Source organism: Corallococcus sp. AB045 (assembly GCF_003668895.1).
GTDB classification, from domain to species: Bacteria; Myxococcota; Myxococcia; order Myxococcales; family Myxococcaceae; genus Corallococcus; species Corallococcus coralloides.
In genome coordinates this window covers 1-56,505 of the sequence record NZ_RAWN01000003.1, presented here as the reverse complement: position 1 = coordinate 56,505, position 56,505 = coordinate 1, and the positions used below count along the sequence as shown (strand labels likewise).

The following is a 56,505-nucleotide window of genomic DNA, read 5'->3' as shown; positions in this document are numbered from 1 at the left end:
CTGGCGCACCACCACCAGGGCTTCCGTGATGAGCCATCCCTGGAAGCGCCAGTCGAACCAGGCTCCCAACAGCTGGGCAGGCAATAGCAGCCACGCCATCGCGCCCCCTGCTCCCCAGAACCAGGTCGCTGGCGCCGCCACCAGCACGCTCAGGCCCACCGCGCGGATCCGCGCCCGCAGGAGTGCCTTGGGATGCGCCCGCTGGAAGGGCATGGCGTCGGGCAGCTCAGGCACGAACTCCCGCAGCAACTCCGGCATTCGCGCAGTGGGCACCACCGGCACCAGCAGCTCCGCGCGATCGGCGGACTCCCTGCCCGTGCGGACGCCCGCCGTCTCCACCTCCAGCGAACCGAAGCCCAGCGTGCGGCGTAGGAAGGGTTCATCCAGCACCACCTGCTGGATGCGCGCCCGCCGCACCGTCACCTGCCGGCGGGTGAGCAGCCCGCCCACCGCTCGCAGGTGCGTGCCCGTGTCCACCAGCCGGAAGCCATGGAACTGCAACACCGCTCGCGCGCCACTCACCAGCCACAGGCTGAACAACCCCGCGAGCGCCGCCACCATCGCGGCCAACCAGCCCATGCCCGGCGCCGCCACCGCCACCGCTTCCCAGTGCGCCTCCATCCACGGCAGCAGCAGCTTGTGGAAGGTCTCGGTGATTTCATGCAACGCGCCCATCACCACCGCGATGACGCCCAACCCCAGCGCGGTCGCTCCGTAGAGCAGCAGGCCTCCCAGGTGGGCCTCGGAGAGCACGCGCTCCTCTGGCGCGGCTTCGCCGGGCAGGAGCACCGTTGCCGTGCCTTCGCCTCGCACGGCCTGGAGCGCGTGGATCAGCGCCTGTGCGTCCTCTGGCGCCAGCCCTCGCAGATGGCCGTCCGCCTTGCCTCCGGAGGCCGTCTCCACCTTCACCTCCACCAGCCCGAGCAGCTTCGACACGAAGGGCTGCAAGACCTCCGTGTTCTGCACCCGCGCGGCTTCGATGAAACGTGAGGTGCGAGTGAAGATGCCCGAGCGGATCTCCAGCTGCGCGCCCATCACGCGATAGCTCGTCGTGGCCACCTCGTAGAGCCCGGCGGCGAGCAGCAGTACCGCGATGCTGAGCACGATCACCCAGAGGACCACCGGCAGGCCGCGTTCACCCGCGAAGTACGTGGGCAGCAGTGCGCCCATGAGCATGCGGCCAACCGTCGCCGACAGGGGCACCAACGCCGCGAGCGGCGCCTTCGCGCTCAGCCTCTTCCAGGGCACCTCCTCCGGGACGGCCAGTGCCACCGGCTCAGACAACATCATCGGCCTCGCGCCGCACCAACCGCTCGCGCAGGGCGTCCGCGGTCTCACGCGTCAGGCCGGGAATCTCTCCGTCCGCGCCACTGCCCGCGGCCGTGTAGATCTGCAGGCGCGCGAGTCCCAGCGACCGCTCGATGGGGCCCTGGTGCACGTCCACGTGCTGGATGCGCCCCGCCGGGATGGACACCACCTCATGCAAGAGCACGCCGTGGGAGATGACCAGATCGTGATCGCGCAGCGCCCAGCCCCAGCGCTCGTGCGCGCGCTGCGGATACCACGCCGTCAACACGCTCAATCCCAGCACCACCGCGCATGGCAGCAGGAACGGCCAGTGCTCGTTGCCCGCGACGTTCAACCCCAGCGCCACGGCGAACGCGATTCCACCGTAGATGCCCATGCGCAGGAGTGCCCGGATGCGGAACAACGTGAGCGCTCCGCGAGGAAGGCGTTCCAGCGTCGGCAGAGGGGCGGTCATGGGGGCCTCCGGGGGAGGCCCGAATCTACTCCATCAAGCCTGTAAAGCTGAACTGGGCTTCATGTTACGGCGCCTGACGCAGGCCGAACGCGGCCCGGTGCGGGTCCTCGCACGGGGCGACGCGTGTTCCATCGGGCATGACGTGCGTGCCGTTGGCCACGAGCCCTCCACCTTCGACGACCGCGGCGAGCGCCCGGTCCAGGTCGTCGACCGCGAAATAGAAGAGCCAGTGCGGATGGATGTGCGGGAGGCGCGCGGTGCCGCAGGCCGCTCCCACGCTGCGCGCGTCGTCCCGCCACGTGAACTGCTGATACGTCCCGACCTCGGGAGATAGCTGGATGGCTTCCGTGGGACGCCAGCCGAACAGGTCGCTGTAGTGGGCGAAAGCGCGGACGTGGTCGGCCGTGTGCAGCTCGTGCCACGCCAACTCGCGGTGCACCTCCCGCCCGGTCCGGCAGGTCAGGGCGATGACAGCACCCAGGGGATCCCGCAGCACGGTGGATGCGACCCCCTCCGTGGACCTCCGGGGCGGCCCGAGCCGCTCCGCTCCGAGCGCGACGAAGCGCTGCACGGAGGATTCCACGTCGGGGACGTCAATGTGTCCCAGCCAGTGACTCGGAGCACCGCGCGCAGCGGCGGCCGCGGGCAGGAGGGAGATCTCCTGCGCGACCTCCGTTCCCAGGACGCCCGCGTAGAAACGCCGCGCCTCGTTGGGGCTGGGGGACCGAAGCTCGTACCAACAGAAGCCGTTCGTCATGGGGCTCGTCGTAACGCTAACGAGCCTCCACGTCGATGCCGTCCCGGCGCAGCTCGTCCGCGTGGGCGAGCTGCGCCAGCGTCCCCGACGGCGGCGTGTACCAACCCGGATCGCCATCTCCCTCCAGCCGGTCGCGCACCTTGAGGATCGTGAACATGCCTCCCATGGTGATCTCGTCGTAGGGGCCCTTGCCGCCGACCATGGCGATGGAGTTCGCGGGCATGGGCATGTGGTGCATGCCCGCCATGTCTCCCATGCCCGTCTGTCCCATGGTCATGTAGCCGGGCAGCAGGGGCCGCACCTTCGCGTCCAGGCCCCCAGGCTTCACGCCGACCATGTTCGGCAGGCCGTGGCCCATCTGGTTCATCACGTGATGGGTCATGTGGCAGTGCATGGCCCAGTCCCCGGGTTCATCCGCCACGAACTCGATGGTGCGCGTGCTCCCCGTGGGCACCAGCACTGTCGTCTCCGGCAACTGAGCGCTCTCCGGGATGCGGCCTCCGTCCGTCTCCGTGATGCGGAACTGGAAGCCGTGCAGGTGGATGGGGTGGTGGTCCATCGCGCTCAGGTTGCCGAAGCGGATCCGCACCCGCTCGCCCTTGCGCACCACCAGCGGCTCCGTTCCCGGGAACGCCTTCGCGTTCATCGTCAGGATGTTGAAGTCCGTCATCTCGTTGGGGTCCGGACGCATCGTCCCCGGGTCGATGCGCCACTCGTGCAGCATGATGGCGAAGTCGCGGTCCACTCGCGGGCCCACCGGCTTGCGCGGGTGGATGATGAACAGGCCCACCATGCCCAGCGCCATCTGCGTCATCTCGTCGTGGTGCGAGTGATACATGCACGTGCCCGACTGACGCACCGTGAACTCGTAGCGGTACGTCTCTCCCGGCGCGATGGCCTTCTGGTTCAGCCCTCCCACGCCGTCCATGCCGCTGGGGAGGAGGACGCCATGCCAGTGCACCGTGGTGGACGCGGGCAGCCGGTTCGTGACGTAGAAGCGTACGCGGTCGCCCTCCACCACCTCGATGGTGGGCCCGTGCACGTGGCCGTTGTAGCCCCAGCACGTGGCCTTGAGGCCGGGCGCGAACTCGTGCTCCACCTCCTGGGCCACCAGGTGGAACACCTTCACGCCGCCCACGTTCTTCCACGGCAGCTTCGCGCCGTTGGGCACGACGACGGGACGGTAGCCGTGGCCCGCCGTGGACGCTTCGCGCGGAGCCTTCGCGCCGGGCACGCTGGATTGCGCCTGCGCGGCGCGGCCGTGCATCAGCAGGGCGCCCGTCGCCAGCGTCGCGCCCGTGCGCGCGAGCAGCCCGCGGCGCGTGAGCGAGGGAGATTCGGATTGCGTGTCCTCGGAGGGGCCCTGGGTTTCGTCAGTGGGATTCATGGTGCTCATGGGTGGGCTCGGGAGAAGGAGTGGGAGTGGGCGTGGGGGCGGGCGCGGCGACAGTGGGCAGACGTCCGCCCACGAGCCGCTCCAGGTCGGCCCGCGCCATCCAGTAGTCGCGGACCGTCTCCAGGTACGCCCTCCAGGCTTCCACCTGTTCGCGTCGCGCGAGGAGGAGGGCGGGAAGGCCGATCTGCATGGCGTTGTACTGGCGTTGAGACTCTTCGACGATGGTGGTGCGCAGCGGGAGCACGACCTTCTGGTAGCGCTCCGCCATGTTCCGCAGCGTCACCAGCTTCGCCCTCGCCGCGCGCACCTCCGAGCGGGCGTTGACGGCCAGCTCCGTCAGCCGGTTCTCGCCCTGGCGGTGCTGCGCCTCCAGCTTCGCGATGAGCGCCTGGCGTTGATCGAAGATGGGCAGCTCCAGCGACAGCGTGGGGCCCAGCAGGCGCGGCCCGTTCGCGTCGCGGTGGGTGTGCACACCCACCTCCACGCGGCCGAAGAAGCGCGTGCTGCGCGCCAGCTCCAGCGCGTTCCACAACAGCGACGTCTGCTTGCGGGCCGCGTCGATGTCCAGCCGCTGCTCGATGGCCAGCGTCTCCAGGCGCTCCAGCGAGGACTCGGCGGCGGGGACCTCCGGCAGCTTCTGCGCCAGCGTCCACTGGACCCTCGCGCCGTACAGGCCCATCAGGCGGGTGAGGTGTTCACGCGCTTCGACCAGCGCCAGCTCATCCTGGGCCAGCTCCAACCGCGCCTGCTCCAGCGAGGCCTGCTCGGTGGCCAGGGCCAGCACCGTGATGTTGCCCGCGGCGCGCTGCCGGTTGGACAGGTCCGCCGCCGCGTCCGAGGCCTGGAACACCTCACGGCGCAGCGCGACCAGCTGCTGCCGGGCCTGCACCTCCGTGAACGCCTGGCGGACCTCCGCCGTGGTGGCCAGCGCCTCGTGCGCGACGCGCAGCGTGTCCGCCTGGAACTGCTCCTTCGCCACACGCTTGCGCAGGGGCAGCGTGAAGAGGTCCACGAAGCTCTGGACGATGGAGAACTCGGTCTCGGTGATGCCGTCCGAGGACAGCGGGAAGCCGATGCTCCCGTCGAAGGACGGGTTGGTGAGCAGCCCGGCCTGCACCATGTCCGCCTGGGACACGCCCAGCTCCTCGTACGTCGCCTGGAGCGCGGGGTTGTTGAGCAGCGCCACCTCCACCGCGCGGTCCGACGTGAGGTCGCCGGCCAGCAGGGCATCCAGGTGTTGCCGCACCTGCGCGTCCTCTGGCGTCCCCTGGTTCCAACGCGTCTTCAAGCCCGTTCGCTCCTCCACGAGCGCCGCCACTTCCATGTGGCCGCGCTCCTTCTGGATGGACGCGCAGCCACCGAGCAGCAGAACCGCGAGGAGCCAGGGGGATTTCCAATGCACACGAGACCTCGAAGAAGGATGTGCCCGTACGGCAGCCAGGACACCGGCTCCTGTCGAGCAAGGGCCGGGCCACGGCGTCATGTATCGCAACCCCGCGGAATGACGGCGTCCGAAGGAACACGCTCGCATGGACGCTTCGTGCGAGGTGTGACCGCCAACGTCACACTGTGATGCGCGGCGCGGCGCCCAGGCCGGCCGCTTCCAGCCGCCCCACACCGGGGATGAAGCGGCCCACGCGCGCCGCGTAGCGCTGATAGGCGTCGCCGTGCAGGCGGAGCAGGTGGTCCTCCTCCAGCCGCACCTGGAGCGACACCAGCAGCACGTAGTCGAGCCAGCCCATCACGGTCCACGCGCTCGGGGTCGCGAGCGCCATGCCCGTCACCACGACGAGCATCCCGCTGAAGATGGGGTTGCGCACGACGCCGAAGAGGCCTCCCGTCACCAGCTCCGTCCGATCCGAGTCGATGCCGATGCGCCACGACGCACCCATCTCCACCTGGGCCCGCACGGTGAAGACGAACCCCACGGCCACCAGGGCCCAGCCGCTCCACCGGAGCGCGCCGGGGACGTGCCACACGCCCAACGCCTGCTCACCGAGGGCCAGGTGCGCCGCGCTCCAAAGCACGATGGCCCCCATGAACAGCGCCATGCCCACGCCGATGACCCGCTGGAGCGGCGGGCCGGAGCGGTGCAGCACCAGCGCCGGGCGGCCCGTGCGGCGGCGCAGGCGCACCGACGGCAACACCATGGCGAAGAGGAGGAAGGCGAGGGTGGCGGCGGGCAGGGCCGGCCGGGTGAAGGTGGCGACGTCCATGGGTGACCTCCAACTGCGTTCCCCCACGCTGACGCCCGGCCCCGCGCGCTCTTACAGCTGATTTTTCACGCGGGCGCGCAGTCGCAGTCCACGCAGCCCTGAGCGCAGCAATGGCCGCACAGCTCCACCAGCTGCTCGCCCAGGGCCTTCCGGGCGCGGTGCAGGCGCACGGCGGCGTTGTTGGCGGAGATGCCCGCCTCCTGCGCGTACGTGGCCACGGTGAGCCCCTCCAGGTCCACCCGGCGCACGGCCTCCGCGTACTCGGGCTTGAGCGTCCCCGCGAGCCCCGCCACGCAGCCGCACACCGTCGCCTCCAGGCCGTTGGCGTCCTCGGAGGACAGCGGCTGCTCGTGGGCCAGGGACTCCAGCGTGGAGACCTCCCGCTGGCCCCGCCGGTGGCGGTCCACCAGCGCGTTGCGCAGGAGCCGGTAGAACCAGGCCACCGCGCTCTGCTCCTCGCGCAGCGAGCCTCCCTGTTCCATGCCCTTCACGAACGCGGCCTGTAGCACCTCGCGCGCTGCTTCCTGGCTCCCCACGCGCGGCGTGAGGAACGCGAGGAACGCATGGTGATGGCGCAGCAGCGCGTCCATCGCTTCCGGTGACAGGCTCATGCCGGGACCTTTCGCGCGGCCCTGCGCGCCGCGAGTCGCTCCTGGAACCCGTGCACCAGCGCGTAGAACGTGGGCAGGGCCAGCAGCGTGAAGAGGGTGGACGTGACGAGCCCGCCCACCATCACCACCGCGAGCGGACGTTCAATCTCCGTCCCGTGCAGCGGCAACACCAGCAGCGGCAGCAACCCCAGGATCGCCGTGCCCGCGGTCATCAGCTTGGGCCGTACGCGGCCGAGGCTCGCCTCGCGCACGGCCTCCGCGAAGGGCTTGCCCCGGCCCATCAGGTCCTTCGTCTGCGCCACGAGCACCAGGCCGTTCTGCACCGCGATGCCGAACAGGCCGATGAGGCCCACCAGGCTGGACACGTTCCACGTCTCACCCGCGAGCAGCAGCGCGAGGATGCCGCCCACGAACGCGTCCGGCAGCGTCGCCAGGATGACCAGCGCCTCCGCAACGGAGTCCAGCGCGAGGTACAGCAGGACGAACACCGCGAGGAGTGCCAGGGCGATGGCCACGGTCAGCGCCTGCGCCGCGCGCTCCTGGCTCTCCACCTTGCCGCCCACGTCCACGAAGTAGCCCGTGGGCAGCTTCAGCTGCGTGGCCAGCACCTCCCGCACCTCCGCCGCCGTGCTGCCCAGGTCTCGGCCGGACACGCCCGCCTCCACCGCGATGCGCCGGCTGCCGGCCTCGCGGCGCACGCTCCCCGCGCCGGAGGTCTCCTCGATGGTGGCCAGCTGGCTCAGCGGGATGCGCGTGCCGTCGTGCCCGTCCACCAGCAGGTTGCGGATGGCGTTCACGTCACCCCGGCGGTGATCCGCCAGCCGGAGCACCAGGTCGTAGCGGCGCTGGCCCCGCAGGATCTGCGTGGACTCCTCACCCACGAGCCCCACGCGGACGGCCCGGATGACGTCCCCGGGCGTCAGTCCCACGCGGGCCACCGCCGCGCGGTTCACCGCGATGCGCAGCTGCGGCAGGCCGCTCAGCCGCTCCACCCGCAGGTCCTCCACGCCATCCACTTTCGACATCAACGCGCGCGTGCGCTCCGCGAGCTCCGAAAGCGTGTCCAGGTCCGGCCCGAAGACGCGCACGGAGAGGTCCGCGGGGCTGCCTCCCAGCCCCTCGTCGATGCGCATCCCCAGCGGCGTGGTGAAGAGCACCGACACGCCCGGCACCTTCTGCACCGCCTCGCGCATCCGCGACTCCAGCGCCTCGCGGTCCCCGAGCGTGTCCTTCTTGAGGACCACCAGCACGTCGGACAGGGTGTGGGGCATCGGGTCCTCGGTGCGCTCGGCGCGGCCGGTGCGGCGCACCACGTCCTCCACCTCCGGGAACTCGCGCAGCACGTCCTCCATGCGGTGGTTGAGGCGATCCACCTCCTCCAGTGACGCCTCCGGCGGCAGCACCGTCTGGAGCAGGAACGCGCCCTCGTCCAGCCGGGGCATGAAGTCGCTGCCCACCATGAAGGCCAGGCCCAGCGCGGGCACGGTGATGGCCAGCGCCACCACGCGCACCAGGCCCGCGTGGCGCATGCACTTGTCCAGGAGCGGCGCGTACGCGACCTTCACCTTGCGGATGAGCCACACGTCCTCCGGCGAGTCCTCGCGAGGCGCGCGCAAGAGCAGCCCTGACACCACCGGCACCAGCGTGAGCGCCAGCGCGAGCGACGCGGCCAGGCACGCCACCACCGCCGCCGCGAGCGGCTGGTACATGCGGCCCTCGATGCCCGTCATCGCGAAGAGCGGGATGAACACCGAGACGACGATGAGCGTGGCGAAGGCGATGGGGCGGCCCACCTCCATCGCCGCCGCCAGCGCCTCGTCGCGCACCGGGCGGCGCCCCTTGCCCTCGCGCAGGTCGTGGATGATGTTCTCCACGACGATGATGGCCGCGTCCACCAGCAGGCCCACCGCGATGGCCAGCCCTCCCAGCGTCATCGTGTTCAACCCGATGCCCGCCGCCTTGAGCAGCAGTCCCGCCAGCGCCAGCGACAAGGGCAGGGTGAGCGTGACGATGAGCGCCGCGCGCCAGTCCCCCAGCAGCAGGAAGAGCACGCCCACCACCAGGAACGCGCCCAGCAGGATGGCCCGGCCCACGCCTCCCAGCGCGGAGCCCACCAGCTCTGATTGGTCGTAGACGACGCGAAGCCGCACGCCCGGCGGCAGCGAGCGTCGCAGCTCGTCGATGGCCGCGCGCACGCCCTCGGCCACCCGCACGGTGTCCGCGCCGAACTGCTTGCTCACGCGGCAGCTCACCACCTCGCCCTCCAGCCGGTGCGCCATGCCCCGGCGCGGCGCGGGGGCCTCGCGCACGTCCGCCACGTCTCCCAGCAGCACGGGCGTCCCGTCCCGCAGCGCGACCACGGTGTTGTTCAGGTCCTCCACCGACTCCGCCCGGCCCACGGCGCGCACGGCCCACTCCATGGGGCCCTGCGTGACGAAGCCTCCGGACGCGTTGACGCTGGCGCCCTCCAGGCCGTGCTGCACCTCGTCCAGGGTGATGCCTCGCGCCACCAGTTGATCCGGATCCAGCAGCACCTGGAACTGGCGCAGGTAGCCGCCCAGCCGCTCCACACCCGCGACGCCGGGCACCGCGAGCAGCCGGTTCTTGATGTCGAACTCCGCCAGGTCGCGCAGCGCCATCAGGTCCGCGCTGCCGGGCTCCGCCTCCAACGTGAACTCGAAGACTTCATTGAGCCGGCCGGTGAGGCTGGACACGAGCGGCGTGTCGGTGCCGGGCGGCAGCTCGCCCGCCGCCTGCGCCACGCGCTCCGCCACGTACTGGCGGCTGCGGAAGTAGTCCGCGTCCGGTTCGAACTCCACCGTCACCTGCGTGACGCCCAGTTGCGAGGTGGAGCGGATGCGGCGCACCTCGGGCAGTCCCGCCAGCGCCACCTCCATGGGGATGGCCACCGCCGTCTCCAGCTCCTCGGCGCCCATGGCCGGGTTCTGCACGATGACGTTGAAGATGGGCGCGGACAGATCCGGGAACACGTCCTGGCGCAGGTTGCGGAGCGCCATCGTGCCGAAGGCCGCCAGCGCCAGGACGACGAGCACCGTCAGCCCGGGCCGTGAGAAGGAAGCGCGGAGGATGCGCCCCGGCAGCGTCGTGCGCGGATCAGTGCCCATGCTCGTCACCTCCGCCCTGGGACTTCTCCACCTCGGCCTTGAGCAGGAACGCGCCGTCCACCACCACCTCGTCGCCCACGGAAAGCCCCTTCAGGACCTCCACCTGCGTGCCCAGGCTGCGGCCCCGGCCCACCTCGCGCTGCTCGAAGACGCCGGCCTCCGGCGTGGGCAGGAACACCACCCAGCCGTTCTCCAGCCGCTGGAGCGCCGCCGCGGGCACGGCCGTGAGCGTGGCGCCTGGATCCCCCAGTGGGATGGACGCGGACGCGGACATGCCCGGCCGCAGGAGCCCCTTGCCGTTGTCCAGCTCCAGGCGCACGGGGATGGTGCGGCTGTGGGGATCCACCCGCTGCCCCACGTGACCCACCTTCGCGGTGAACTCCTGGCCCGGGAACGCGGCGAAGGTGACGCGCGCGTCCGCGCCGGGCATCAGGCGCACGGCGTCCCGTTCGAACGCGTGGACGATGAGCCACAGCGACGACAGGTCACCGACGCGGAAGAGCGGCTGCGAGGGATCCGCCATCTGCCCCAGCCGCGCGGTGCGCTCCACGACGGTGCCGTCGATGGGCGCCTTGAGCACGAAGCCGGACGTGCCGTCACCCCCGGCCGCGCCCAACGCCGTGAGCGCGGCCTTCGCGGCGGCGACCTCCGCCTCCGCGGCGGCGGCGTCCGCTTCAGCGGCCTGCACGTCCTTGCGCGCGACGATGCGCTCGTCGGCCAGCGTGCGCTTGCGGTCCGCGGCCTGCCGGGCGGCGGTGGCGCGGGCCTGGGTGGCCTGGAGGTTCGCGCGGGCGCGGCCCAGCTCCGGACTCTGGAGCTCCGCCAGCCGCTGGCCCTGCTTCACGGCCTGGCCCGTCGTCACGGCGACGGAGGCCACACGCGCGGAGACCGGCGAGGACACCTCCGCGTAGGCGTCCTCGCTGAAGGTCAGCTCGCCCAGCGCGGTGACGCTCTCACCACCCGGGCGGGCCTCCACCTTCGCGGTGGTGACGCGCAGGTCGCGGAGCATCTCCTGGGGGACGTGCACGTGGATGACGTCCCCGGACTCGACGTGCAGCTTCTCCTCGGCTGCGTCGCCGTGCCCGTCTTCGTGCGCGTCGCCGTGTTCCACCTTGGAGGACTTGCAGGCGGTGAGGCCCACGAGGACGGACAGCAGCATCAGGGTGGGCTTCATGGCAGGACTCCGGTTTCCACTTCGAGCTGTACCCGGGCGAGGGCCAATCGCAGCAGGCCCTCGAGCCACGCGGCCCGCGCCTCCAACGTGTCGCGACGGACGAGGAGGAAGGCCGCGAGGTCCATCTCCCCGGCGTCATAGGAGCGCTGCGCCAGCGCCTCGTTGTCGTCCAGGAGCGGCAGCACCTCCTCCAGGACCCCGAGTGCGCCAAGGCTCGCGCGGTAGCGGAATCTCGCGGCCTGGACCTGGGCGGGCACGACGGTGCGCGCGGCGGCGAGCTCCTGTTCGGCGCGGGCTGCATCCGCTTCGCCCACGAGGCGCGCTTCCTGGCCTCGGGCGAAGAGGGGCAGGGGCACGCTGAGTGTTCCCAGGAACACCGTCTCGTCCGCCTCCTTCTGGTAGCGCGCGCCCACCGTCACGTCCGGCAGCACCTGGCGCCGGCCCAGCGTCGCGGCGGCCTTCGCCTGGACCTGCTCCTGCGCCAGGGCCACCAGATCCGCGCGCGCTCCGGCGCCGTCCGGCACCTCGCGGACGGGCGCCCTCGCGAGCGACCGCAGATCATCGTCGTAGGTGACCATGGGCCTCGCGCGGGAGCCCACGCGCACCTCCAGCTCCTCCCGCAGCGCGTGGATTTCGCCGGCCGCGACCTGGAGCTCGGCGCGGGCCCGGGCGTGCGCCACCTTCGCCACGTTCACGTCCACGGCCGGAACGTCACCGGCCGCGTAGCGCCGCTCCGTGGCCTGGACGGTGCGCGCCGCCGCTTCCGCCGCGGCGTCCACCAGCTTCTTCCGCTCCCCGGCATGCAGGAGGCGCAGGTAGGCGGCGGCCACGTCCCCCAGCAGGAGCCGCTCCGCGTCGCGCAGGCGGGCCTCCTCCATGGACAGGCCCGCGCGCGCCGCCTCGCGCCGCAGGCCCTGCTTGCCGCCCAACTCCAAGGGCTGCGACAGGCCCAACGCGAGATCCAGGCCGTAGTCGCCATTGGGGAGCCGGCGCGGGCCCACCTGGACGTCGAGCTGGGGGTTCTCGCGCAAGAGCGGCGCGGCGCTCGCCAGGGGCCCCTGGGCGGCGCGCACGCGGGCCCGGGCCTCGACCAGCGCCGGGGCGTGCTCGCGCGCCAGGGCGAAGACGTCCTGGAGGGTGATGCGGGATGGGTCCGCGCCACCGGGGCGCGGCCAGAGCAGGACGGCGGCCAACCCGAGGGCGGCCGTCGCGGAACGGATGGACACGGAAGAAGACCTCTTCGGAAGGCGGCCGCGCGCACCCATGCACCCGGGCAGGAGGCCGGGCACACCGGTGGCGGGGCGCGTGCGAACGACGGCGGACGCGGGCCTTAAGCGAGAGGAACTATGGGGACGTGCAGGATGTCATCCGCTTCGGCGGAGGACGGCTCCAGGGCTTCGGGCGTGATGGGGGGCTCCCGGAACAGGGAGCCCATGAGGCCCGGCAACGGCACGGCGACGGCCAGGGGCCTCGAGTGCGTGCAGCAGGCGCAGTCCACGCAGGTGGGGGCGCACTGGCCCTGCGCGTCGTCATCCGCGCAGCCCGTGAGGCACGTCTCCGCCTGCTGCGCCGGCCCGAAGGCATGCGCGAGCCCGCCCCCGATGGGAGCGAGCAGCATCAGGCAGATGAAGAGCCAGAGTCGGAGCACTGGAGCGGTCTTCTAGCACGCTCCAGTGGAAGTGCACACGCCGTGAGGGCAGGGCGGGCGGCGTGAGGAGCGCTGCTCAGCCGCCAATGCCCTTGCGCAGCCGGGCCCAGTCGAAGTTGGCCGCCGGGTCGTCCTTGCGGCCCTTGGGCACGGCCACGTCCTTGTGACCGACGATGTTCTTAGCCGGCACGTCGTGCTCCTGCTTCAGGTAGCCCACGAGCTGCGTCAGCGCCTTGTACTGCGCGTCGGTGAAGGCCGTCTTGCCGCTGCCGTCGTTGACGATCTCGATGCCGATGGAGCGCGCGTTCACGTCCGTGGGCACGCCGTGCAGCTCCCCCTTGCCCGCGTGCCACGCGCGCTTGGTGTCGCCGACCAGCTGGTAGATCTTCCCATCGCGGTCCAGCATGTAGTGCGCGGACACCTTGCTGTCCTTGTTGCGCATCCACGACAGGTCCCCGGAGCCGTTGTTGGTGCCGGTGTGGTGCAGCACGATGGTGTCGATGTCCGCGCCGTTGCGCGAGTCGCTGTTGGGCGAGGGCGCGCTGATGACCGCGGGCTTGGTGAACTTCCCGGGCTCCGTGGGCGGAGGCGTCGTCGTCTTGAGCGCCTTCGTCAGCGCCGCCGCCGTCTGCGTCCCGTAGTAGCCGGTGGCGGAGATCTTGTTGTCCGCCTGGAACTTCTTCACCGCCGCTTCGGTCGCCGGCCCGAAGGAGCCGGTGCCCGTGTTCATCTGCGCCTGGGTCATGTAGCCCAGCTTCACCAGCCCCTGCTGCAGCTGCTTCACCTTCGCACCGGAGTCACCCTTGCCCAGGCCGGCCGGCGGCGCCGTGAGGGCCGTGGACGCGGCCGCCGCGCGCGCGGGAGCGGCGGTGCGGGGGGCCGTGGCGGCGGTGCTCGCGGGCGCGTTGGCGGTGGCGCGGGTGGTCGGGGCTCGGACGGTCATGGTGTACGATTCCAGGAATAGTGGATAGCTGCTGCTTTCGCGATTATCGGCGGCGTGTGCTGGAAGTTGTGTGCCGGGAGTGAAACGAAACCGCCCCGACGTCCGGCGTGGAGGCCGGGCATCGGGGCGGGGCTGTCCGCGTTTGTCCCCGGGCCTGTCAGCTGCCGGCGGCGCGGCGCGGCGACTCGGCGCGTCCGGCCACGTCCGGCCGCACCTGCGAGTACGGATCCAACGGGTCCCCACCCAGCGCCTCCAGCGCCACCAGGGTGCCCAGGCCCATGCGCCGCGCGTGGTCCAACAGCAGGCGCGTCACCACGTGGTCCTCCAGCGCGTGGCCGGTGGAGTCGAACACCGTGTTGCGCTCGCGCCAGCCCTCGAACTCCTCCGGCTGCTGCACCACCGTGGCCAGGTCCGGGCCAATCTGGTCCGGGTGGAGCTGCTGACACTCGCCCTCCAGGCGCGCCTGCGCGGGAAAGTCCGGCACGACGAGGCTGCGTCGCAAGAGCGCCAGTGGCAGCTCCGCCTTGCCCGGCTGGTCCGAGCCCACCGCGTTGACGTGCGCGTGCGGCTGGAGCGCGTGGCCGGAGATGACGGCCCCGGCGCCCGGAGCGACGGTGGTCGCGGTGCAGAGGATGTCCGAACGCGTCTCCAGGTCCGGCAGCAGCGTGGGCCGCACGTCCAACCCCAGGAACGCCACGCGCCGCACGAAGGAGCGCGCCGCGTCCGGATCGATGTCGTGCACCAGCACCTGCTCCAACCGGAACACGCGGCTGAGCGCATGCAACTGAGACACGGCCTGCGCGCCACAGCCCACCAGCCCCAGCACCCGGCTGTCCGGATGCGCCAGATAGCGGCTGGCCACCGCCGACGCCGCGCCGGTGCGCAGCGCCGTGGCGAACACGCCGTCCATCACCGCCACCAGGTGGCCCGTCTTCACGTCATGGACGCTGTGGGACGCGACCAGGGTGGGCAGCCCCGAGTCCCCCCGGTTGCTGGGGAGGGAGGCGGACACCCTCACGGTCAGGCTGTCCCCGCGCCGCAGGGCGGGCATCCAGCCCATCGTCCCGGAGGGCCGCGAGCCGCCCGTCACCTGGAAGCCCTCCCGCTTGGGGATCTGCAGGACGGATTCGTCCAGCTCCCGCAGCGCCACGGTGAGCGCCTGGATGAGCTCGTCCATCAGGACGTCCAGACCCACGCCTTCCACGAGCGCGCGCAAGTCAGTGGGACCGAGCAGGAGGGTGTGAAGAGCCGGGAGCGTCATGTGCGCGGAGTCTACGCCCCTGACAGGAATTGCAACGGGTCAGTTTTGATTACGAATTCCTGTCTTGCTGTGGCTTTTGAATACAGGTGCAGGGAACAAGGTGACGAAGAGGCCGTGTTGGAAGCGGGCGCTCGACATCCGTCGGACCCACGTGGCGCTGGCTTCGTGCTGGCCCGCTGAGCCGCTCCACCCCAAACGCCCGAGTGAACGCCTCCTTGACGCCTTCCGTTCCCAGGACGCCCGTGCTCACCGCCGTCTCCGGCCTGTCCCACCGCCGCGCCAATGAATCGCCCGAGACGCCTCGCGCGCGCATCCTCCTGGTGGACGACACGCCGGCGAACCTGCTCGCCCTGGAGGCCATCCTGGAGCCGCTCGGCCAGCAGGTGGTGTCGGTGTGCTCTGGCGACGAGGCGCTGAAGGCGCTGCTGTTGGACGAGTACGCGTGCGTGCTGATGGACGTGCGGATGCCGGGGCTGGACGGCCTGGAGACGGCGCGCCTGGTGCGCACCCGCGAGCGCACGAAGCACCTGCCCATCCTCTTCATCACCGCGCTCAGCCGCGAGGCGGCCTACGTCACGCGCGGCTACGAATACGGCGCGGTGGACTACCTGCTCAAGCCCGTGGACCCGGACATCCTGCGCGCCAAGGTGGCCGTGTTCGTGGAGCTGTACCTGCGCGGAGAGAAGCTGCGGCAGCAGGCGCTGGAGCTGGCGGAGCGCCGGCGCGTGGAGGAGGAGCTGCAGCGCGCGACGGAGCTCGAGCAGCAGCTGGTGGGAATCGTGGGGCACGACATCCGCACGCCGCTCGCGGCCATCCTCACCACGGCCAACATCGAGCTGTCGCGCGAGCTGCTGCCGGACGCCCAGCGCAAGGCCTTCGAGCGCGTGGCCCGGGGCGGCGAGCGCATCCAGCGCATCGTGGATCAGCTGCTGGACTTCACCCGCGCGCGCGTGGGCGGAGGCATCCCGGTGGTGCCGGGCGCGGGCGACCTCAACGAGCTGTGCCGCAAGCTCGTGGACGAGCTGCGCGCGGCGAAACCGGAGCGCTCCATCCAGTGTGACTTCGCCCGCGACAGCCTCCCGGGTGTGTGGGACCTGGACCGGCTGGCGCAGGTGGTGGCCAACCTCCTGGACAACGCGCTCAAGTACAGCCCGCGAGACACCCCCGTGCGTCTGCGCACTTATGAACAGGGCGCGGACACCGTCCATCTGGAGGTCCAGAACGCCGGGGCTCCCATCCCCGCGCACCTCCTGCCCACGCTCTTCCAGCCCTTCCGCCGAGGCGACGGCCCGGGCCAGCGCGAGAGCCTGGGCCTGGGGCTCTACATCGCGCGTAGCATCGTGGAGACCCACGGCGGCACCCTCCGGGTGGAATCGACCCCGGACGTCGGTACGATCTTCTCTCTCTGTCTTCCGCGTCAGGCTTTGGTTGAGACACGCGCGCACTCCGCGTGCGCGGGCGTCTCCACGCCGATGACGGCGTGAGACACAAGGCCGTTCGCGTCACGGACAGTGCATTGCAGTGGTGGCTGATTACTCCACATAAAAGGCATACAACAATCCATCCACATCAAAACCTCTCATAAGATGAGGCAAGTGTGTGGAGGGTTTGCTACAATGCCAGACGTCCGGGAGGCAGTCCGTCCGGACGTAAAATGTGTCCGCTTTGGGGAGGGTGCGCGACAAATGAACGACAACTCGACGTGGATTCCCGTGGAAGGAAGCGACCCGATTCGTGCGTGGGTGCGACGCCCCGCCTCTGGAACGGGTCCGGCCCTGCTGCTGCTGATGGTGGAGGCGTTCGAGGGAAACGCCCACCTGAAGCTGATGGCCGAGCGTTTCAGTGAAGAGGGCTACGTGGTGGTGGTGCCCGACCTCGCCTCACGAGGGGAGCCGGAGGAGGTGGACCTGAAGCCGGTGGTGGCTTGGGCGCGCTCGCTTCCGGAGGTGGTGGGTCTCCGGGGAAAGAAGCAGGTCGGCGCGCTGGGCTACGGGCTGGGCGGGACGCTGGCCGCGCAGCTGGCGGCGCACGCGCACGTGGACTGCGCGGTGGCCTACTGCGCGCCGGGCATGGAGGACGTGCTCGCGCAGGGCGGTGAGAACGCGGCCCCCATGGTGCTCCACTTCGCGGAGTGGGACGGCTTCGTGTCTCCGGCCGCGGTGGCGCGGGTGAAGCAGCACGTGAGCGTCGACGTGGAGCTGTACGTGTACCAGGGCGTGCGCCACGGCTTCTTCCGCGAGGGGTCGCCGGCCTGGCACCGGCCCTCGATGATGACGGCGCACACGCGCACCCTCGCGCTGCTCAAGCGCGTGATGGGGCCGCGCTACGACCTGGCCGCGCTGTGGGACAAGCACACGGAGCTGGAGTTCGCCGCCCGGGACGCGGACGCGACCATGAAGACCATGGTGGCGCACCCGTACGTCAACAGCGTGCCGGTGATGACGGGTGGCGTGGGCGCGGAGTACCTGCACCGCTTCTACGAGAACCACTTCGTGCACGCCAACCCCAAGGACACGAAGATGACCCTGCTGTCGCGCACCGTGGGCGCGGACCGCGTGGTGGACGAGTTCATCTTCAGCTTCACCCACGACATCGAGATGGACTGGATGCTCCCGGGCATCCCGCCCACAGGGAAGTACGTGGAGGCGGCCTTCGTGGCGGTGGTGAACTTCCGCGGCGACAAGCTCTACCACGAGCACATCTACTGGGATCAGGCCGCCGTGCTCGTTCAGCTGGGCCTGATTGACCGCAAGGGCCTGCCCGTCACCGGCGCCGAGGCCGCGCGCAAGCTGCTGGATGAGACCCTCCCGTCCAACACCCTGATGGAGAAGTGGGACGAGAGCGCGCCGTCCAACAACCGCAAGGCCGGCTGACGCGGCCGGGATGACGCCCGCGCCCCGGGTTCGTCGCTACCCAGGGCGCGGTGTCTGACTTTCACGGGCTGGAATGCGCGCAGCCATTGCGCCGGCTCCTCTGGGATGTCCACAATGCGGCACCTCACTGGATGGTCCAGGGGGGCTTCGTTTCCCAGACCTCCTCTGGATTTGGCGCCGCTCCCGGATGCGACTCTCCCTTTCCCAGAAGCTCACGCTGGCGCCGCTGTTGGTGGCGCTGTTCTTCACGGTCCTCTTCTTCGGCTACCTCATCCCGCGCGTCAGCTCCGCCTTCGAGGCGCAGGGCCGGGACGTGGGAGGTGCGCTGCCCGCGGCGCTGGCGGCCACGCTGCCCGCGGCGATGCCCGGCGGCCAGACGGAGGCGCTCCAAGCGGTGCTGGAGCAGGCGGTGCGCCACCACCAGGTGGCCTACGTGGCCGTCTTCGACGGGACGGGGCAGATGCGCGCGGTGGCGGGCGAGTACGCCGCGTCGATGCGGGAGCTGCGCGACCGGCTGGGCCGCGCGCAGGGTGAGGCGACGTTCTACGTGCGGGACGCGGAGCTCTTGGACGTGAGCTCGCGCTTCGCGAACGGGGCGGGCACCGTGCACGTGGGCTTCAACCGCACATCGGCGCGCGCGCAGGTGCGGGCCATCACCACCGGGGTGAGCGTGGTGATGGTGCTGGCGCTCGCGCTCTTCGTCGTCGTGGGCATCGTGCTGGCGCGCCGGGTGGCGGCGCCGCTGGTGCAGCTGACGGAGGCGGCCCAGCGCATCGCGGAGCACGGCGACCTGCGCGAGACGGTGCGCGTGGAGGGCTCGGACGAGGTGGCGCAGCTGTCGAAGGCCTTCTCCTTGATGGTGTCCAAGGTGAAGGACCTCTTGCAGCAGCTGCAGGGCTCGTCGGACCTGCTGCGCGGCTCGGTGGACCATCTGAACGACTCCGCGGGCCGGCAGAACGAGATGGTGTCCCGCCACGCCGCCGCGCTGCAGGAGACGCAGGTGACGGCGCAGGAGATCCGCCAGACGTCCGTGGTGGCGTCCCGCGCGGCGGAGACGGTCATCGACGTGGCGGAGCGCGCGGAGGTGCTGGGCAAGACGGGCGAGATCGCCATCACCGAGAGCATCGAGGGCATGGTGGCGCTGCGCGCGCAGGTGGAGCAGATCGCCGAGCGCATCATGGCCCTGGGCGAGCGCACCGAGCAGATCTCCGGCATCACGGAGACGGTGAAGGACCTGGCGGACCAGTCCCACCTGCTCGCGGTGAACGCGGCCATCGAGGCGGCGCGCTCCGGGGAGCACGGCAAGGGCTTCGCGGTGGTGGCCCGGGAGATCCGCGGCCTGGCGGACCAGTCCATCCGCGCGACGAACCAGGTGCGCGGCATCCTGGCGGACATCAGCGCCGCCATCTTCGCCACGGTGGAGATCACGGCCGCAGGCACGCAGCGCATGGAGGCGGGCCTGGCCCAGGTGCGCACGTCCGGGGACACGCTGCGCCAGTTGTCCTCCATCGTGCGGGACAGCGTGGTGTCCGCCCGTCAGATTTCGCAGACGGTGAACCAGCAGGCCACCGGCATCGAGCAGATCTTCACCGCCGTGAACGAGCTCAACACGGTGATGGGCGACACGGTGAAGCGCATCGCCACCACCAGTGAGTCCGCCGTGTCGCTCAAGCTCCTGTCGGAGCGCGTGGCGGCGATGGTGCGCGACTACCGGCTGTAGCCGGGCGGAGGCGGGGCAGGAACCGCTCCACCACCTGGGCCACGGTGCGCGTGGTGGCGGCGCCGGGTTCGTTCACCCGGGCCGCGAGGAAGGCGGCCCCCAGCCGGGCCACCGACGACACGACGAAGAGCACGTGCAGGTTCACCCAGAGGTGGCCACCCAGCATGAACTGCTGGGGCACGCGCGCCGCCAGCGCTCCGCCCAGGGCCGCCGCCGCCGCGTAGGCCATGCCTCCCGCGGTGGCGAACGCCGCCAGGTAGAAGGGCCGGCCGTGGCGAGGCGCCACCGTGAGGGGCAGCGCGAAGATGGCCAGGCCGTGGCCGCTCCACAGCGCGCCCGCCAGGAGCACGTCGAACAAGAGCGGCCAGAGCGTCCCCGCGGAGGGCAGAAGCCAGAGCATGGGGATGGCGCTGATGCCCAGCGAGCAGAGCATCAGCACCGGCTGCGCGCCCAGCCTGTCGATGGCGCGGCCCCACAGGGGCGCCGTCAGCACGCGCACCCCCGCCACCGCCGCCGCGTGCAGGGCCATGATGACGAAGGTCATCTTGAGGTTCTGCAGGCTGTGCAGCGCGAAGAAGGGCGCGGACACGCCCACCGCCGCGTTCCACGCCACCTGGTACAGGAGCACCCGCCGGGCGCCGTCGTCCTTCCAGGGCAGGAGCGCCGCCTTGAGCTCCAGCTTCGGCGCGGTGCCCGGGGGCGCCGGGTCATGCTGCGCGGCCATCATCAGCGTGGTGACGACGCCCATGACACAGGCGGCGAGCGCCAGCATGGGCAGCGCCAGTCCCACCCCGTCCAGCCCCTTCAGCCGGTCCATCAGCAGGCCCGCGGTGAGCGACGCGCCGGTGCCCATCAGCGTGGTGAGCGCGGTGCGCTTGCCGAAGAAGCGGCCCCGCACGGCGCCGGGGACGAGCTCCCCCATCCACGCCACCCACGCGTTGTTGCCCACCACCGCCAGCACCGCGGACGCCCCGGCCACGGCGAGCAGCAGGTGCTGCTGCCCCTCCAGGGACAGGCCCAGCCACGGCAACAGCGCCATGGGCAGCAGGGCCAGGCGGGACAGGCACACCGCCGTCAGCGCCACCCGCCGGTGACCGAAGCAGAGGGTGAGCCACGCGGCGGGGAACTGCACGAACTGCGCGAAGAACGGCAGCGCCGTCATCACGCCCACCAGGAAGGGCCCCAGCTTCAGCGCGATGGCCCACGCGGTGAGCACGGTAGGACCCGCGCACGCGGTGAACACCTCCGCGAACATGCCCTCCACGGTGGACACCTTCAGCGACGCGCGGAGGCGCCGGTGCAGGGGTGGGCCCCGGTGGCCGTCCGGGGGCGGAGGGGCCCCCAGGAGGGGCGCGGACGAGCCGGGCAGCGAGGCGCCAGGGCGGAAGAGGGGGACGCCGGTGGCGAGGGAAGCGAAGCTCTGGACGAGGCGACGACGGAGGGCGGCGGACACTGGGATTCGTTTCCCATGGCCGCGCATTCCCTCTCAATCGGACCTCCAAGGAGTCCTCCGGGCCCGGCCGGACACCAACCGGCCTTATTCGTCGCTTTCCACTGACTGTCCGCCCGCTTGGTGGGCAGGAGGGATTCAGGTGCAGTTCACGCGGTCTTGAACTATATGAACGGCCCGGGAGGAGACCGCGCACATGGATGTCGCTCACGAGCTGACGGAGTTTTTGGGGCAGGTGGAGCAGCGTCTGACCGAATTGCTCGCGGATGGCGACGTCGGGCCGGACGTGAAGGGCGATACGCTGATGGATGCGGCGCGCCACCTGTGCCTGGGGGCCGGAGGCAAGCGGGCCCGCCCCATGCTCGTCCGCCTGTTCGGGGGTGTGGTGGGGGTGCCGGCCGGCCGGCTGGTGGATGTGGGTGTGGCGGCGGAGATGATCCACTCGGCCAGCCTGCTGCATGACGACGTGGTGGACGCGGGCATGTTCCGCCGGGGCCGCCCGACGGTGAACGCGCGCTGGGGCAACATCGTCGCGGTGATGAGCGGCGACCTCATCCTGTCCACGGCGCTGTCGCGGCTGTCCCTCTTGGACGCGCGCCTGGTGCAGAGCGGCCTGGCCATCGTCACGGAGATGACCCGCGCGGCCATCGCGGAGGTGGAGGCGCGCGGGGACATGAACCTGCCGCTCACGCGGCTGCGCTACATCGCCGAGGGCAAGACGGGTTCGCTGTTCGGCTGGTGCGGCAAGGCCGCGGCGACGCTGGGGGAGCAGCCGGAGGCGCAGGCGCGCTTCGACGCCTTCGGGCGGCACCTGGGCGTGGCGTTCCAGATCGCCGACGACATCCGCGACATCCTGGGCACGGACGTGGGCAAGCCCCGGTACGCGGACGTGCACTCGCGCACGCCGTCCTTGCCCATCCTGCTGGCGGTGTCGCGGGACGAGTCCCTGCGCCGCAAGCTCAAGGACGCGTGGGCGTTCTCCGTCATCACCCCGGAGCGCACCCGGGAGATTGGCGCCGCCATCGAGGCCACCGGCGCGGTGGAGGCGTCCATGGAGATGATGAACGTCGAAATCGAAGCGGCGCTCGACAAGCTGGGGCCCTTCGCGAATGACGCCGCGGGCGCGGAGCTGATGAGCTGGGCGCACCGGCTGTCGGAGGGCATCGCGCAGCAGGTGAAGGGGCGCGCTGCATGAAAGGCTACCTGTGGACGGGGGGGGATCCCGGGAGCCAGAAGACCGTCGCGCCGCCGCAGAATGGCCGGCTGGCGCCATGGGAAGCCATCGCGGTGGAGGCGGTGGGCAACGTCATCGAGTTCTGGGGCTTCAAGCGCAACCAGGGCCGGGTGTGGGGCCTGCTCTACCTGCGCGGTGAGCCCCTGACGGCCGGTGAGATTGAACGCGAGCTGGACCTGTCCAAGGGCGGCGTGTCCATGCTGCTGCGCGACCTGGAGCACTGGGGCGTCGTCCAGCGGGTGCGCGTGCCGCAGGACACGGTGTGGCGCTACTCGGCGGAGACGGACCTGGTGCGGATGGTGACGCACGTGGTGGAGGAGCGCGAGGCGGCCTTCGTCACCCGCATCCGCGCGGACCTGTCCGAGGCGCGCCGGCTGGCGGAGGGCGCCGGCGGCGTGCAGACGGAGAAGCTGCGGCGGCTGGAGCGCATGGCCGTGCTGGCCGACCACGTGGAGCGCGCGCTGCGGCTGTTCATCAAGACGTCGCGCCTGGACGTGGGCGGGGTGCTGGGCGCGTTCCGCGACGGCGCCCTGTCGCGCAAGGGCGAGCGGTAGAGGCGGGAGGACACACAATGGATTCGCACTACGACCAGGTGATGAAGGCGCGCGAGCAGGCGGACGCGAACGCGCCCCGGCGCTACTTCGCGTACTCGACCATCCTGGACCGGGCCGCCTTCGACGAGTGGAAGCAGCAGCACAGCTACGGCTTCTTCGAACTGCCAGAGGGCCGGCTCGCCGAGGCGCTGGACGTGGACCTCGTCTACGACTTCCCGTCGCGCTGGTGGGGCGGCCGGGTGGCGGGCCTGACGGACGCGCCGGGCGCGCGCGTGTACGGCCGGCTCTTCGAGATCCCCGGCAAGGACTGGCCCATCGTCCAGCACAAGGAGGGCTTCGTCACCAGCATGTGCGTGGAGCGCACGGTGCGCGTGCTCGTGGACGGCCAGGAGGTGGAGGCCACCGCGTTCGTGACCAACCCGCGCCGCGCTTCGTCGGACGGGCCGGTGAGCCCGCGCTTCGTGGAGGCGCTGGTGCGCGGCGCGAAGAGCGCCGGGCTGCCCGCGGACTACGTGGAGAAGCTGGCGCGCGGCGAGTCGCGCTGAGCTACGGCCAGGCGGTGGGGGCGATGCGGTAGAGCGCTCCGGCCTGGTCGTCGCTGACGATGAAGCCACCACCCGGGGCCAGGGCCACGTCCACCGGCCGGCCCCACACGCTCAGGTCCGGGTTCTTGAAGCCCGTGACGAGGTCCACCTCCTCCGTGGGCTGGTATGTGGAACGGGTAGGGCGTGTTGTCGCGGTTGTTGACCGCCACCCACAGCGTGTCGGTGCCCGGCTCCCACGCCAGCCCCTCCGCGTTGCGCAGGCCCCGGGCGAACAGCTCGCGTGAGCCGCCGCTCCAGTCCCACCGGTAGATGGCGCCGCGCAGCGGGTCGCTGGTGGTGTCGCTCAGGCACACGTTGCAGGTGGACGCGATGGCCACGTACACGCGGTGCCGCGAGTCCACCGCCAGGTTCTTGAGCTCGTGGCCGTAGGCGCCGTGCAGCTCCGGGAGGGACGCGTCCGGCAGTCCCGTGACGACGGTCTCCACCGTGCCGCGCGTTGTCTCGCCGGGCGTCCAGCGCGAGCGCGTGACGCGGTCCTTCTCCGATAGGAAGACCCACACCTGCCCGTCGCGCTCGTGGAAGACGATGTCGTGGGGCCGGCCCAGTCCTCCCGCCCACTGCGTCACCTCCGGGGCCTGGCCCGCACGGGGGCGCACCTGCATCACCTTGTTCTGGCCGGGCACGGAGACGAGCAGGGTGCCCTCCGGAGAGAAGGCGATGAAACGCGCGCCCGGCACCCGCGCCCAGACCGACACCGACATGCCTGATGGGATGTTCAGGGAGCGTGGCACATCGAACGGAGCGCCTCGCATGCCCTCCGGAACCTGGACCTGCGCCGCCTGAAGGTTCCAGGTGACAGGCTGTGGGCCTGCGTCCACCACGCCCGAGTCCTGGATGGAAGGGGAGGGCTCGGGGGCGTTGGTCGAGTTGGACTTGCAGCCGGTCCGCAGGCACGCCAGCCCCAGGAAGGTCGCCAGCAAGAGTGGTCGCCGCATGGTCCTCTTTTCCTAACCGCGGTTTTCGACTGAACGCGACCTGAACAAACCTTCAGTCATTTTCCGCGCCTCCCCGAGCGCCCCCGAACGGACCTGAACAAACCTTCAGGGAGTTTTGACGCGTCGGCTGACGCCCATGCCTACATGAACAAAAGGACAGGCGGCCGTCTCGGGGTGAAACATGAAATAAAAATAGACAAATGTATGCAATTGATTGAGTTGTTTGTCTTTGTTTTGTGTGTTTCATGTCTGTCTTTGGGGCGTTGGCCACCAGCCTCCGGATCAGAACTGCCTGGACCGGGCTTGACGGCGGAGGGGCGTTGTGGCCTTATGAATTTGATTTCGATAATCAAAGTCATCTGGAGGACGCAATGCTCGGTCAGGGATGCTGCAGGGCGGTGCTGGCGCGAGGCCCGTGCGCTGAAGTGACGCGGTGCAGCTGTGGGCACATCCACCTGGCGGTGGGGCCGGTGACGCTTCGCCTGGAGGAGGACGTCCTGCGCGCGCTGGGCCACACCCTGGTGGAGGCCATCCATCAGTTGGAGCTGCCGCACGCGCCCGCGCACGAGGCGGAGGCCCAGGAGCCGGCCCCCACCGGCGGGTGGAAGCAGTGAGCACCGTCCGGGGGACGATCCGCTGGGGCGGCTTCGAGCGCTCCGCGAGGGACAAGCGCCTGCCCTCCGCGTCCACGGCCCCCGCGGGCCTTCCGTCCACGCAGCGGCTGTCGCTGCGGCTGGAGGAGGGGACGGGGGGCGCTCGGCGCCAGGCGGAGCAGTCCACCTTCCTGGAGGCGCTCTTCCACGGCGCGTGGAACGGCGGCGTCTACGGCCAGTTCGTGCGGGCGCGCCACTACGTGAACCACCTGCGCCAGCTGCACGTCGTCTACGAGGCGCTGGAGGCCGTGCTGCCGGCGCTGAAGGACGGCCCGCTCACGCGCGTGCTGCGGCTGCCGGAGCTGCGGCGGGCCTCCGCGCTGCTGGCGGACCTGGACTGGTTCTGCGGCGACACGCGCACGAAGCCCTTCGCCTGCGTGGAGACGCGGCTGCACGCCGAGCGGATCCGCGAGGTGGCGGCGGAGGCCCCGCACCTGCTCATCGCCCATGCCTGGGCCCGCTGCGTCCAGGACCTCTACACCGCGCCCCAGCGCTCGGAGCTCATCGCGCGGGCGTTCGAGCTGGAGAACGGCCGGGGCACGGCCTTCTACAACGCGGTGTCCGCCGCGGAGCTGCTCGCCTTCCAGGGCCGGCTCGTGGCCCGGCTGGACGAGGTGCCGCTGACGGAGGGCGAGGCCCAGGAGGTGGTCCAGGAGGCGCGGCTGGCCTTCCGCATCCAGGCGCTCATCTGCGACGAGCTGGCTCGGGACGCACCGGAGCTCGAGGACCTGGGCGGTACTCCCGGGTAGGGTTGCCTCGAACCCACGGAGGAGGTGGTCCGACCCACCGGCCCGCCTCCTCGCCTGGGGGGGCGATATGCCGTTTCGTGACAGGCACGCTAGGATGGCGGAACGTGACACTCCAGATGACCTCCCACATCGATCGCCGCGCTTTCCCCCGCATCCACGCGCCCCTCTATTCGCGCCCCGCGCGCATGAAGGTGGGTGAAAAGAAGCAGGTGCTCGACGTCAGCCTCGGGGGCGCGCGCATCTACTCGGATGATCCGCAGGACGTGGGCTCGCGCCTGGATCTGGAGTTGTTCCTTCCGGACGGCAGCTCGCTGGAATGTACGGCGCGCATCGTCTGGGCCATCAAGTTACCCAAGGACGCGGTGGCCCGCTTCGAGGTGGGCCTGTCCTTCATCGACGTGCCAGAGCCCGTCCTGGCACGTCTGAAGACCGTCCTCGTCACGGACGAAGGCTAGGACAGCTCTACTTCGACGACGCGCTGTCCAGCTCGCGCAGGTCGTCCGCTTCCAGCTTCAGGGAGAAGGCCCCGAGCAGCTCCTTCACCTGCGGCACGGACGTGGCGCTGGCGATGGGCGCCACCACCGTGGGCCGCGCCTCCAACCACGCGAGCGCCACCTGCGACGGCGTGGCCCCCCGGCGCTCCGCCACCTTCTTCAGCGCGGCGACGACGCCCCAGCCCTGCGCATTGCCGTACTTCTTGAGCACGTTGCCCGCGCGCGGTGACGCCGGCGCCGGCTGCCCCTCCTGGTACTTGCCGGTGAGGAAGCCCGCGGCGAGCCCGAAGTAGGGCGCCACGGCGAGGCCCTCCTGCTCACTCAGCTGCTGGAGCGCGCCCTCGAACTTCGGGCGCTCCACCAGGTTGTACTCCGGTTGGATGACCAGGTAGCGCGCAAGCCCCAGCTTCTTCTGCGTGTCCAGGGCCTCCCGCGCGCGCTCCGCGGTGTGGTTGCTCAGGCCCAGCGCCTTCACCTTGCCCGCCTTCACCAGCGCGTCGAAGGCGCGGAGCGTCTCCTCGAAGGGGGTGTTCGGGTCGTCGTAGTGCGCGTAGTACAGGTCGATGCGCTCCACGCCCAGGCGGCGCAGGGACGCGTCCACGCTCTTCTCGATGTGCTCGCGCGTGAGGCCCTTGCCCAGCGCCGTCTCCGCGCCGACCTTCGTGGCCACCACCAGGCGGTCCTTCGCCTTGCGCGAGGCGATCCACTTCCCCAGCACCGTCTCCGACTCACCGCCCACGTGGCCGGGGATCCACCGCGAGTACACGTCCGCGGTGTCCACGAAGTTGCCGCCGCCTTCCACGAACGCGTCGAGCACGGCGAACGAGGTCGCCTCGTCCGCCGTCCAGCCGAAGACGTTCCCGCCCAGGCACAGCGGGAACACCTCCAGGCCCGTCGCTCCCAGCTTCCGCTTCGCTGCTGCTCCTGCCGCCATGCCCCAGGTCCTTTCGGTGAGGCCGGGGCCTGCTACCCCGGCGTGAACCACACCACCGACAGCGGGGGCAGGGTGAGCGTCGCGGACGCGGGCTGACCGTCCCAGCCCGTGGGCTCCGTGTGCACCTGGCCCCGGTTGCCCATGCCGCTGCCGCCGTACTCCCCGGCGTCGGTGTTGACCAGCTCCACATAACGGCCGTGGAGCGGGAAGCCCACGCGATAATCCTCGCGAGGCACCGGCGACATGTTGGCCACGCACACCACGTGACGGCCGGGCGTACGCGAGCGGCGCACGAAGGCCAGCACGTTCGCCGCGGACGCGTCCGGCTGAAGCCACTGGAAGCCCAGGGGCTCGCTGTCCGAGTCGTACAGCGCGGGCACGTCGCGGTAGACGCGGTTCAGGTCAGCCACCAGCTTCTGGATGCCCTTGTGGCCCGGGTCGTTGAGCAGGTGCCAGTCCAGGCTCTTGTCGTGGTTCCACTCCGCGGGCTGGCCGAACTCGCCGCCCATGAAGAGCAGCTTCTTGCCCGGGTGGGCCCACATCCACGCGAACAGCGCGCGCAGGTTGGCGCGCTTCTGCCACGCGTCTCCCGGCATGCGCCCGTAGAGGCTGCCCTTGCCGTGCACCACCTCGTCGTGGCTCAGCGGCAGCATGAAGTGCTCGCTGAACGCGTACAGCAGGCCGAAGGTGAGCTGGTTGTGGTGGAACTGCCGGTAGACGGCGTCCTTGGAGAAGTACGACAGCGTGTCGTGCATCCAGCCCATGTTCCACTTGAAGTGGAAGCCCAGGCCGCCCTCGCTGACGGGCTGGGACACCTTGGGCCACGCGGTGGACTCCTCCGCGATGACGACCACGCCCGGGTGCTTGCGGCGGATGGTGTCGTTGAGCTCGCGCAGGAACTGGATGGCCTCTTCGTTCTCCCGGCCGCCCCAGCGGTTGGGGACCCACTCGCCGTGCTTCCGGCTGTAGTCCAGGTAGAGCATGGAGGCCACCGCGTCCACGCGCAGCCCGTCCACGTGGTACTCCTCCAGCCAGAACAGCGCGTTGGCGATGAGGAAGTTGCGCACCTCGTTGCGCCCGAAGTTGAAGACGAGCGTGCCCCAGTCCGGCTGCGAGCCCTGCCGTGGATCGGAGTGCTCGTAGAGGGACGTGCCGTCGAACTGGCCCAGCGCGTGGCTGTCACGCGGGAAGTGGCCCGGCACCCAGTCCACGATGATGCCGATGCCCTCCTGGTGCAGGTAGTCCACCAGGTAGCGGAAGTCGTCCGGGTGGCCGAAGCGCGAGGTGGGCGCGTAGTAGCCACCCACCTGATAGCCCCAGGAGCCGCCGTAGGGGTGCTCCGACACGGGCAAGAGCTCCACGTGCGTGAAGCCCAGCTCCTTCACGTAGCGAGACAGCTCCGGCGCCAGCTCGCGGTACGTCATGGGCCGGTCGCCGTCCTCCACCACGCGGCGCCAGCTGCCCAGGTGGACCTCGTAGACGCTCCACGGGTGGTGGGCCGCGTCCACGTGCTTTTCGCGCGCCTCCAGCCACGCGCTGTCGCCCCAGGCGTAGCGTTGCAGGTCATGCACCACGGACGCGGTGGCGGGCGGTGTCTCCGTGCGGAAGGCGAAGGGGTCCGCCTTGAGCAGCGGGCCGCCGCCGTGGCCGGGCCTGATCTCGAACTTGTAGCGGGTGCCCTCGCCGACCTCCGGGACGAACAGCTCCCAGATGCCGGAGGACCCCATGCGCCGCATGGCGTGCAGGCGGCCGTCCCAGCCGTTGAAGTCTCCCACCACGGACACGCCCCGGGCGGTGGGCGCCCAGACGGCGAACGACGTGCCCTTCACGCCGTTGTGGTGGATGAGGTGCGCGCCCATGCGCTCCCAGAGCCGCTCGTGGCGGCCCTCGCCGGCGAAGTACAGGTCCATCTCCCCGATGGTCGGCAGGAAGCTGTACGGGTCGCGCAGCGTGAAGACCTTCTTGCCCGGGTACTCCACCTCCAGCAGGTAGCTGAAGGGCTCCGTGCGGCCGTTGATGCGCGCCTCGAAGACGCCGCCGGTGCGGTGCTGCATGGGCACCTTGCCCCCGAACTCCGGCAGGACGTGGATGGCCACGGCCTCCGGGCGGTAGGCGCGCACCACCACCGCGTCGCCGTCCGGGTGGACGCCCAACATGGAGTGGGGCTCCGGGTGGCGCAGCTCCACCACGCGTTGCAGCTCCGCGTCCACCTGTGCTCTGTCCGCAGGCTTCCTCACTGGGCATCCTCCATCCGCAACAGGGCCTCGACGGGGATGCGCACCCAGTCCGGCCGGTTGGCGAGTTCGTAGCGCACTTCGTACAACAGCTTCTCCAGTTCGAAGGCGCGCAACATCACGTGGAAGGCTTCATCGCTGTCGGGCAGGAAGGGGACGCCGCGCGTCGCCTGGCGGTAGCCCTCCAGGAACGCGTCGCGGGTGGGGCCCACGCGCCCGCGCGGCTGGCCGCCCTCCAACGCCACGGTGGCCTCCGCGTAGTCGAACGAGCGGATCATCCCCGCCACGTCGCGCAGCGCGCTGTACTTCTCCCGGCGCGCGGTGAAGGAGCGGGACGGCTCGCCCTCGAAGTCGAAGAACAGCCACTGGTTGTCCGAACGCAGCACCTGGCCCAGGTGCAGGTCGCCGTGGATGCGGACCTTCTGGCCGGAGGGCGCCACCTGCGCCAGCCGCTTCGCGTACGCGATGAGCCCGTCGCGCCGGCCCTCCAGGTCCGCGTGCAGCCGCCCGGCGTCCGCCAGCGTCACGCCCAGCTCGCCCACGATGGACGCGCTCCAGCGCTGCAGGTCCTCCTGGAGCAGCGGCTCCGGGGAGAACGCCAGGTCGTCCGGCCCCGCGGAGGCGAAGGCCTTGTGCAGCTCTCCCAGCCGCGCGCCCAGGTCGCGCATGTCCGCGAGGAAGCCGTCGCTCAGCGCCTTCTCCTGGCGCAGCCGCTCCAGCGTGTACTTCCAGCCGTCCACGGCGTCCGGCACGAAGCGGTGCGCCAGCGCGAGTGTCGCGCCCGCGGGGCCCTCCAGGTTCAGCGCGCCCACCAGCTGCGGCGTCGCGCGGAAGGACGTCTTCGTCGCGAGGAAGCGGCCCACCTCGTATTCGGGGTTCACGCCGGCCTCCAGCTTGCGGATGACCTTGACGATGACCCGCTCGCCCAGCACCAGCGAGGTGTTGCTCTGCTCCACGTTGAGCCGGCGCACGGAGAGCGGATCCGGCAGCGCCACGCCGCTGTCCGTGGAGGCGATCCATTCACCCACCACGCGGCCGGAGCCGGACACCACCTGCCGGTCCTCACGCGCGAGGTTGAAGAGGGCGCGCACGCAGTCGTCGTCCTCCAGCGCGCTCACCAGTCCGTCGGCCGTGTGCCGGACCTGGAGCTGGTAGCGCTCCGGATTTCCCAGCTCGTAGACGACCTCGATGATGGCCAGGGTGAAGGTACACGTGCCCAGGTCCATGTTCACGTGGTCGGCCACGCTGACACTTTTGATGGGCCACGCCTTGCCGGCGAACCAACGTTGGGCCTTGAGGAAGTCTGGCAGCTTGGTCAGGTCCAGGGGGGTCACGCGGGTTTACTCCTTCGCCTGCAGCGGCTTGTCCAACCGGAACCACAGGAACATGTAAGGCCCCATCGACAGCTGATAGGGCAGGTCGCTGATGCGGGGGAACGGCGTCTCTCCAATCAACTCCACGGGGATGCTGCCTTCGAACTCGCGCAGGTCCAGCACGCCCGGCTGCGCGAAGCGCGACAGGTTGCAGACGACGAGCACCGTCAGGCCCTCCCATTCGCGCACGAAGGCCAGCACCTTGCGGTTCTCCGTGGTGAGGAAGCGCAAGCTGCCCATGGCGAACACGGGGTAGCGCTGGCGGATGCCAATCATCCGCTTCACCCACTGGAGCAGGCTGGACTTCTGCCGCTCCTGGGCCTCCACGTTGATGGACTGGTAGCCGTAGACGGGATCCGCGATGACGGGCGCGAAGAGGCGCGCGTAGTCCGCGCGGCTGAAGCCCGCGTTGCGGTCGCCGGTCCACTGCATGGGCGTGCGCACGCCGTTGCGGTCGCCCAGGTAGATGTTGTCGCCCATGCCGATCTCGTCCCCGTAGTAGAGGACCGGCGTGCCGGGCAGCGTGAAGAGCAGGCTGTGCATCAGTTCGATGCGGCGCCGGCCGTTGTCCATCAGCGGCGCCAGGCGGCGGCGGATGCCCAGGTTGATGCGCATGCGCGGGTCGGTGGCGTACTCCCGGTACATGTAGTCCCGGTCCTCGTCCGTCACCATCTCCAGCGTCAGCTCATCGTGGTTGCGCAGGAAGATGGCCCACTGGCAGGACTCCGGGATGTCCGGCGTCTGCTGCATGATTTCCACGATGGGCGTGCGGTCCTCGCGGCGCACCGCCATGAAGAGGCGGGGCATCACCGGGAAGTGGAAGCCCATGTGGAACTCGTCGCCCTCGCCGAAGTACACGCGCACGTCGGCGGGCCACTGGTTCGCCTCCGCGAGCAGCACCTTGCCCTGGTACTCGGAGTCGATCGTCTTGCGCAGGCGCTTCAAGAACGCGTGCGTCTCCGGGAGGTTCTCGCAGTTGGTGCCCTCGCGCTCGAAGAGGTAGGGCACGGCGTCGCAGCGGAACCCGTCCACGCCCATGTTGAGCCAGAAGCGCATGACGTCCAGCATGGCTTCCTGCACTTCGGGGTTGTCGTAGTTCAGGTCCGGCTGGTGGCTGAAGAAGCGGTGCCAGAAGTACTGCTTGGCCACCGGATCCCACGTCCAGTTGGAGCGCTCCGTGTCGGTGAAGATGATGCGCGCGCCCTTGTAGGACTCGTCCGTGTCGCTCCAGACGTACCAGTTGCGCTTGGGGCTCTTGGGGTCCCTGCGCGCCTCCTGGAACCAGGGGTGCTGGTCGCTGGTGTGGTTCACCACCAGCTCGATGATGATGCGCAGCCCGCGCTTGTGGGCCTCTTCCACCAGCCGCTGGAAGTCCGCCAGCGTGCCGTAGTCCGGGTGGATGCCGTAGTAGTCCGCGATGTCGTAACCGTCGTCGCGCAGCGGGGACGGGTAGTGCGGCAGGAGCCACAGGCAGTCCACGCCCAGGTCCTGGAGGTACGGCAGCTTTTCAATCAGGCCCGGGATGTCCCCGTGGCCGTCCCCATTCGAGTCATGGAATGCGCGGATGTGCAGCTCGTAGATGAGCGCTTTTTTGTACCAAAGCGGATCCAGGTCCATACGCCTCTCGGAGGGAGTCACTCGAAGTAGTCGAACGCGTGTTCGGTGCGGCGGTAGCGGTACACGGCCCAGATGGCAGCGGGCTGTTCGGGCGTCAGGCGCACCTGCACGTCCGGGCCCTGCCAGAGCGAGCGCTGATCAGCCATCAGCTCCTGCACCTGATACGTCTCTTCCGCGGTGACGCCCAGCCATTCCATGGGCACGCGGAGCAGGGCTTCCTGGGGCGAGTACGGATCCAGGCTCACCGCCACCAGCACCGTGCTGAGCCCGTCTGGCGAACGCTTGCCGTAGAAGACGACGCGGTCGTTGTCGGACTCGAAGAAGCGCAAGCCCTGGTAGTGCTGGAGCGCGGGGTGCGCCTTGCGGATGGCGTTGAGCCTGGCGACCCAGTCGGAGATGTTGCCCGGCCGGTCCCAGTCCCAGGCGACGAGCTGGTACTTCTCCGAGTCCAGGTACTCCTCCTTGCCCGGCACCGGGCGGCCCTCGCACAGCTCGTAGCCGGAGTACATGCCCCACACGGACGACAGGGTGGCGGCCAGCGCCACGCGCAGGCGGAAGGCGCCGGGGCCCGCGTTCTGGAGGTTCTCCGGGAGGATGTCCGGCGTATTGGGCCAGAGGTTGCCGCGGAAGTAGTCCGCCACGGGCGGCTGGGTGATCTCCTCCAGGTACGTGCGCAGCTCGTCCTTGAAGAGCCGCCAGGTGAAGTACGTGTACGACTGGGTGAAGCCCACCTTGCCCAGGGCCTTCATCACCTTGGGGCGGGTGAAGGCCTCCGACAGGAAGAGCACGTCCGGGTGCAGGTCCTGCACCTCGCGGATGAGCCAGTGCCAGAACTGCATGGGCTTGGTGTGCGGGTTGTCCACGCGGAAGGTCCGCACGCCGTTGTCCACCCAGTGCAGGACGACGGACTTGAGCTCCTTCCAGAGGGCGTCCCGCGCGGGGCCCATCCAGTCGAAGTTGACGATGTCCTCGTAGCGCTTGGGCGGGTTCTCCGCCGTCTTGATGGTGCCGTCCGGGCGGTGCTGGAACCACTCCGGATGCTCCTTCACGTACGGGTGGTCCGGCGAGCACTGGAAGGCCAGGTCCAGCGCTACCTCGATGCCGTGGGCCTTCGCCGCGTCCACGAACGCGCGGAAGTCCTGCAGCGTGCCCAGCTCCGGGTGCACGGCCTTGTGGCCGCCCTCCGCGGCGCCAATGGCCCAAGGGCTGCCCACGTCACCGGGCTCCGCGCGCAGGCTGTTGTTCTTGCCCTTGCGAGCGGTCCGCCCGATGGGGTGGATGGGCGGCAGGTAGACGGTGTCGAAGCCGAGCTTCTGGATGTACGGCAGCCAGGCCTGCGCGTCCTTGAAGGTGCCGTGCGTCTTGCCGTCGCGCTTCGCGGAGCGGGGGAAGAATTCGTACCAGGCGGCGTTGCGCGCCTTCTCCCGGTCCACGAACACCTCCAGCACCTTGTCGTACCTGCTGGCGAGCGTGCGGTCCGGGTGCCGTGACGCGGCGTCCGCCAGTTCGGAGGACAGCGCGGCGAGGAGGTGGTCCGGCGTGGGCGGCGTGCGCAGGCGGGCCCCTGCCTCGGCGAGCAGCCGGTGGTCCTCCGCGGACTTGCCCTTGGCGCGCGCGGCGGCGCCTTCCAGCAGCGCGGCGCCCTCCAGCAGCTCGCTCTTCACGTCGCGGCCGGCGTCCACCTTGCGCTTCAGCTCATGCGCCCAGGTGCGGAAGAGATCCGGCCAGGCTTCAATCGTGAATTCGTAGCGGCCGTTGTTCGCGAGCGGGATGGCGCCTTCCCAGGCGTCGTTGTTCTTGAAGGCGAGAGGGACCTCCGCCCAGTCCGTCTTCTGCGCGGCGGGGGTGACCTGGCGCCAGCGGGCGACGGCCACGAGGACGTCGTGGCCCTCCTTGAAGATGTCCGCCCGGACGGTGAGGGACTCTCCGGCGACGCGCTTGATGGCGTAGCGCCCCGCGTCCAGCTCCGGCTGGACGTTCTCGATGAACACGCTTCCGAGTCGTTCGGTCATATCGGCTGGCGGCCCCTTATAGGACTCTGAGTCAGTGGCTCCAGGCAGCAATGTGCGGGTGTTGTTGATTGAAGATGGCTGCTGCCTGGTCGCGTTGGCCTGTCAACGTTAGGAACGGAGGGAGCGGTCGCCCAGCCCGAGGGGCTGGGTGGACGGGCCCCGATGGTTGAAGCTGGGATCCGCCCCTCCGGTTGCGGTATCCGGGACGAACATGGCGCCCAACGACTCCGCTGCTCAGCAAGCGAGTGACCTGTCGGCCGACCGCGACCTGCTGAAGCAGGTGGCGCTCGGCGGCGCGGCGGCCATGCGGGACGTCTACGCGAGGTGTGCCGCGCGGGCGTTCGCCATCGCGGTACGGCTGTTGCCCACGCGCGCGGACGCGGAGGAGGTGCTGCAGGAGACCTTGCTGGAGGTCTGGCGGCGCGCGCGCGAGTTCGACCCGGAGCGCGGCGGACTGGAGACGTGGGTGACGACGATCGCGCGCACGCGGTCCATCGACCGGCTGCGTGCGCTGGGCACGGTGTCGCGGATGGTGGAGGGGGTGGCGCAGCAATCGCCACCGGTGAGCGCGACGCCGCCGTCACCGGATGACTCCGCCGCCGCGGCGCAGGACCAGGCGCGGGTGCGCGCGGCGATGGCGCGGTTGCCGCCGGAGCAGCGGGAGGTGGTGCTGCTCGGGTATTTCGACGGGCTGTCCCAGAGTGAGATCGCGCGGAAGACGGGCCAGCCGCTGGGGACGGTGAAGACGCGTGCGCGGCTGGCGTTGGAGAAGCTGGCGCTGCTGCTGGACGGGCCGCCGGTGAGCGCGTCCGGCTGAGTGCAGGACAGCAGCCCTGTTCCGCGGGGACGGGCGGTGGGGCAGGCCCCGGCCGTGTCCTCCTTGCCGCTGTCGGGAAGGGCCCCAAACGTTGCGACTGTTTGGCGAACCCGAGGGAGGGGGCGGACATGCGCAAGATGCGGGAGACGGGGACGGCGTTGATGAACGCGCGGGAGATGCGGCTGGTGCTGGCAAGTGCGCCGCGCAACCTGATGGAGCTGTCCCGGCGCGAGCTGATGGGGATGGTGCGGCGCGCGCGCGGCATGGTGGACCAATACGAGAAGCTGGCGCACCGGCTGCGCCGTGAGGCGATGCGCGTCCCCATGGGGAGCCGAGTGATCGGCGGGCGCATGGACACGCGGCGCAAGGCGGCCCTGTTCCGCAAGGCGCTGACGCGCTTCGAGTCGCAGTTGCGTCGGATGGAGATGGCGCCAGTGCGCAAGGCGAGGCCGGCGATGCGCAAGCGGCCGGTGGCGAAGAAGACGCTGCGGCCCGCGGCCCGAGCCACGGCGCAGCGCAAGAAGGCGGTGATGGCGAAGAAGACGCTGCGGCCCGCGGGCTATGCGCGCAGGGGTCCGGTGACGGCACGGGCGCACAAGGCGCGGCGCATGCCTGCGATGAAGGCGCAGGCGCACCGGACCGTGAAGAGGCGGACGCCGGCGCGCCGGGCCGCGACGCGGTAGCGGATTTCGGGGGAGGGAAGCCGGGTCGCGTCCAGCTCGTGGCCTGGCGAGGGGGAGGGGAGCTGGACTGTGTCCGCCCCGCTTAGGGGCGGACACGGTGGTTTTGAGCGGAGTCCGTCGCCAGAAGGTCGCCGACAAAGCCGGCGCGAAAGTCCGGCGCGAGCAGTGGAGTCCAAGCTCCATCGGATCAAGCGCTCCAACACAAGGGCCGGCGTGCGGAGCTTCATGAGCGAGCTCGGACGCGAAGAAACTTCGCCGCACACGACGACGCAGACAGGCCCAGGAAATGGGCAAGGAAGTGCCAGTGGCGTGCAGCCCACGCGCCCAAGGGCCCCTGGGGGGCATGAATCGGATCGCCCTCCGTACGCACCGCCCCAAAGTCTGGGCCGGTGGTTCCGAGGGGCGGAGATTCAGGCTGCTGGAGGCCACCTTCCGCAGCCGAGGCGGCAATACCTGTCCGGCAGTCGAACAGGAGTCCCAAGTTGGCGCCCATTGCGTTCGCGGAGAACTCCCCACGGGGCTCGCGGGGGACGAATCCTGGGGCATCTGGAGACGGTGGCGCCCCGCAGTCTGGCCCCACGAGGAGGGCATCCGCATAGAGGCAGGGCGCAGACCCGAGCGCTTCGGTGTCCTCGGTAGCTGGCGAGAGGAGACCGAGGACAGCCTTCTCCACACAGGTGCACGGCTCCAGTGCTCCGTCCTGCACGATGGCTGAATCGGAGATGCCAGCGCCACGCTCCTCAACGCAAGGAGGACGCTCCAGTGCTCCGTCCTGCACGATGGCTGAATCGGAGATGCCAGCGCCACGCTCCTCAACGCAAGGAGGACGCTCCAGCGCTTCGTCCTGCACGATGGCTGACGCGGAATCGCCGGCGCCACGCTCCTCAACGCAAGGAGGATGCTCCAGCGCTTCGTCCCGCACGATGGCTGACGCGGAATCGCCAGCGCCACGCTCCTCAATGCAAGGAGGATGCTCCAGCGCTTCGTCCCGCACGATGGCTGAATCGGAGATGCCAGCGCCACGCTCCTCAACGCAAGGAGGATGCTCCAGCGCTTCGTCGCGCACGATGGCTGACGCGGAATCGCCGGCGCCACGTTCCTCAACGCCAGGGAGTACCTCCGACGCATCCTTCAGGCCGCTGGCTGGTGCGGGCGCACCGAGGAGGTCCTCCTGGGTGAAGTGGGCCTCGGAGGACGCAGGTGCTTGGGGCGCAGGGGCGAAGGCGTTCAGCACGCGCTCATCGCGAGCCTTCAGCAGTGCCGGCAGCTCGTTCTGAAGTGCCTGCACGTCGCGCTCGTGCAGGATCGCCGTCACGCGGAGGACCCACTCGCGCAGCGCCTCACCACCCATGAGCGGCAGCAGTTGGGCTGCGCCTCCCAGGAATGCCCGCTGCAGGGACTGAACGAGGAGCACGTGCCCCGGCCGCGCCGCCACCCGGGCCGCCTGCCGCAGCAACTCGAACTCCACCTGGGCGCAGGTTGCACCCGACTCCCAGCGCGCCGCGTCCTGCAACTGGAAGCACGTGCTCCCCAGTCGGTCCAGGTCGAGGTCCGAGGCCCTCGCGCAGCAATCGGCCAGAAGCTCCACCAGCACCTGCCGCTTGAGGCTGAAGTAGCCCTCCAGCAGCCACCGGGCGTCCGGGTTGCTCGCGTCATGCAGCGCCAGACCCAGGTTCTCCAGCGTCAGCGACTCATCCAGCGCCACCGCGCGCGTCTTGCGTCCGGAGCGCTGCACCACCAGGCCCCTCGCCGCCAGCCGTCGCAGCGCCTCGCGAATGGTGCCCCGGCATACCTCATAGCGACGCGCCAGCTTCGCTTCCGAACCAAACTGCCCGCTCGGGTGCAGCCGCCCCAGCGCGATATCGCGCTCGATTTGCGCCTCCACATAGGCCACGAGTCCTTCCCGTCCCATCCCCATTCCCCCTCCTCGTCCCAGCATCGCCATCCAACCACAGGGGTCTGACATGGACGTGCGGGCCCACCCTCCGCGTCGTTTGCAGGGCGAGCGCTCCCCCGGGCGGCATGGGGCGAAAACCTGTCCGACTGTCGGACAGGTTTGGAGGCAACCGGGCCCGGGCGGGCACCTCCGTCCGCGCCCCACCTTGGTATCCGCGCACGCATGACGTTGTGCCCCTGGCGGTCCGGCGCGGCCTCGGGCCCCAAGCGGCGGAAACTTGTCCGACTGTCGGACAGGTTTGGAGGCAACCGGGTCCGGGCGGGCGACCCTGGCCGTGGCTGGTCCTGGCGTGCGCCCAAGCACACCCGTTGCGGTCCACCGCTGCGCTCCGCGAGGTGCGCGGCCTCGGCTTCAGCTGGTGCGAACCTGTCCGACTGTCGGACAGGTTTGGAGAGAGCCCTCCCCGAGTGGGGTCTCTGCTCGTGGCCCCACCGTGGTGTCAGCGCACGCACGACGTTGCTCACCTGCCATGCCGGCGCGGTCTGGGGACTCGTGCGGCGAAATCTGTCCGACTGTCGGACAGGTTTTGGGGGAACCGGCCCCGGGTAGACTTCCCGGTCCGTGGCCCACCTTGGTGTTCGCGCATGCATGACGTCGCGGCCCACGGCCACGCTTCGCGAGGCACTCTCTTGTTGGTGGGCTTTGGGGCGCAGGATTTGCTGACGAACTGCTGACGACTTGCGTAGATGACGGCCCATGCGGAAATCCTGGCCGTACGCAGTGGTGATGCTGCTGGCGCTCTTTGGCGTGCCCCGGCTGCTGCACCACTTCATCCCCGACCGACAGCTGGCGATGATGATGTTTCCCGTCGTCATGTTCGTCCTGCTGGTGCCGACGGCCCTCTACTTTCTTCCTCGCTACCGCCGGAGCAAGAAGCTCACGGACGAGGGGCTCCAGTTGTTGTCGGAGGGGAGGGTGGCCGCCGCGATCGAGCGGTTCGAGGCGTCGCGGCCCCTGGCGAAAGTCCAGGTCGTTCCCACGTACAACATCGGCATCGCCCGGCTCCAGCTCTGGCAACTGCCGGTGGCGGGGCGGGAGCTTTCGAGTCTGGAGTCACGGAAGGATTTGACGCCGCAGTTCCGTGCGGTGTTGTCCGCGGCGCTCGCGCTGGTGGACGCGCTCGAAGGTCGGCTCGCGCGGGTGGAGCCCCGTCTGGCCGAGGCGAAGGCTCGGGTGGACTTTTCCTTGTGGTTCGCGCCGCTTGCTTCGGCGGTGGTTGCGTGCCGTGAGGGGCGCTGGGCCGAGGCTCGTGCGCTGCTGGCCGATGCAGCGCTGGAGAATCTCAACGGCCCCCTGCGCGGTCTGCGGAATGTGCTGGAGGTCTGGTGCGTCGAGCAGCTCACCGGGGAGGCGCGGCCGGTGGACGCCATCGCTCTTTTTGGGGAAGCGTCACAGGACTCGCTTCAGGCCGCGTGGCCGGAGCTCGTGGACTACGTGGTGAAGCGGTCGCGCTGAGTCAGAAGCCGGTCAGGTGGATACGCTCGTGCCAATGCGCTCTCTCGAACGAGGGTTGCCACCCTCCTTGAAACAGGTTTCGGCTCCCAGCCTGGCTCCCCTACGCGAGGTCGGGAGCGCGACGTTCTCCCTGGCGGACCTGGACCCACTGGGGACTCCGAACTTCGAAGAGAAGGACGTGGAGGCCTACTACAAGCAGTTCGGCCTCCCGCCGGGCCCGGAGCGAACGTGGTGGCTCGAGGCGCAGTGCGGGCTGGAGTTCGTCTTGTCGCAGGACTTCTTCACGGAGGGCGTCAGGGTCATCGCGGAAGAAACGGCGGAATTCGAGCACGTGCTCGCGCACCTTCCCTTTCCCGCGGAAGAGGCCATTCCCAATGGGGCCCTCCTTCGAGGAGCGGACGCGGCGCCATGGGCATGGCGGCTGGCGGGTCCTGCGGATTGACACGCATGGCGGCACCTTCGAGGTGACAAGCTTCTCGCGCGAGCGATCCGCTCGTTGCTACGCGGACCTCCTGGAGCATCGCGGACACAAGCAGGGCTATTTCGTCGAGCCCCAGGGCCCGCTGCCTCCTCTTTCGTCCCGAGGCCCTGGCCCCATGCATTGGGTCCTGCTGCGCCAGGACGAGAATGGCGTGCGGTACGAGATCGCGCGCTCGCCCTGGCGTTCGCGGCTGGAGTGGCTGGCGGAGCAGTACAACAAGGAGCCTCGCCACAAACAGCTCTGGTTCGTGGAGCGCCTGCCTCCTGTCACCCCGGCGGCGACATCAGTGGACCGGTGAAGGCGACCTCCAGGCCTCCGTATTCCGAGGGCGCCAGGGTCATCTTCCAGCCGTGCAGCTCCACCACGTTGTGCACGATGTGCAGGCCCAGGCCCTGACCTTGTGGCTCGCGTGTCCGCGCCGCGTTGCCTCGGAAGCGGCGCTCCAGGATCCGGGAACGCTCCTCCTCGGGGATGCCTGGCCCGTCGTCGATGATCCGCAGGTGGAAGGTCTGGTGGCGCGTCGTCTCCAGCACCACCGCCACGTGGCCGTCCTCATGTCCGTACCGGATGCCGTTGAGCACCACGTTGCTCACCGCCTGCTCCAGCAAGGTCTCGTCGCCCATCACCCAGGTGGGCGTCGCCGGGACTCCACTCTCCAGGGCGATGCGCTGCGGCCTCGCGATGGGCTGGTGCCGGCCCAGCACCCGTGACACCAATGCGTTCAGGTCCACCGGCGCGTGCTGCACCTGCGGTGCTCCCGCCTCCAGTCTCGCCGCCGCTCCCAGGTTGTGCACCAGCGAGGCCATGTAGTGCGCCTCGCTCATCGCGGACAACATCAGCCCCGATTCCAATGGCTCACCCGCGCGCATCCGCTGCTGCATCGCGGCCAGGTGCCCCTGCAACACCGTGAGCGGCGTCATCACGTCGTGCGTCGTGTTCGCCAGGAAGTCCCGCAGCGTCTGCTCGCGCGCCTGCTGGTGCGCCATCTGCGACTGGATCTCCGCTCGCGCCTGCTGGAAGGCGCGGGCCAGCTCCGCGATCTCGTCGCTGCCGCTCACCGTCACGGGCTGCTCGTAGCGGCTGCCCGATGAGGCTCGCACCTCGTCCGTCAGCCGGCGCAGGCGCTGCACCACCGGCCCCAGCGCGACCACCATCGCGGAGAGGAGGATCAGCGTGGGCACTCCCCAGACGTACAGCGGCGGCAGTCCCACCTCCGGCGACTCCGCGGGCTCCACCCGACGCGCGAGCACGTACTCGCAGGGGCCTCCATCCCAGTGCATGCGCAACAGCAGGTCCTGCACCAGCGCGCCGTCCGCCTTCGAGTAGCGGCGCACGCCCACGCCATCGTCCTGCACGCCCTTGCGCAGCTCGTCGTCCAGCGCCGGTGCCTGCGGGTTTCGCGAAACGAACTGTCCGTCGAACGGGTAGAGGTTCACCGGCGGCAGGCGCCGCCCCATCGGCCCCCGGGGCCCCGAGCGCGGCGGACCTTCGTCCCTGGGCCAGGGGCCGTCCGAGGCAGGACCGTTGTTGCCCGAGGGCTCGTGCGGACCTTCGTCCCCGGGCCTGGGGCCTCCCGGGACAGGACCGTTGTTGCCCGAGGGCTCGTTCGACGCGACCGTGCCGGAGAGAGGGCCTCTGTTGCCGTCGGGCAGGCCTTCCCGCTCCCACGGTGGACGCTGGGGGGAACGGGAGCGGACCATCCAGGTCTCGGGCGCGGCCTCGCAGCGCTCTCGGCCCCCGGACTGCATCTGCGACAGCGTGGACGCGATGATGACTTCATCCGTCGTGCGGCGGCGCACCGAGTGCTCCACCTGCACCAGCGCGAACACCGCGGGCATCGTCACCACCACCGCCGTGAGCGCCAGCCGCAACCGCAGCTTCACGCATCCTCCCCGGGCACCAACCGGTAGCCCACGCCCCACACCGTCTCCACGCACTTCATCGGACCCAGCTTGCGCCGCAGCCGCGACACGTGGACGTCCAGCGTGCGCTCCGTGCCCTCACGCTCCGGATCCAACACGTGCTCCACCAGCCACTGGCGCGTCACCGCCTCCTGCGGCCTGCGAGCCAGCGCCGCGAGCAATTCAAACTCCACCCGCGTGAGCTCCACCGGCCGCCCCTGTACCTGCACCGTGTGCCCCTGCAGGTCGATGCGCAGCGGACCCACCTCCACCACCGCCTGCTCCTTCTGCAACGTGGGTCGGCGCAGGCGCGCACGCACGCGCTCCACCAGCTCCTCCGGCCAGAAGGGCTTCGTCATGTAGTCGTCCGCGCCCAGCTTCAGCGCCCGGACCTTGTCCAGCGTGTCGTTGCGCGCGCTCAGGATGAGCACCGGGACCTCCGAGAAGGTCCTCAGCGCCTTGAGCATGTCCAGGCCGTAGGTGCCCGGCAGCATCAGGTCCAACACCACGAGGCTCACGTCCGGCAGGTCGCCGGACACCAGCAGCCGGCCCTCGCGCCACCACACGGGCTCGAAGCCCGCGCCGCGCAGGTGCCCGACAATCTGGGACCCGAGCGGGTCGTCATCCTCCACCAGCAGGATGCGGTCGCCCATGCGCCATGCCTCCCTTCGGCCGCACCACCCCGGAAGACTCCGGGGCGGCGCGGCTCAACCTAGTTCAGGGCATGCCCCCGTCGAATCCCGGCGGCGGAGGCCCCATGCCGCCATCCCAGCCAGGCGGGGGACCCATGCCACCGTCGCCGCCCGGAGGAGGACCCCCGGGCCCACCACCGCCGCCGCTGCCTCCTGGCATGGCGCAGGACGCATTGTTCAGCGAGGAGCGGACGACCAGCGTCTTGGACGCCAGCATCGCGCCGTCCGACATGCGCTGCGTGGCGAAGAGGTAGTCGCCCACCGCGTCTCCGGAGACCACCGTGTCGTTCTGGTTGGTCGTGTCGCGCTCGCCGCGCGTGTTGTAGAGCGGCTGGTTGTTGACGATGTCGTCGCTCGTCGAGTCGTCGAAGAACAGCTGCGACGTGACGAACTCCTGGCCGTTCACCCGCACCGTGAAGTGGATGTGGATGGTGCGGCTGCTGTACCAACCGGGGAAGCAGGTGTCGAAGTCCACGCGCCCGTTGGCGTCCGTGGTCTGCACGCCGCGGAACCACCGCGCCGCGCGGGCCGTCGCGTCTCCGGACGTGCAGAAGTCGCTCGCGTCCTCGCCGGAGTACAGGCCCTCCGGGCCCGCGTGCCAGATGTCCACCGTGGCACCCGGGATGGGCTTGCACGACTCGTCCACGACGAGGAAAGCCAGGCGCACCGGCAGACCGTCATGGCCCTCGCTGATGTCCTTGCGGTCCACCGTGGCCGCGTAGCAGGGCCCCAGCGTGGCCTCGCAGGAGAGGTTGCACACCGTGCCCAGGCCGGACGCGAACGGATCCGGATACGCGGCGGCGGCCGTCATCGCCGCGGTGCCGCCCGTGGCCCAGAAGCCCGGGTCCGCCACGCCCGCGTCGGTGTCCGTGCCCGCGTCGGCGCCGGTGTTGGTGTCGCCGCCCGTCGTGTCGTCGCCTCCGCAGGCGACGAGCAGCTTCGCCACGGGAACCGCGGCCAGCGACAGGCCAATGCCGCGCAGGATGCTCCGGCGCGTGATGACCTTGGGGGAAGGGTCCTGAGGGGATTCGCTCTTCATCCGGGGTTCCTCCGGGGGCTTGGGAGCCCGGGGCGGCGAGTGTGCCGCCCGAGGGGCCGTCCGGGGCTGACCGGACGGCGAACCGGGTTATCTCGGCAGAACCTTAAGCAATCCTTGCGCGGAGGGACCGCGACTCAGGAAAAGCGCACGCGGAAGGCGGCGAGCAGCGGACCCGCCGCCCGTCCGTCCGCCGTGGACCGGGGCCCGTCCTCGGGGAGCGTCGCGCCCAGCTCCTCCAACGCGGGCTTCATGGACTCGAAGGCGTGGAGCGCTTCCGCCGCGTTGTCGAAGAAGCGCGGATGCAACAGCCAGCCGGAGATGCCGCAGGTGACGACATGGAAGGAGCGCGAGTCGTCCGCTTCGTAGGTGAGGCGCAGGAGGCCGCGGAAGCCCTCGTCCCGCGCGATGGTGCCGCCCTGGCTGCCCATTCCGCCGAGCGTCGCGCCGCCCTCGTAGTCGCTCCAGCCTGAGTCCGCGTTCATGCCCCACGCATAGCACCCCAGGGGCTGACGCGGGCGGCGTGACAGAGGGGCGCCGCGCCGTTGCCCGTGGTCCCGGTCTGGCGGAGCGAGCGGTGCGCCGGGTGGGGTTGCACGCCGGTTGTCGGCCCTCGCGCACCGCCCAACGTTTGCGGTGTGGGGGGATGCCGCCATGTCCGCGGAAACAATCCATGAGCCGCGCTACACCGAGGAGATCGTTCCCTTCCTCGCGGGTGACGGCCGCGCGCTGCACCTGGTGCACCTGCGGGGTGTCGAGAAGGCGGACAAGGGGCCGGTGGTGCTGGTGCACGGAGCCGGCGTGCGCGGGAACATCTTCCGCGCGCCGGTGCGCCAGACCGTGGTCGATGCGCTGATTGAAGACGGCTACGACGTGTGGCTGGAGAACTGGCGCGCCAGCATGGACGTGGAGCCGGGCGAGTGGACCCTGGACCAGGCCGCCGTCCTGGACCACCCGCCCGCCATCCGCACCGTGCGGGAGAAGACGGGCGCGGACAAGATCAAGGCCGTCATCCACTGCCAGGGCTCCACCAGCTTCACCATGGCCGCGGTGGCGGGGCTCCTTCCGGAGGTGGACCTCATCATCACCAACGCCGTGTCGCTGCACCCGGTGGTGCCCGCGACCGCGAAGGTGAAGCTGCACTACGCCGTGCCGCTGGTCGCGCGGTTGACGCCCTTCCTGGATCCACAGTGGGCCTACGGCGGCCCCACGCGCACGGCCCGGATGCTGACGCGCGTGGTGCAGGCCACGCATCACGAGTGCGAGAACCTGGTCTGCCGCTGGACGAGCTTCACCTACGGCACGGGCTTCCCGGTGCTGTGGCGCCACGAGAACCTCAACACCCAGACGCACGACTGGCTCCAGCACGAGTTCGGCCCGGTGCCCTTCAGCTTCTTCAAGCAGATGTACCAGTGCGTGCACGCCGGCCACCTGGTGCCCGTGGAGGGCTTCCGCGCGCTGCCGGAGGACCTGGGCGTGCGCGAGCCCCAGACGGACGCGCGCTTCGTCTTCTTCGCGGGCGAGGAGAACCGCTGCTTCCTCGCGGAGAGCCAGCGCCGCAGCTTCGAGCATCTGGAGCACTTCCACCCGGGCCGGCACGCGCTGCACCTGCTGCCGGGCTACGGCCACCTGGACGTCTTCATGGGCAAGCGCGCGTCCCAGGACGTCTTCCCCCTCATCCTCTCCGAGTTGGATCGCCCGGCGATCCACTGACGAAAGGCAAAGCCATGTTCCTGCCTCGACGCATCCAGACCCAGTACGGCCGCTATTCGCGCGTGGATGACATCCCGTACGCGCTGCCAGTGGACTCGAAGGGGGCACCCGCGATGGTGGCCGCCTTCACCGTGGACGCCCGCCGCGCGGCGGCCCTGCTGCCCGGCAATGAGCTGCACCCGCTGCGCCTGTCGCGCGACCGGAGCGTGCTGCTCGTCTCCGTCATCGACTACAAGCAGACGGACATCGGCGCGTACATCGAGTTCAGCATCGCGCTCGCGTGCACGCACGGGCGCAGGCCCGCGCCGCCGCTCCTGCCCCTGCTGTTCCAGAAGCGCTTCGGCGTGGGGCAGTACGTGGTGGACCTGCCGGTGAACACGGAGATCTCCGTGAAGGGCGGCAAGGGCATCTGGGGCATGCCCAAGCACCTGGCCCGGCTGGACTTCCAGGTGGAGGACGGCTCCGTGAGCAGCCGCTACGAAGAGGGCGGCCAGCAGGCGGTGCGCGTGCGCATCGAGCGCCCGAAGCTCGCGTGGCTGCCCTTGCGGATGGCGGCGGTGAACTACTGCGCCTTCCGGGGGATGCTGATGAAGTCCACCATCTACTTCCGGGGCCGCTTCGGCTTCCGGATGGGGAAGCGCGCGTGGGGGACGCTGGAGTTGGGCGACCATCCGCGCGTGCAGGTGCTGCGGGATTTGAGCATCTCCCCGCGCCCGTTCCTCACCGGGTTCTTCCCGGCGTCCAGCGGCGTGCTGGATGACCACTTCGAGGCGTGGTTCCTCACCCAGCCCACGCTGCCTCCGGACACGTATCCGGAGGGACTCAAGAGCGTGGTGGACCTGGGCCAGGACCAGACCCCCATGCCAGCCCCGGAGTCGGACGGAGCACCGCCGAGGGCGCTCCATGCCGTGGGACCGCTGCCCGAAGCGCGTCCACGCGAGGATGCGCGGCCATGAAGCGCGGCGGCCCCCTGGATCTGGCGAACGCGTGCCTGCTGTTCCTGTGCACGTCCATGTACCTGGGCACGGGCTGGTCGCTGATCCTCTTCACGTTCCCCATCGCGCCCCAGCTCACGGTGGACAACTACTACCTGCAGTTCGTGCCGCAGGTGCAGGCGGCCACGCGGTTCTTCACCTGGATGACGGCGGTGATGCTGCTGTCCTCCGGGGTGCTGGCGTGGCGCGAGCGCAAGGCGGCCCTGCGCTGGTACCCGCTGGGCGTGCTCGTCGCGGTGGTGGTGGCCACGCTGCTCACGCGCATCTACATCTTCCCGTACAACTACGAGATGGCGGCCGGCATCACGTCGCCCGAACGGCTGAGAGAGGTGCTGGACGCGTGGATGCGGATGAACCGCATCCGCGTGGGGCTGTGGACGGTGCAGTGGCTGCTCACGCTGGGCTACTTCGTGCACCGGGTGCTGCGCGCCCAGCAGCCGGCGGGGGAGCGCTGGCGCCTGGGGCTGTCCGTGCCGCCGCGCGGGGAGGCCCACGCATGAGCCCGGCCGCGTCGCGATGGCTGGAGCGTCAAGCCCGCGTCAACGGGCGCCCCTGGCGCTGGGCGCTCGCGGCCATCGGGTGGATCACCGTCGCGACCGGCGCGGCGCAGATGTTCCTGCCGGGGCTGGAGCTGCGGCTGTTGCACGCGGATGCGTCCGCGGCGCCCGCGCACTTCTTCCGCATCGTGGGCATGTTCATGGTGCTGTTCGGCGGCCTGCTCCTGCACGGCCTGCACGAGCCCCGAGCGAACCCCGCTGCCTTCCTGTGGACCGGCCTCCAGAAGGTGGGGGCCTGCGGCATGGTGGTGGCGGGCGTGGCGCGCGACCTGCTGTCGCCCCTGGCGCTGGGGGTGGCGGCGTTCGACGCGCTGTCCGCCGTGCTGGTGCTGGGGTTCTACGCGTCGCTGCGCCAGCGCGAGCAGATCATCACCGTGCTCAGGCCGCAGACAGAGGGAGCGGCTCCGGAGACCACCAGCCCCTCCGTCAGCGCGCTGCGCGTCGCGGAGGCGACCCGCAATGGCGTGCATCCGCGGCGGCCCCTGCGCACGTTCGGGGAGGACTCGGCCGTCCAGGTGTCCTCGGCGGAGGCGCCCCGGCGTTCGCTGGTGCTCGCGGGGGGCGGCATGCGCGTCGCGTGGCAGGCGGGGGTGCTGCGCGCGCTGACGGACGCGCGGCTGTCCTTCTCCCACGCGGACGGCACTTCCGGCGGCATCATCACCCTGGCGATGTGGCTGTCCGGCCAGTCCCCCGCGGAGATGTGCGAGCGGTGGCGGACGCTGGACGTGAAGGACTTCGTGTCGCTGATGCCGCTGGACGAATACGCGCGGCCCTGGAAGCTCACCGCGCTGGGGGACGCGGACGGCATCGTCCAGCGCGTCTTCCCGCACCTGGGCGTGGACGTGGACGCCATCCGCGCGAATCGCGAGCGCTCCGGCACCTTCAACGTGTGCGACTTCACCCGGAAGACGAACGAGGCCATCCCGCACACGGACGTGGACCGCGACCTGCTGGTGGCCGGCATCTCCCTGCCGCTCTTCATGCCCCCGGTGGAGAAGGACAGTCACCTGTACCTGGACTCGGTGTGGATCCAGGACGCCAACGTGCTGGAGGCCGTGCGCCGGGGAGCGGACGAGGTGTGGATCGTCTGGTGCATCGGCAACACGGCCCGGTACGCCAACGGCTTCTTCCGCCAGTACGTCCACATGATTGAGCTGAGCGCGAACGGCGCGCTCTTCGCCCAGTTGGAGCAGGTGCGCGAACTCAACGCGCGCATCCTCGCGGGCGAGCACGTGCCTGGACATTCGCGGCCCATCACCGTGCACCTCATCAAACCCGAGCACCCGCTGCCCCTGGACCCGGACTTCTACGCGGGCCACATCACGGCCGCGACCCTCATCGACCAGGGCTACTCGGACGCCTGCCGCTACCTGGCGGTGGCGGACGGCCAGGGCCTGCCCCTCACCCCGGAGATTACCCAGATGACCGAACCCGCCTACGACCTGAGCTTCCGCGAGACCATGGCCGGTCCGCTCGCGATGGGCACCACCGACCCCGAGGCGGGCGCCCACGACGGGCGCTCCACGCCCTTCACCATGCACTGCACCATCACCATTGACGACATGGAGGCGTTCATCCGCGACCCGGACCACGCGGCCCGGCTGGTGGCGCACGTGCAATACAAGCCGCTGGGCATGGACCTGCCCGTGCGCGAGGGGAGCTTCAACCTCTTCCGCGCCACGGATGATCCGCGCACGAAGATCATGACCTACGGCCTGCGCTTCCAGGCGAACGGCCAGGACTACTACCTGGACGGCACGAAGACGCTGCGCGACGACCCGGGCCCGGACCTCTGGCGCGACACCACGCGGCTCTACAGCTACCTGCACGCAGGCGTGGACGCGCGCGGCCCGGTGGTGGGCGCGGGCGTCATGGTGCTGGGCATGCGCGAGCTGCTCCACCTGGTGGCCAGCATGCGCTCGTCGCGCGGAGGCGTGGAGGGCGCGGAGATGATGGCCCGCTTCGGCCACCTGTTCCTGGGCGCGCTCTGGGACCTCTACGCCCCGGAGGCGCCCGTGCGCGAGCGCGAAGAGGAGGCCCCGCATGGCCACGAGGGCTGAGCACTTCGACGTCGTCATCGTGGGTTCGGGCTTCGGCGGTTCGGTGATGGCGTGGCGGCTGGCGGAGGCGGGCCTGCGGGTGTGCGTGCTGGAGCGGGGCAAGGCGTATCCGCCGGGCTCCTTCGCGCGCAGTCCGCACGACATGCGCCGCAACTTCTGGGACCCGAGCAAGGGCATGCACGGCCTGTTCAACCTCTGGTCCTTCCAGGGGCTGGGCGGCGTGGTGTCCTCGGGGCTGGGAGGCGGGTCGCTCATCTACGCGAACGTGCTGCTGCGCAAGGACGCGAAGACCTTCATCCACGAGGACCTCCACGACGGGGGCTACGAGGACTGGCCCGTCACCCGCGCGGATCTGGAGACGCACTACGACGCAGTGGAGCGGATGATGCGCGTGCAGCGCTATCCGCTGGAGCATCCGCCGTATGCCTCCACCGCGAAGACGCTGGCCATGAAGCTCGCGGCCGAGCGCCTGGGCCGCGCGGGCGACTGGCAGCTGCCGCCGCTGGCCGTGACGTTCGGCAACCCCGGCGAGGTGCCCGTCCCGGGCGAGCCCATCCGCGAGGAGCATCCCAACCTCCACGGCCGCACGCGCACCACCTGCCACCTCTGCGGTGAATGCGACGTTGGCTGCAACACGGGCAGCAAGAACACGCTCGATTACACGTACCTGTCCGCGGCGAAGCGCGCGGGTGCGGAGCTGCGCACTCTCGCGGAGGTGACGGAGCTGTGGCCCTCGGACGGGGGCGGCTACGTGGTGCGGTACCTGGACCACACGGACACGCCGGAGGACGTGCCGCGCGAAGGGCCCAAGTCCCTGCTGCCGCGCAGCACCGTGACGGCGGACCGGCTGGTGCTGGCGGCGGGCACGTTCGGCACCCCGTTCCTGCTCCTGAAGAACCGGCGGAGCTTCCCCGGGATGAGCGGACGGTTGGGCACGCGCTTCTGCGGCAACGGAGACCTGCTGGGCTTCATGCGCCAGTGCCACGACTCGAGCACCGGCAAGCTGCTGCCTCGCATCCTGGAGGGAGGGCACGGGCCGGTCATCACCAGCGCGCTGCACTTCCGGAGTCAGGAGGAGGGCGGCACGGGCCGGGGCTACTACATCGAGGACGCGGGCTACCCGGAGTTCGTCAACTGGCTCTACGAGGGCGCGTATCAGGTGCCGCTGGTGGAGCGAGGCCTCAAGCTGGCGTGGCGCCTGATTCGCGGGTGGACGGGACACGCGCACGACTCCGACGTGAGCGAGGAGATCGCCGAGCTCCTGGGAGACTGTCTGGGCTCCGCGACGTCGTTGCCGCTGCTGGGCATGGGGCGTGACCTTCCCAATGGCCACATGCGGCTGACGGACGACGGGATGCTGGCCATCGACTGGCGGATGAGCGGCTCGCGCGAGTACTTCCAGCAGGTGCGCCAGTCGATGGCGGACATCGCCAAGACGCTGGAGGGGAGGCTGCTGCAGAACCCGCTCAGCTACTTGAGCCGGGTCATCACGGTGCATCCGCTGGGCGGCTGTCCCATGGGGCGCGGGCCGGAAGAGGGTGTGGTGGACGCGACGGGTGAAGCCTTTGGCCACCCGGGGCTGTACGTGGCCGACGGCTCGATGATGCCGGGCCCCGTCGGGCCCAACCCGAGCCTCACCATCGCGGCGCTCGCGGACCGGTTCGCGGATGCGCTCATCGATTCGCACCGCAGGGGCACTCGGGGTCGTGCGTGGCGGGCGACGGAGGAGGGGCCATGGCCGTCCGCGCCTCCGATGTGAGCCGCATCCCGGGCCAGCGCGTCGAGCCCGAGCCCCAGACGCCTCCGGGCCGGAAGATGGTGTCGTGGTACGACCCGGCCGTGCTCGCGAAGTCGGGCATGAAGGCGCTGCTGTCCGGGACGTTCGGAAAGCAGGCGGACCGGCGGCTGCTGGATGCCGTATCCCGGCCGCAGCCGCTGGCGTTCGACTACTCGGTGGACGACACCGGTCATCCGCGCGACGAGCTGTGGCTGGACTACGTGGCGGACCTGGGCGACGGCTGGGACTCCACCTACGCGGTGGCGTCCACCGTGATGGCGCCGGAGCTGGCGCTCACGGACGAGGACGGCAAGACGCATGTCACGCGGGGCGGCGACGTGCTCGTGTTCGGCGGAGACGAGGTGTATCCGACCGCGAGCGTGGACGAGTACCAGGCGCGCACGGTGGTGCCGTACGAGGACGCGCTGAACAAGCGGCGGCACCGGCCGCACCTGTTCGCGGTGCCGGGCAACCATGACTGGTATGACGGACTGGTGTCCTTCACGCGCCTGTTCTGCCAGGGCCGGCGCTCCAATGGCTGGCGCACGCAGCAGCAGCGCAGCTACTTCGCGCTGAGGCTGCCGCACGGCTGGTGGCTGCTGGGCACGGACTTCCAACTGGAGTCCGACCTGGACGCGCCGCAGGTGGAGTTCTTCCAGAAGGTGGCCGGGCAGATGCGCGCCACGGACCGGATCATCCTCTGCAACGCGGAGCCGGCGTGGGTGAAGCAGCAGGTGATGCCTCACGCGGGGCGCGGCTTCCTGGATCACAACATCGACTTCCTGGAGCAGGAGGTGCTGGGCAAGAAGGTGAGCGTCTTCCTGGCGGGGGACCTGCACCACTACCGCCGGCACGAGAGCGCGGACGGGCGGCAGAAGATCATCGCGGGTGGGGGAGGGGCGTTCCTTCATCCCACGCACCTGCCCAAGGTGGACCAGAGTCCAGGCGGCTTCGTGCAGAAGGCGAGCTATCCGCCGCGGAAGACGTCCCAGTGGCTCGCCTGGCGCAACCTGCTGTTCACCGCGATCAACCCCTGGTTCGGCGTGTTCATGGGCGTCGTCTACACGCTGCTGGGCTGGGGCGTGGCCGCGAACCTCAACGAGGGCGCGGTGGGTGCGCCTTCGTTCCGGGAGCTCATCAACGCGGCGTTGCAGAGCACGGGCTCCATGGTGCTGGGGGCCGGCGTGGTGCTGGGCGCGGTCGCGTTCGCGGACCGCCGGAGGGGACCGCGCTGGAAGAAGGCCGCCGGCGTGGCGCATGGACTGGCGCACATGGGGGTGGCGCTGCTGCTCACGTGGGGTGTGTCCGCCATCGCCTCGCCGCTGGCGGCGGAGCTTCAGTGGAGCCTGCGGCGGGATTTCTTCAGCGGGCTGCTGCTGTTCGGCGGAGGTGCGCTGGTGGGGCCGCTGGTGGTGGGCGTGTACCTGCTGCTGTCGCTCAACGTGTTCTCCTGTCACCCCAACGAGGCGTTCTCGTCGCTGTCCATTCCGGACTGGAAGAACTTCCTCCGGCTCCACTTCGACGCGGACGGCCAGCTCACGGTGTACCCGGTGGGTTTCCGGCGGGTGCCTCGGCGGTGGAAGCGGGGGAGCGGACCGGAGGAGCCGGTGTGGGTGCCGGACCCGACGGACACGCGGGCGACACCGCCCCGGCTCATCGAGCCGCCCATCGTCATCGGCCGGACGAAGGCGCTTCCGGGGAAGCTGGAGACCGGTCCACCCGGACTCACGGACATGATGGTGGACGAACATCCTCCCGGCGGAGCGGTTTGAGCGGCGCGGGCCAAAGGCCTACGCTGCTGGCCCCATGAAGGCGATGCTCCTGTCCCTGCTCTTCCTCGGCGCCGCGCCGTCCGGCCCCGCGCCGTCGTCCCTGCCTCCCGAAGCGCTGGGGGCACCCCCGCTCGTGGATGCGTCTCCGACCGCGTGGTCGTGCACCATCGACACGCTGCGCGCGGGCAAGGAGTGCGTGTTCGAGGCGGAGGTGCCGCCTTCCAAGGGCACGAACGCGGACGTGGAGTCCGCCAACATCAAGCTGCTGAAGGACGCGTCGCGCGCCCTCTGCTCGGAGGCCGTGAGCAACGCGCGGGACGGCTCGCCCGACCCCAAGCTCGTCGCCGTCTGCGAGCGCAAGTACGCGGACGTCGTGGGCCGCTGCGGCATCGAAGGCAATACGCCGGTGGTGGATGCCAAGGGCCGCTTCGCGCCCGCGGCCCGCGCCTGCTACCGCGCGCTGTCCTCCGTGCTCCAGGACGTGCAGCTGATGGCCTCCGTGGCCTCCACCTGTTGTGAGTGCGCCGCGCGCAGCCAGTGCCCCGGCAACGGCGAGAGCTGCTACGCGGCCGTGTCGCGGCAGCAGGCCGGGCCCACCACGCTCGCGTGCATGGACGAGCGCTGCCACGACGCGTGCTCCATGATGCTGCCCCCGTCCGCGTCCATTCCGCGCCAGGCGCCGTCGCGCGCGAGCCAGCAGCACACCGACTCCGCCTCGCTGTAACGCGCCCACCGCGCTTCAGGGTTCGTCCCGCGCGTCGTCATCGCGCGGAGTCTTCGCCGTCCCGGTCCCACCGAGCCGCCGCACTTCAAGGAGCCCCGCGCCATGCCCCGTCTTCCGTTGCTGACCCTCCTGGGTGCGCTCGCCACCGGCTGCGGTGCCTCGCACTCCCACGTCGCGCTGGAGGACCGCGCCCTCACGGACTCGCCTCCGCCGCGGACGCCGCCTCCCGCGCCCCGGCGCTCCGTCGCCGCTGAGGAAGCTCCCACGTCGCCACATGACGCCCGCGCGTTCCTGGCTCGCTACTCCACGCCCGCCGCGTGCGAGACCGCTGCCCGCAGGCTCCAGGCGACCTCTCGCGACGACGCGTGGCTGGCCCTGAAGGTATGCGCGGAGGCCCCTGGCTTCACCCAACTGGGCGCCGTGCTGGGCAGCGCGTGGGCGGAAGACCTGCGCGTGCGGCCGGACGCCGCCAACCTCATCGCCCGCGTGGTGGCCCAGCGCGGCGGCAGCGTGGACGGTGAGCTGCGCCTGCTCCACGCGCGCAAGGTGCCCATCTTCTCGCTCGCGTCCGCCGTCGCCCAGCCGGACACCTACCGCGGCCGCTACGTGCTCCTGCGCGCGCAGGTGGCCGACCAGCGCTCGGAAGGGGAGCGCCCCACGCTGTGGCTGGTGGAGCAGGGCCTCCAGTCCGTGGCCTCCCGCCGCGAGGTCGGCGTCGCCTACCACACCGACACCGTCACGGAGGCCTCCGGCGACCTGGGCGGACGGACGGCGATCACCGGAGAGGGCCGCGTGGGCGGCTCCATCTTCACCCGGGAGAGCAACACCCAGTCCGCCTCCGAGCGCACCTACGACAACCTCTCCGAGGAGACCGGACGCGAGGCCCTGGGCCGGCTCGCCGCGCCGGATCCCTTCCTGGAGACCCGCCGCGACTACGTCATCCTCGCGCGCTTCGACGGCCTGCGCGTCACCTCCGGCATGACCACCGACGACGAGGACGAGGGCCCGAAGATCCCCGTGCTCACCATCGTCAGCTACCACCTGCCGCAGTCGCTCGCCGTCTACTGACGGGCCGCCGCGCCCGTCAGCGCTTCACCGGCGCCGCGGTCGCCGTCGCCGTCAAATCCCGCGACGGCGTGCCGGAGTAGATCTCCACGTCCGTGGCCACCCACGACCCCAGCCGCTCGCCGTAGGTCGTGTGCACCAGCACGCCCGGGTGCAGCTGGGCGCGGGCCACGCGCTTGCCATCGCGCAGGATTCGCGTGGACGGCGCCACCACGAACGGCCGCTCCACGCCGTCGTCGTCGCGCACCGTGAAGCCCCGCGCGCCCGAAAGCGTCACCGTGCCGTAGAAGTCCGGCACGTCCTCGGCCACCACCGCGCCCGCGCTTCCGCTCCCGCCGGTGCCTTCCTCCGTCGGAACCTCCGCCCGGGTCTGGAACACCGCGATCGGCGGCACCATGCCGCTCTCCGCGACGGCCCCGTCCCGCGACTGGCACGCGCTGCCGCCCAGCACGAGCCCTCCGACGACGAACAGCCACCTCCCCCATCCCTGGCGCATGGCACCCACCTCTCGTGCGTTGGTGCTCCCAAGATGGGGCGGAAACCCGGTCCGACAACCACCCCCGGCAGGGAGGTCCGCCCCAGTGTCACCCGGGCCACGGGGACCGTGACCGCGAGTGGGGGCAGGGGAGCGCCGTCAGTCCGGACCGGACACCAGCCCGTGCTTTCGCAGGAGCTTTCGCAGGTAGACGCGGTCGATGCCCGCCTCGCGTGACGCCTTGGAGACGTTGCCGCCGCACCGCTCGAGCAGCGTGCGCAGGTAGTCGCGCTCGAAGCCTTCGATGAGGCGCTCCTTCGCTTCCTTGAAGGGCAGCTCCAGCGCCAGCGACAGCGTGTCCTCCGGGTCCAGGTCCGGCGACAGGGCAGGGCGCGGAACCGGCGTGTCCGGCAGCTCCGGCAGCGCGGACTCGCCCAGGCTCACCACCCGGTCCACCACGTTGCGCAGCTCCCGCACGTTGCCCGGCCACGGGTACTGGGCGAGCAGGGCGCGCGTCTGGTCCGACAGGGCGCTGGGCGGCTTGCCCATCCGCTCCAGCACGGTGTCGATGAGCAGCGGGATGTCCTCCGGGCGCTCGCGCAGGGGCGGCAGCGTCGCGCGCAGCACCGCGAGCCGGTGGAACAGGTCGCCGCGGAAGCGGCCCGCCTTCACCGCGCCCTCCAGGTCCTGGTGCGTGGCCGCCACCACCCGCACGTTCACCGAGCGGTAGTCGTTGGCGCCCACCCGCTTCACCTGCCGGCGCTCCAGCGCGCGCAACAGCCGGGGCTGCACCTCCAGGGGCAGCTCCCCGACTTCATCCAGGAAGAGGGTGCCGCCATGGGCGCGCTCGAAGGCGCCCGCCCGGTCCGCCTGCGCGCCGGTGAAGGCGCCCTTCACGTGGCCGAACAGCTCCGACTCCAACAGCTGCGGCGCCACGCCCGCCAGGTCCACGATGACGAAGGGCCCCTTGGAGCGCCCGCCATGCAGGTGCAGTCCTTCCGCGCACAGCTCCTTGCCGGTGCCCGTCTCGCCCTGGATGAGCACGTCGGACTCGCCCTGGGCCACGCGCTCCAGCAGGGTGAACACCTCGCGCATCCGGCGGCTCTGGCCCACCAGGTTGCCGAACCGTTCGCGGTTGGACAGGGGCAGGGTGTGCGCCTTCTCTCCCTCCGGGACGAGCTTCAGCTCCGTGGTGCCCAGCGTGAGCACCGCGCCGGGGCGCACCTCCAGGGTGGTGAAGCGCATGCCCTCGCAGAACGAGCCGTTGCGCGAGCCCACGTCCACCGCCTGGATGCTGTCCTCGCGCACGTCCAGCAGCAGGTGGCTGCGAGACACCGCGCGGTCCGCGATGATCACGTCCGAGCTGGCGTCCGCGCCCACCCGGTAGCGCCCGGGCGCCAGCGGGTAGCTCTTGCCCGCGTCCGGGCCGGACAGCACCAACAGCCGCACCCGCACCCGCGCCGAGCGCATCGCCGGCAGGGCGTCCGTGCGCAGCTGCCGGTCTTCCTCCCCGCTGTCGTCCCCGAAGCGCGCCACGGCGCGGACCATAACATACGGAAACAGAAAGGCCCGGCCTCCCCGCACGCACCGGAAAGGTGCGTACTGGAAGAGGACGGGCCCGGGAGGAGTCCAGGGGCAGCGCGGCGGTCAGGCCGGCGGCTTCGCGTGCTTGTAGAAGAGCACCAGCGTGTAGCAGTGGAACTCGTTGTCGGAGGACTGGCAGACGACCCGGTCCACGATCTCCAGGTCCGCGTTGCTCTTGATCCAGCGGGTGACGTTCTCACCCAACTCTTCCCGCTCCTTGGCCTTCGTCGCGGAGAAGACCTTCACGCCCGTGAACATCGCCTGCCACTCCTTGTGGGTGGTGAGAAAAGGCTTGACCGGGGGTTATCGCACACGCCGTTTCGGGGTGTCAAAAATGCTGCGGTCCAAAAGTCGTGATCCGCGAGGGAGCGGGGGAGCGGGGTGGGGTGGGGGTTTGCAGGTGCACCGGCATGCATAGGTTCACCCGGTCG

Annotated in this window: 49 protein-coding genes and 1 pseudogene (1 of these 50 only partly in view); 22 read left to right on the top strand and 28 right to left on the bottom strand. The window is 70.4% G+C overall.

Annotation, left to right across the window (positions count from 1 at the left end):
* The 13 genes from D7Y21_RS01220 to D7Y21_RS01160 form a co-directional block, all read right to left on the bottom strand.
* Positions 1-1,272, bottom strand: partial view of a PH domain-containing protein gene (locus D7Y21_RS01220; protein ID WP_158627208.1) — the 5' portion only. It extends 231 nt beyond the left edge of the window; only the first 1,272 of its 1,503 coding nucleotides appear in the window; the start codon lies at positions 1,270-1,272; its stop codon lies off the left edge, out of view.
* Between the two features lie 4 nt (positions 1,273-1,276).
* Positions 1,277-1,762, bottom strand: a complete 486-nt coding sequence (locus D7Y21_RS01215) for a PH domain-containing protein (protein ID WP_120567207.1) — start codon at positions 1,760-1,762, stop codon at positions 1,277-1,279.
* Positions 1,763-1,826: 64 nt separating this feature from the next.
* Positions 1,827-2,519, bottom strand: a complete 693-nt coding sequence (locus D7Y21_RS01210) for a VOC family protein (RefSeq protein WP_121710699.1) — start codon at positions 2,517-2,519, stop codon at positions 1,827-1,829.
* Between the two features lie 16 nt (positions 2,520-2,535).
* Positions 2,536-3,915 (bottom strand): multicopper oxidase family protein, encoded by a 1,380-nt coding sequence (locus D7Y21_RS01205; RefSeq protein WP_121710697.1) that lies wholly within the window; start codon positions 3,913-3,915, stop codon positions 2,536-2,538.
* On the bottom strand, positions 3,893-5,317 hold the full coding sequence (locus D7Y21_RS01200) for a TolC family protein (RefSeq protein ID WP_233611897.1): 1,425 nt from the start codon (positions 5,315-5,317) through the stop codon (positions 3,893-3,895). Before D7Y21_RS01200 ends, D7Y21_RS01205 begins: the two co-directional genes overlap by 23 nt.
* Positions 5,318-5,477: 160 nt before the next feature.
* Positions 5,478-6,131, bottom strand: coding sequence for an isoprenylcysteine carboxylmethyltransferase family protein (locus D7Y21_RS01195; protein WP_121710695.1), 654 nt, complete (start codon positions 6,129-6,131; stop codon positions 5,478-5,480).
* 65 nt (positions 6,132-6,196) lie between these two features.
* Complete coding sequence (locus D7Y21_RS01190; RefSeq protein ID WP_121710693.1) at positions 6,197-6,742, bottom strand: RNA polymerase sigma factor; 546 nt, start codon at positions 6,740-6,742, stop codon at positions 6,197-6,199.
* Positions 6,739-9,867: an efflux RND transporter permease subunit gene (locus D7Y21_RS01185; protein WP_121710691.1), complete on the bottom strand. Its 3,129-nt coding sequence runs from the start codon at positions 9,865-9,867 to the stop codon at positions 6,739-6,741. Before D7Y21_RS01185 ends, D7Y21_RS01190 begins: the two co-directional genes overlap by 4 nt.
* Positions 9,857-11,041 carry an efflux RND transporter periplasmic adaptor subunit gene (locus tag D7Y21_RS01180; protein ID WP_121710689.1) on the bottom strand — a complete coding sequence of 395 codons (1,185 nt, stop codon included), beginning with the start codon at positions 11,039-11,041 and terminating at the stop codon, positions 9,857-9,859. Before D7Y21_RS01180 ends, D7Y21_RS01185 begins: the two co-directional genes overlap by 11 nt.
* Complete coding sequence (locus tag D7Y21_RS01175; RefSeq protein WP_233591971.1) at positions 11,038-12,267, bottom strand: TolC family protein; 1,230 nt, start codon at positions 12,265-12,267, stop codon at positions 11,038-11,040. The genes D7Y21_RS01180 and D7Y21_RS01175 overlap by 4 nt, the downstream gene beginning before the upstream one ends.
* Positions 12,268-12,371: 104 nt before the next feature.
* Positions 12,372-12,689 carry a hypothetical protein gene (locus D7Y21_RS01170; protein ID WP_120567215.1) on the bottom strand — a complete coding sequence of 106 codons (318 nt, stop codon included), beginning with the start codon at positions 12,687-12,689 and terminating at the stop codon, positions 12,372-12,374.
* Between the two features lie 76 nt (positions 12,690-12,765).
* Positions 12,766-13,632 (bottom strand): N-acetylmuramoyl-L-alanine amidase, encoded by an 867-nt coding sequence (locus D7Y21_RS01165; protein WP_121710686.1) that lies wholly within the window; start codon positions 13,630-13,632, stop codon positions 12,766-12,768.
* A 157-nt stretch (positions 13,633-13,789) separates the two neighbouring features.
* On the bottom strand, positions 13,790-14,827 hold the full coding sequence (locus tag D7Y21_RS01160; RefSeq protein WP_233611894.1) for an ornithine cyclodeaminase family protein: 1,038 nt from the start codon (positions 14,825-14,827) through the stop codon (positions 13,790-13,792).
* 281 nt (positions 14,828-15,108) lie between these two features.
* Here D7Y21_RS01160 and D7Y21_RS43395 point away from each other — a divergent pair, with 281 nt between their 5' ends.
* The 3 genes from D7Y21_RS43395 (at position 15,109) to D7Y21_RS01145 (ending at position 19,486) form a co-directional block, all read left to right on the top strand.
* Complete coding sequence (locus D7Y21_RS43395; RefSeq protein ID WP_304988550.1) at positions 15,109-16,377, top strand: hybrid sensor histidine kinase/response regulator; 1,269 nt, start codon at positions 15,109-15,111, stop codon at positions 16,375-16,377.
* A gap of 201 nt (positions 16,378-16,578) precedes the next feature.
* A complete protein-coding gene (locus tag D7Y21_RS01150) occupies positions 16,579-17,766 on the top strand; it encodes an alpha/beta fold hydrolase (RefSeq protein ID WP_233591972.1) in 1,188 nt (395 codons plus the stop codon).
* Between the two features lie 187 nt (positions 17,767-17,953).
* Entirely contained in the window at positions 17,954-19,486 is a 1,533-nt protein-coding gene (locus D7Y21_RS01145) for a methyl-accepting chemotaxis protein (RefSeq protein ID WP_120567219.1), read from the top strand.
* Here D7Y21_RS01145 and D7Y21_RS01140 read toward each other — a convergent pair.
* A complete protein-coding gene (locus D7Y21_RS01140; RefSeq protein ID WP_120567220.1) occupies positions 19,434-20,966 on the bottom strand; it encodes an MFS transporter in 1,533 nt (510 codons plus the stop codon). The two genes, D7Y21_RS01145 and D7Y21_RS01140, sit on opposite strands and share 53 nt — an antisense overlap.
* Positions 20,967-21,132: 166 nt before the next feature.
* On the opposite strand from D7Y21_RS01140, the gene D7Y21_RS01135 reads away from it, so the two are divergent.
* Genes D7Y21_RS01135 through D7Y21_RS01125 form a run of 3 tightly spaced genes read left to right on the top strand, consistent with a single transcriptional unit; the run spans position 21,133 to position 23,269 of the window.
* Positions 21,133-22,131 carry a polyprenyl synthetase family protein gene (locus tag D7Y21_RS01135; RefSeq protein WP_120567221.1) on the top strand — a complete coding sequence of 333 codons (999 nt, stop codon included), beginning with the start codon at positions 21,133-21,135 and terminating at the stop codon, positions 22,129-22,131.
* Positions 22,128-22,724, top strand: coding sequence for a GbsR/MarR family transcriptional regulator (locus D7Y21_RS01130; RefSeq protein ID WP_120567222.1), 597 nt, complete (start codon positions 22,128-22,130; stop codon positions 22,722-22,724). The genes D7Y21_RS01135 and D7Y21_RS01130 overlap by 4 nt, the downstream gene beginning before the upstream one ends.
* Before the next feature lie 17 nt (positions 22,725-22,741).
* A complete protein-coding gene (locus tag D7Y21_RS01125; RefSeq protein ID WP_121710685.1) occupies positions 22,742-23,269 on the top strand; it encodes a gamma-glutamylcyclotransferase in 528 nt (175 codons plus the stop codon).
* Here D7Y21_RS01125 and D7Y21_RS01120 read toward each other — a convergent pair.
* Positions 23,233-24,264 (bottom strand): sorbosone dehydrogenase family protein, encoded by a 1,032-nt coding sequence (locus tag D7Y21_RS01120; protein WP_147443393.1) that lies wholly within the window; start codon positions 24,262-24,264, stop codon positions 23,233-23,235. The genes D7Y21_RS01125 and D7Y21_RS01120 overlap by 37 nt on opposite strands.
* A gap of 371 nt (positions 24,265-24,635) precedes the next feature.
* Between D7Y21_RS01120 and D7Y21_RS01115 the strand changes: the two genes are divergently transcribed.
* The 3 genes from D7Y21_RS01115 to D7Y21_RS01105 all read left to right on the top strand — a co-directional run bounded on the left by D7Y21_RS01115 (position 24,636) and on the right by D7Y21_RS01105 (position 26,121).
* On the top strand, positions 24,636-24,878 hold the full coding sequence (locus D7Y21_RS01115; RefSeq protein WP_120567253.1) for a hypothetical protein: 243 nt from the start codon (positions 24,636-24,638) through the stop codon (positions 24,876-24,878).
* Entirely contained in the window at positions 24,875-25,666 is a 792-nt protein-coding gene (locus D7Y21_RS01110) for a heme oxygenase (biliverdin-producing) (RefSeq protein ID WP_120567225.1), read from the top strand. The genes D7Y21_RS01115 and D7Y21_RS01110 overlap by 4 nt, the downstream gene beginning before the upstream one ends.
* Before the next feature lie 104 nt (positions 25,667-25,770).
* Entirely contained in the window at positions 25,771-26,121 is a 351-nt protein-coding gene (locus D7Y21_RS01105; RefSeq protein ID WP_233591973.1) for a PilZ domain-containing protein, read from the top strand.
* 7 nt (positions 26,122-26,128) lie between these two features.
* On the opposite strand, the gene D7Y21_RS01100 is transcribed toward D7Y21_RS01105, so the two are convergent.
* Genes D7Y21_RS01100 through D7Y21_RS01080 form a run of 5 tightly spaced genes read right to left on the bottom strand, consistent with a single transcriptional unit; the run spans position 26,129 to position 34,330 of the window.
* Positions 26,129-27,094 carry an aldo/keto reductase gene (locus D7Y21_RS01100; protein WP_121710683.1) on the bottom strand — a complete coding sequence of 322 codons (966 nt, stop codon included), beginning with the start codon at positions 27,092-27,094 and terminating at the stop codon, positions 26,129-26,131.
* Positions 27,095-27,126: 32 nt separating this feature from the next.
* Positions 27,127-29,331, bottom strand: a complete 2,205-nt coding sequence (gene glgB, locus D7Y21_RS01095) for a 1,4-alpha-glucan branching protein GlgB (protein WP_120567227.1) — start codon at positions 29,329-29,331, stop codon at positions 27,127-27,129.
* The gene (locus tag D7Y21_RS01090) at positions 29,328-30,662 is read right to left on the bottom strand and encodes a phosphotransferase (RefSeq protein WP_121710680.1); all 1,335 of its coding nucleotides are present in this window, start codon (positions 30,660-30,662) and stop codon (positions 29,328-29,330) included. The genes glgB and D7Y21_RS01090 overlap by 4 nt, the downstream gene beginning before the upstream one ends.
* A 6-nt stretch (positions 30,663-30,668) precedes the next feature.
* On the bottom strand, positions 30,669-32,318 hold the full coding sequence (treS, locus tag D7Y21_RS01085; RefSeq protein ID WP_120567229.1) for a maltose alpha-D-glucosyltransferase: 1,650 nt from the start codon (positions 32,316-32,318) through the stop codon (positions 30,669-30,671).
* A gap of 17 nt (positions 32,319-32,335) precedes the next feature.
* Positions 32,336-34,330, bottom strand: coding sequence for an alpha-1,4-glucan--maltose-1-phosphate maltosyltransferase (locus tag D7Y21_RS01080; protein WP_121710678.1), 1,995 nt, complete (start codon positions 34,328-34,330; stop codon positions 32,336-32,338).
* 211 nt (positions 34,331-34,541) lie between these two features.
* Between D7Y21_RS01080 and D7Y21_RS01075 the strand changes: the two genes are divergently transcribed.
* The gene (locus D7Y21_RS01075) at positions 34,542-35,147 is read left to right on the top strand and encodes a sigma-70 family RNA polymerase sigma factor (protein WP_120567231.1); all 606 of its coding nucleotides are present in this window, start codon (positions 34,542-34,544) and stop codon (positions 35,145-35,147) included.
* A gap of 128 nt (positions 35,148-35,275) precedes the next feature.
* A complete protein-coding gene (locus D7Y21_RS01070) occupies positions 35,276-35,830 on the top strand; it encodes a hypothetical protein (protein ID WP_121710676.1) in 555 nt (184 codons plus the stop codon).
* A gap of 1,041 nt (positions 35,831-36,871) precedes the next feature.
* On the opposite strand, the pseudogene D7Y21_RS01065 reads toward D7Y21_RS01070, so the two are convergent.
* Positions 36,872-37,748, bottom strand: a pseudogene (locus D7Y21_RS01065) (FadR/GntR family transcriptional regulator); the annotation flags it as partial.
* 735 nt (positions 37,749-38,483) lie between these two features.
* Here D7Y21_RS01065 and D7Y21_RS01060 point away from each other — a divergent pair.
* From D7Y21_RS01060 to D7Y21_RS01050, 3 genes are all read left to right on the top strand, one after another.
* Positions 38,484-39,242, top strand: a complete 759-nt coding sequence (locus tag D7Y21_RS01060) for a hypothetical protein (RefSeq protein WP_147469157.1) — start codon at positions 38,484-38,486, stop codon at positions 39,240-39,242.
* 67 nt (positions 39,243-39,309) lie between these two features.
* Positions 39,310-39,684 carry a hypothetical protein gene (locus tag D7Y21_RS01055; RefSeq protein WP_121710672.1) on the top strand — a complete coding sequence of 125 codons (375 nt, stop codon included), beginning with the start codon at positions 39,310-39,312 and terminating at the stop codon, positions 39,682-39,684.
* Between the two features lie 154 nt (positions 39,685-39,838).
* Positions 39,839-40,021 (top strand): SPOR domain-containing protein, encoded by a 183-nt coding sequence (locus D7Y21_RS01050; protein WP_121710670.1) that lies wholly within the window; start codon positions 39,839-39,841, stop codon positions 40,019-40,021.
* On the opposite strand, the gene D7Y21_RS01045 is transcribed toward D7Y21_RS01050, so the two are convergent.
* The 4 genes from D7Y21_RS01045 to D7Y21_RS01030 all read right to left on the bottom strand — a co-directional run bounded on the left by D7Y21_RS01045 (position 39,990) and on the right by D7Y21_RS01030 (position 43,837).
* Positions 39,990-41,606 carry a cell wall metabolism sensor histidine kinase WalK gene (locus D7Y21_RS01045; protein ID WP_121710668.1) on the bottom strand — a complete coding sequence of 539 codons (1,617 nt, stop codon included), beginning with the start codon at positions 41,604-41,606 and terminating at the stop codon, positions 39,990-39,992. The genes D7Y21_RS01050 and D7Y21_RS01045 overlap by 32 nt on opposite strands.
* A complete protein-coding gene (locus tag D7Y21_RS01040) occupies positions 41,603-42,277 on the bottom strand; it encodes a response regulator transcription factor (RefSeq protein ID WP_121710666.1) in 675 nt (224 codons plus the stop codon). The genes D7Y21_RS01045 and D7Y21_RS01040 overlap by 4 nt, the downstream gene beginning before the upstream one ends.
* A gap of 64 nt (positions 42,278-42,341) precedes the next feature.
* A complete protein-coding gene (locus tag D7Y21_RS01035) occupies positions 42,342-43,355 on the bottom strand; it encodes a protocatechuate 3,4-dioxygenase (protein WP_121710665.1) in 1,014 nt (337 codons plus the stop codon).
* 134 nt (positions 43,356-43,489) lie between these two features.
* Positions 43,490-43,837, bottom strand: coding sequence for a hypothetical protein (locus D7Y21_RS01030; RefSeq protein WP_120567239.1), 348 nt, complete (start codon positions 43,835-43,837; stop codon positions 43,490-43,492).
* Positions 43,838-44,006: 169 nt separating this feature from the next.
* On the opposite strand from D7Y21_RS01030, the gene D7Y21_RS01025 reads away from it, so the two are divergent.
* From D7Y21_RS01025 to D7Y21_RS00990, 8 genes are all read left to right on the top strand, one after another.
* Positions 44,007-45,065, top strand: coding sequence for an alpha/beta fold hydrolase (locus D7Y21_RS01025; RefSeq protein WP_121710663.1), 1,059 nt, complete (start codon positions 44,007-44,009; stop codon positions 45,063-45,065).
* Between the two features lie 14 nt (positions 45,066-45,079).
* Positions 45,080-46,021 (top strand): acetoacetate decarboxylase family protein, encoded by a 942-nt coding sequence (locus D7Y21_RS01020; RefSeq protein ID WP_120567241.1) that lies wholly within the window; start codon positions 45,080-45,082, stop codon positions 46,019-46,021.
* Entirely contained in the window at positions 46,018-46,560 is a 543-nt protein-coding gene (locus D7Y21_RS01015; protein WP_121710661.1) for a hypothetical protein, read from the top strand. The genes D7Y21_RS01020 and D7Y21_RS01015 overlap by 4 nt, the downstream gene beginning before the upstream one ends.
* Positions 46,557-48,677, top strand: a complete 2,121-nt coding sequence (locus D7Y21_RS01010; RefSeq protein ID WP_121710659.1) for a patatin-like phospholipase family protein — start codon at positions 46,557-46,559, stop codon at positions 48,675-48,677. Before D7Y21_RS01015 ends, D7Y21_RS01010 begins: the two co-directional genes overlap by 4 nt.
* Positions 48,661-50,436 (top strand): GMC oxidoreductase, encoded by a 1,776-nt coding sequence (locus D7Y21_RS01005; RefSeq protein ID WP_121710657.1) that lies wholly within the window; start codon positions 48,661-48,663, stop codon positions 50,434-50,436. Before D7Y21_RS01010 ends, D7Y21_RS01005 begins: the two co-directional genes overlap by 17 nt.
* Complete coding sequence (locus D7Y21_RS01000) at positions 50,412-52,226, top strand: metallophosphoesterase (RefSeq protein WP_121710655.1); 1,815 nt, start codon at positions 50,412-50,414, stop codon at positions 52,224-52,226. The genes D7Y21_RS01005 and D7Y21_RS01000 overlap by 25 nt, the downstream gene beginning before the upstream one ends.
* Before the next feature lie 34 nt (positions 52,227-52,260).
* Positions 52,261-52,950 (top strand): hypothetical protein, encoded by a 690-nt coding sequence (locus D7Y21_RS00995; RefSeq protein ID WP_121710653.1) that lies wholly within the window; start codon positions 52,261-52,263, stop codon positions 52,948-52,950.
* A 102-nt stretch (positions 52,951-53,052) separates the two neighbouring features.
* The gene (locus D7Y21_RS00990; protein ID WP_121710651.1) at positions 53,053-54,018 is read left to right on the top strand and encodes a hypothetical protein; all 966 of its coding nucleotides are present in this window, start codon (positions 53,053-53,055) and stop codon (positions 54,016-54,018) included.
* A 16-nt stretch (positions 54,019-54,034) separates the two neighbouring features.
* Here the strand turns inward: D7Y21_RS00990 and D7Y21_RS00985 are convergent, their stop codons facing one another.
* From D7Y21_RS00985 to D7Y21_RS00975, 3 genes are all read right to left on the bottom strand, one after another.
* Positions 54,035-54,511: a hypothetical protein gene (locus D7Y21_RS00985; protein ID WP_120568427.1), complete on the bottom strand. Its 477-nt coding sequence runs from the start codon at positions 54,509-54,511 to the stop codon at positions 54,035-54,037.
* Between the two features lie 138 nt (positions 54,512-54,649).
* Positions 54,650-56,038 carry a sigma 54-interacting transcriptional regulator gene (locus D7Y21_RS00980; RefSeq protein WP_121710649.1) on the bottom strand — a complete coding sequence of 463 codons (1,389 nt, stop codon included), beginning with the start codon at positions 56,036-56,038 and terminating at the stop codon, positions 54,650-54,652.
* 99 nt (positions 56,039-56,137) lie between these two features.
* A complete protein-coding gene (locus D7Y21_RS00975) occupies positions 56,138-56,332 on the bottom strand; it encodes a hypothetical protein (RefSeq protein WP_014397120.1) in 195 nt (64 codons plus the stop codon).
* Between the last annotated feature and the right edge of the window lie 173 nt (positions 56,333-56,505).

Excerpts from the sequence above, each read along its gene's own strand:
- D7Y21_RS01150 (WP_233591972.1), top strand. The coding sequence starts at position 16,579 with ATGAACGACAACTCGACGTGGATTCCCGTGGAAGGAAGCGACCCGATT.
- D7Y21_RS01030 (WP_120567239.1), bottom strand. The coding sequence starts at position 43,837 with ATGAACGCGGACTCAGGCTGGAGCGACTACGAGGGCGGCGCGACGCTC.
- D7Y21_RS01020 (WP_120567241.1), top strand. The coding sequence starts at position 45,080 with ATGTTCCTGCCTCGACGCATCCAGACCCAGTACGGCCGCTATTCGCGC.
- D7Y21_RS01205 (WP_121710697.1), bottom strand. The coding sequence starts at position 3,915 with ATGAGCACCATGAATCCCACTGACGAAACCCAGGGCCCCTCCGAGGAC.
- D7Y21_RS00995 (WP_121710653.1), top strand. The coding sequence starts at position 52,261 with ATGAAGGCGATGCTCCTGTCCCTGCTCTTCCTCGGCGCCGCGCCGTCC.
- D7Y21_RS01120 (WP_147443393.1), bottom strand. The coding sequence starts at position 24,264 with ATGCGGCGACCACTCTTGCTGGCGACCTTCCTGGGGCTGGCGTGCCTG.
- D7Y21_RS01210 (WP_121710699.1), bottom strand. The coding sequence starts at position 2,519 with ATGACGAACGGCTTCTGTTGGTACGAGCTTCGGTCCCCCAGCCCCAAC.
- D7Y21_RS01140 (WP_120567220.1), bottom strand. The coding sequence starts at position 20,966 with ATGCGCGGCCATGGGAAACGAATCCCAGTGTCCGCCGCCCTCCGTCGT.
- D7Y21_RS01015 (WP_121710661.1), top strand. The coding sequence starts at position 46,018 with ATGAAGCGCGGCGGCCCCCTGGATCTGGCGAACGCGTGCCTGCTGTTC.
- D7Y21_RS00990 (WP_121710651.1), top strand. The coding sequence starts at position 53,053 with ATGCCCCGTCTTCCGTTGCTGACCCTCCTGGGTGCGCTCGCCACCGGC.
- D7Y21_RS01000 (WP_121710655.1), top strand. The coding sequence starts at position 50,412 with ATGGCCGTCCGCGCCTCCGATGTGAGCCGCATCCCGGGCCAGCGCGTC.
- D7Y21_RS01215 (WP_120567207.1), bottom strand. The coding sequence starts at position 1,762 with ATGACCGCCCCTCTGCCGACGCTGGAACGCCTTCCTCGCGGAGCGCTC.
- D7Y21_RS01025 (WP_121710663.1), top strand. The coding sequence starts at position 44,007 with ATGTCCGCGGAAACAATCCATGAGCCGCGCTACACCGAGGAGATCGTT.
- D7Y21_RS01050 (WP_121710670.1), top strand. The coding sequence starts at position 39,839 with ATGCATTGGGTCCTGCTGCGCCAGGACGAGAATGGCGTGCGGTACGAG.
- D7Y21_RS01010 (WP_121710659.1), top strand. The coding sequence starts at position 46,557 with ATGAGCCCGGCCGCGTCGCGATGGCTGGAGCGTCAAGCCCGCGTCAAC.
- treS (WP_120567229.1), bottom strand. The coding sequence starts at position 32,318 with ATGGACCTGGATCCGCTTTGGTACAAAAAAGCGCTCATCTACGAGCTG.
- D7Y21_RS01075 (WP_120567231.1), top strand. The coding sequence starts at position 34,542 with ATGGCGCCCAACGACTCCGCTGCTCAGCAAGCGAGTGACCTGTCGGCC.
- D7Y21_RS00980 (WP_121710649.1), bottom strand. The coding sequence starts at position 56,038 with ATGGTCCGCGCCGTGGCGCGCTTCGGGGACGACAGCGGGGAGGAAGAC.
- D7Y21_RS01195 (WP_121710695.1), bottom strand. The coding sequence starts at position 6,131 with ATGGACGTCGCCACCTTCACCCGGCCGGCCCTGCCCGCCGCCACCCTC.
- D7Y21_RS01190 (WP_121710693.1), bottom strand. The coding sequence starts at position 6,742 with ATGAGCCTGTCACCGGAAGCGATGGACGCGCTGCTGCGCCATCACCAT.
- D7Y21_RS00985 (WP_120568427.1), bottom strand. The coding sequence starts at position 54,511 with ATGCGCCAGGGATGGGGGAGGTGGCTGTTCGTCGTCGGAGGGCTCGTG.
- D7Y21_RS01115 (WP_120567253.1), top strand. The coding sequence starts at position 24,636 with ATGCTCGGTCAGGGATGCTGCAGGGCGGTGCTGGCGCGAGGCCCGTGC.
- D7Y21_RS01080 (WP_121710678.1), bottom strand. The coding sequence starts at position 34,330 with ATGACCGAACGACTCGGAAGCGTGTTCATCGAGAACGTCCAGCCGGAG.
- D7Y21_RS01165 (WP_121710686.1), bottom strand. The coding sequence starts at position 13,632 with ATGACCGTCCGAGCCCCGACCACCCGCGCCACCGCCAACGCGCCCGCG.
- D7Y21_RS01135 (WP_120567221.1), top strand. The coding sequence starts at position 21,133 with ATGGATGTCGCTCACGAGCTGACGGAGTTTTTGGGGCAGGTGGAGCAG.
- D7Y21_RS01035 (WP_121710665.1), bottom strand. The coding sequence starts at position 43,355 with ATGAAGAGCGAATCCCCTCAGGACCCTTCCCCCAAGGTCATCACGCGC.
- D7Y21_RS01060 (WP_147469157.1), top strand. The coding sequence starts at position 38,484 with ATGCGGAAATCCTGGCCGTACGCAGTGGTGATGCTGCTGGCGCTCTTT.
- D7Y21_RS00975 (WP_014397120.1), bottom strand. The coding sequence starts at position 56,332 with ATGTTCACGGGCGTGAAGGTCTTCTCCGCGACGAAGGCCAAGGAGCGG.
- D7Y21_RS01180 (WP_121710689.1), bottom strand. The coding sequence starts at position 11,041 with ATGAAGCCCACCCTGATGCTGCTGTCCGTCCTCGTGGGCCTCACCGCC.
- D7Y21_RS01100 (WP_121710683.1), bottom strand. The coding sequence starts at position 27,094 with ATGGCGGCAGGAGCAGCAGCGAAGCGGAAGCTGGGAGCGACGGGCCTG.
- D7Y21_RS01185 (WP_121710691.1), bottom strand. The coding sequence starts at position 9,867 with ATGGGCACTGATCCGCGCACGACGCTGCCGGGGCGCATCCTCCGCGCT.
- D7Y21_RS01125 (WP_121710685.1), top strand. The coding sequence starts at position 22,742 with ATGGATTCGCACTACGACCAGGTGATGAAGGCGCGCGAGCAGGCGGAC.
- D7Y21_RS01040 (WP_121710666.1), bottom strand. The coding sequence starts at position 42,277 with ATGGGCGACCGCATCCTGCTGGTGGAGGATGACGACCCGCTCGGGTCC.
- D7Y21_RS01145 (WP_120567219.1), top strand. The coding sequence starts at position 17,954 with ATGCGACTCTCCCTTTCCCAGAAGCTCACGCTGGCGCCGCTGTTGGTG.
- D7Y21_RS01005 (WP_121710657.1), top strand. The coding sequence starts at position 48,661 with ATGGCCACGAGGGCTGAGCACTTCGACGTCGTCATCGTGGGTTCGGGC.
- D7Y21_RS01130 (WP_120567222.1), top strand. The coding sequence starts at position 22,128 with ATGAAAGGCTACCTGTGGACGGGGGGGGATCCCGGGAGCCAGAAGACC.
- D7Y21_RS01070 (WP_121710676.1), top strand. The coding sequence starts at position 35,276 with ATGCGCAAGATGCGGGAGACGGGGACGGCGTTGATGAACGCGCGGGAG.